Here is a 57671-nt window from a genome sequence, read left to right on the forward strand (position 1 = left end):
CAGTAACTAACGTTCTTTCAGGTCCGGCAGGTGCATGTACCCTCCGGTATAGCCACCATACCACGACTAAGGCTGTCAAAACAATTACACCTATGATAATAAATTGAAATAACATAATCGTTTTTCTAGGATTTAAAAGGTAAACTTATAAAGAATCTACTACTAAACACATCATTTTATAAAATAAAAAATATGGGTAAAGTTTTCCTACAAAGTGCGCACCCACCTGAAAAGAAAATAATCATTCTATTTATATGTCTCTAAAGTGATTATAAATTCTGTTCCGATTTCCAGACTCTTAAACTCAATAGTACCTTCCATACTTTCCATAATCCGACGGGAAATGGCTAATCCAAGTCCCATTCCACTGGTTTTAGTTGTAAAATTCGGTTCGAAAATTTTATTTCTCAGTTCATCGGGAATGCCACAACCGTTATCTTTAATACGGATGACAACATTTTTTTCCTTACGGGAAACATCGACTTCAATTTTTCCGGCTCTTCCTTCCGGAATACTCTGTACAGCATTCTTCAACACATTGATAATCACTCTGTAGACCTGTCCTTTATCGGCACAAACCTGAATATGAGGCTCAATGGCATAACTCAGATCATCCACATTTTTCGCAAACAACAGAACAGCACGATTAGTCATCTCACTAATGTCAAACACTTCCCTTTGGGATACGGGCATTTTCGCGAAATCTGAAAAAGCAGAGGCAATTGAAGCCATATGGTCGATTTGTTCTATTAATATTGTCGAAATATCTTTGAACCTTCGTTTGAATTCCTGGGGATCCTCTACTTGTAAAGAACGTTGCATAAATTGAATATTCAATTTCATAGGAGTAAGAGGATTCTTGATCTCATGAGCGATCTGACGGGCCATTTCACGCCATGCACTCTCCCGTTCAGACCTGGCCAGCTGATTTATATTGTCTTCCAGTTTTTCAACCATATTATTATACTCCCTTACCAGTCTTCCGACCTCGTCCTGCCGTTCGTAATCAATTTTTTCATTTTTCCCCCCGATGCGCATCTCTTTCAGCTTATCATTTACTAACTGCAACGGTTTGGTTACCCTTTCGGCAACAATTCCCGAGAGGATAAATGCCAATACCATAACGACAATGGCAATATTAATAGCAATAATCACCATAATCACAATATCCATATTCAACTCATCGTTTTGAGTAAAATAAGGAACATGAATCACATACGATTTCCCATTCTCCAACACTAACGGCATATAAACAGACATATAATCCAACTCTCCGATATGTCCTTTGCCGACGTAACTCATAGCCCCTTGGCCCACAATACTTTTCAAGGCCTTAGCGTCTATCAGGTAACCATTAAAACCAGTACTGAAAATTTCCGGACGGGAGGTCGCTACTAACATCCCCTGCTGAGAATAAATGTTAATATCAATCTTCAATACTTCCGATAACTCCACCAATACATCCATAATCTCAGGACATTCCAGATACTCCACACATTCCAGGCGCTCCAGTTCTTTATTGATAAACTTCAAAAATTCCATGGCTTTGGAATTATGCCGCTTTTCAAAACTTTTTGTATTCAAAGAAATAGACAAAGTTGTCAGAATTACGAATAAGCCGAATATCAAAGAAATAATACTGTTTTTGATTTTGGCCTTTAGGGTTCCCCTCCTGTAATTCAAAGGATAATTCCGTCGGAAAAACAGCCCATAAGAGGAAAGGAGGATACAAATAAAAAAAGCATACAATACATTGACATAATACAAAGAAAATATACTATCAGAAAGACTCATTACCAACACACAATCTTTATCCACAGGTATAATCATATGAGAATAATCGTCCTTTTCGACAATCTCTATATTTCCACTGTATTCCCCGAAAAAATCCAAGGATTTGTAATAATTAAATTCTCCCGAAGAATATATCAGTTGCCTGCTCTTATATTTAGCATAAGAATAAGGATAGGCAATATTTTCACCTTCTATTGATTTACGGGATAAAATTTGAGGATACCCCGCTCCTTCGCTATCTTTGGTGGAATCAAAACGCAAATATAAAACGACATCCCCAAACACAAACCGGCCGATATAAGATACAAAGCCATCAAATACCGTGATAGCATAAAAATCCGAATGCTCTATCTGAATACAATGATTTGAAATCAATTCATTGAAATATTCCCGGCAACTGTATAAAATTTTATCCGGTTCTAACCACAAACTATCGTACTCCCGGCACAAGGTAATTTCGGATATATAATTGTAACCCTTTAAGTCTAACAGATCGTCTGTCAAACACATCTTTAAAAATTCCTCGTTATAATTTGCAACAAAATCTGCAATAATCTCCGAATCATTAATTTGAGCACTGATTTCAATTAATTTGTTTTCAAAATTATAATCCCGTTCCTCTATCAATTCCGTTGCATATCCCGCTCTTTGGGTCAACTCCCGATACTGTTCATATTTTTTTGCCACCAATACCAGGTAAATAGACAGTAAAGCCATAATAAGCAGATACACGCTCCGCTGTACATCCCTTTTCACCCAATACCGGTTTAAAATAAGCAAAACATATAAAAACAATAAAAACAAGCATCCCCACCCATTTATGTCAGCATCTGCCCCGAAACAACATAAAGCTAAAAAGCCCAGAATACCTACGCTTATGCACAGAACAATCTTCATGGGAAGCAAGGCCTTGATCATACTGACAGACCCGTCTACAATAATGATCAAACCCAACCCTCCCATGATAAGCGATACAAAAGCCAATACAGAAGCGCTCCCTACATTTACAACCCGGGCAATATTCATATGCACATCTGTCGTCTCGATCAAAGAACCAATGGAATAATTTAAAAAGAGAATATAGAAAAAAGCAAAAACTAAAAAGCCGCAAAAGATCTTATACCGGAAACGTTTCAACTGTACACTCTGATAGTTGACTTTTAAATTGGCAAAAGTGATATACAAAACCTGAACAATCGAAAAAGCCGACATTACCAAATCCCCAATCGAGTAAACCAATCCACCCTGAATGATGCTTTTATCAAATATAGGAAGCCGGTAGAGAGAAGCCGGCACTTCATTCATAAGCATAACATACCGTAATCCCCATAAAAAGAGAATAAACCCAAGGATGTATATAATTTGTATCCGGAAAGAAGCGGCCGAAGCTAATAACTGATCGTAGATATAAAAAAGGCTCAAAAAAAACAATAAATAACATACGATAAAGATATAATTCACGGAACGGTCTTTAAAATCTTCATTATGTTCAATATAAAAAAGCTTCTCCCCTTCTTTATTGACAATGACAGGTTCTTCATCAGCGGCAAAACGCTTGACACTAATATTATCAGCATTTTCCCTTCCCACCCCCAAAAATTTTCCGAACTGGTTTTTTACATATTTATTTTTATAAGGATAACTGTCCATAATATGCAAAAGCGCAAAATACTCCGAATTCCCGTATGTCTTTTTCCGTACCTCGTAAAAAGCATTGTTGATTTTTAAAAAATTTTCATTCGTATTTAACACCTCATACAAACCATCCATCCCTACAATTTCATTTGTCCAGAAAAAAATCTTTTTATCTTTAAATCCGACAAATATTAAATCTTCATCCCAGTCATATTCATTAATGTCTACAGTATCTTTAAATTGTAAAAACATTTCATCCGCTTCCGTTTCCTTTTGATGTAAGCGCTTTTCAAAATGTCCGGCCCAACTGTCCATGTGCTGACGATCAAAGATATATTCCCACGAGACAACCCCTAGTAAAAGAATGATCCCGGCAGTAAAAACGAATAATGCTCTTTTCATGTATTTCTTACTTACAAATTTTACCCTTCTTAAAGATGATGATAGGGCTCTCCTTTCCAGATTGTCATGGCCCGGTACAATTGTTCTATAAATATCATTCTGACCATTTGATGGGAAAATGTCATTTTAGACAAAGAAATTTTATCGTTTCCACGTTCATAAATTTTTTCTGCAAATCCATAAGGCCCCCCTATTATAAAAACCATCCGTTTTATTCCAGCTTGCATTTTCTGTGCCACGTAAGCAGAAAATTCCACCGAACTGAACTGTTTTCCTCTTTCGTCCAGCAAGACGACAAAATCACCGGCCTGCAATTGTTCCCTTATCAATTCCCCTTCTTTCTCTTTTTGTATCCCCTCACTCATATGTTTACTGTTTTTTATATCCGGCAACACCTTCATTTCATAATTCACATATTTGCCCATCCGTTTCTCATATTCTTCGATTCCCGCCCGAATATAAGCCCCATCAGTCTTTCCGATCACCAATAAACAAATCTTCATATTCCTTCTGCTAATCCACGTTCCACCTGTATTTCTATAGAAATTCACTCATTTTCTATTCATTGCGAACGAAAGTAACATTTTTTTCTTACATCCTTTGCAAAAAACCGGATTTTATCCCTATATTTGCACCCGTTAAAGAGTGAAATCCTTAACACACGTGAGTGTAGGTCCCATAGCTCAGCTGGTTAGAGCACCTGACTCATAATCAGGGGGTCCTTGGTTCAAGCCCAAGTGGGACCACAGAAAATCAAGCAGTTACAAGCAAATGTAACTGCTTTTTTAATTTTGTACACTTCATGTACACTTCGTTATTTTTTCCCCTTTAATTGTAGATAGTGTTGATAGTGTTTCTAAAAGTGTTTAAATCCCCATCTTAATCATTTTTGTAAGTGGACTTCAAAAACGATAATTTATGAAATTTATACATGAGCAAATTTTGGAAATAATCTCCGAAATCACAAATGAGGAATCTGGTCATCAGGACTTGGTCAAACAAGGTTTGGAAAGTCTGATGCTTTCAGGACGTAGTCTTCACAATGAAGCATAATCTGATGTAAGTAATGGTCTTCGTGATCGTCGGGTATGTCACGGTGGCAAAGTTTTGGAACTTTTTGTCCCCCGCAGTCGCAACAGCAACTTCTAGGCGTGCTGAAAGATCAGAAGAGAAAGCTCAAAAACCGGTCAGCCTCTGTTACAGTGGTCAGACTACAGAACAGGTGGGTAAGATCTATGAGCAGTTTTACGGTAAACATTACAGTAAAAGCCAGGTCAGGCGCCTTCTCGACAATGCGCGTGAAGATGTAACCACATGACTTAGTCGTAATCTGGAACATCGTTATCCTATCCTTTATATTGATGCCATCTATGTTCTGACCCGCCGTGACGAGTCGGTTAGTAATGAAGCTTATTATACCGTATTGGGAGTCAGGGAAGACCGAACCAGGGAAGTGCGAACTGTGGCACACTTCCCGACAGAAAGCACCACGAACTGGAAAGATGTTTTTCAGGACTTGAAAGAAAAAGAGGTAACCGTTGTAGACCTGCTGGTATGCGATGGATCACCGGGTATCGAAAATACCCTGGCAGATACTTTTCCCCAAGCGGATCTGCAATTATGTACTGTTCACCTGAAAAGGAATATCGTGAATAAGGTCAAACCCTGGGACAAAAAACAGGTCATGGTAAAACTCAAACAGATATTTGCACCTGATCAATGGAAGATTACCCCAGAAAAGGCATTTGAGACATTTAAACAGTTTATACAAAGATGGCAGAAGAGTTATCCGCCGCTTAAAAGGTATCAGCACAAAAGGTATAGGTTTTACTTCACGTATTATAAATATGAAAAAGAAATCAAGGGCATGATTTATACAACAAACTGAATTGAAAGACTGACCAAGGATTATAAGAGGGTAATTAAGATGAAAGGAACTATGCCGAATCTACAGGCGATCATTTTACTCATGGGCACAGTTGCTCAAAATGCAGATATCTACAAATATCCTATATATAATTTTTTAGAATCAAGATTATTTTACTAAAAACAAATAATTTTGCAAAGATGAGAAAAGATAAGAAATACACACTTTTTGGTATACTATCTTAAAGTATTCCAAAATATGTGTATATTTTTCTGCCAATCTTCGGATTATGAATCTAACGCCTGAAGTATCACCAAGTAGCGTTTTACTATCTTTTTATTTATTATTTAGGTTTTTACCAAAGAAATCTCTTTTCTCTCCAAACAGTTCTTATTTACAAAACAAATTATGACTGTCGATTTATTCCGCACCAGAAAAAGCAGGGGACTAGACATTACTAATTTGAGAATGAAACAGATTTTATTATTTTAAATTAGTTTTTGAATAAACATCAAATAAATATACCGTATTTTCTTTAATGCATATCAAAGCATACTTCTATCATACTTTTACATTTAAAGCATACCCAATAAATATGACAAATTAATCAATACAAAGGTCGCAACGCTTTTAATCGTATCATACATTTATATCATGTGAACCATCCTTATAATGTTTATTCTGATCCTCCGCCTCAAAATTATATTCGGTAATATGTTTTCCCTGTCTATCTAAAAATTCAAAACATCCGTGCATAACATCTATTGACAGGTAGCAAGTCGGATTACCGCCTTTGAAAATTTTTCTTTTTATACCCTTAGTTGAATTTAATTCACTTAAACGTTTCTCATAAATCCATCCGTTCCATATTGCAATATAAGTCCCAACTTCTAAAAACATTGCCATTTTTGTTTTTTTATCACACGCTTGCAATCTATCCTTATATTGCAAACTTTTCAGATAATTTTGGCATAGCTCCTTTCTCCTAAAAGGGGTTTCGCGAGAATTCCATTTGCAATCTTCATATTCTCTCTGAATAATTTCTATCAGGTATTCTTTATGCTCTTCAAAATGTTGGAAACATCCTAAATTTCTTAAATTTTTTACTTCAATATCACTATCAGACAAACATTGAAGTTCTAAAGTACATTTTTTCCATTTTTCAGCAGTCAGGAAGCTAATAACCGGTACTTTCCAATAACAAGCCTTTGCTAAAAATTCAGAAGCCTGCCCTTCGTGCGAAAATGGTATCAAATTATCAACAGGATTATCAGAAGTAATCTTTTTGAATTGATGGCTTCTAATACTCTTTAAACGTGAAGATAAATTCCTGTCCTCTGTATTTTTCAAAATCTCAAAGGTAATTCCCCGGGCAATAGGACGATACATATAATCTTCAGGAACAAATATTCTCCCAAAAGTAAATTGTCCGGCTAACTCACACGTATCGATAAAAGTCTTTGCCAAACCTCTCCCATCAGTTATATTTTGTTCGGGTTGAAATGAAAGATCATTGATATAGCAATTCATTCTATTCGATTAACCGATCTAACATATTATCCCATTCATCAAAAAAGTCTGGCGGCCATTTTTCTAAACCTCCGTCTTCCTCTATGGCAAAAGAGATTTTTCCTCCTCCCTGCATTGGGGGAATATTGGTAAAAAAATGAATCTGAGTTTTATGATAATCCAGTTCTTTTTGTTTAACGGCAACCCGGATTCCATTCAAAAGATGATCGCTGTGGGTTTCAATGATAATCTGCAATCCGCTTTGTGCAGCCAATGCCAAAAAGCGCCCCATCCGGGACTGACCTTTCGGATGAAGATGAGCTTCCGGGTTTTCTACAATAAGTAAAGACCCTTTTTTAGCCGTCAATGCAGCCAAAATAACGGGTAAAGCAAAGGAAAATCCAAAACCGATATTAACCGGATTAAACCGCTTGGTTTGTTCCTCCCTGAAAGAATATTCTAATTTAATTTTCGTTTCGTCACTATCATCAAAATACACTTTTGTCCCCGGATAGAGAATCTCACTAATCCAAGCAGATAACTGGTCGTAGACAGTCTTACCGATATTCGGCAAAATCAAACGGTCCAATTCCACTGTTTCGTTTTTAGTAACTGATTCCAGTAAGCGGTTAGCGACAAATTCTCCGCTACAGCCAATAGGACTATGGGACACGGCAACCGATAAACGGTTATAAACCGCACGAGGACCGATTCGCTCTGCCCTTAAATATTGAAAGGAAGTATCAAACAAATTTGAATGATATATATTGCCCGCTTCACTTTTAAAAGTTAGCGGTAAAGTGTTTATGCTTCCGGTAGCTTCAACAGCCCATTCACCCTGTCCGGCCGGATGGTCAGTCAAACCTATCTTCACTTTGAAAGAATCAGCTACAGAGCAAAGCATATCGTCCGGGCTGATTAAGTTGACTAATTTATCTTCAATGACAAGCTTGTTGTTATTTTGTAAATCCCCCCTGTCATAACTTTGCCTTAAGGCTAACAAGGATTCTATAACGCTGGATTTTCCCATGCCATTTATTCCTGTTAATAAGGTCAATGGAAAAAATTCAATCAATTCATCTTTGAATCTTTTAAACTGAAACAAATATACATTAGTAAGCATAACGATAAATTACATTGTTTATTAAATCATGGATTGCACGGAACCGAAATTCGATAGCATTAAAACTTGTTGATTGTAATGCTTCTTGTAATTCTCCCTCTTTTAATAATGCCATAAAATGACGAATCGCATATTCCCTCCGATTCATTAATATCTCTAATTCATCGCCTGACCTTAATCCAAAATGGACTGACCATATTTCAAACAAATCAATAGACCGCAATTTTTTAAAATCCGAAAACTCGGCATCTGACAAAAAAGATAAATCGCTCCAAAAGTCCCGATAAGCATCCATCGCCTTTTTGAAACTGGAATAAATATGCTTTAATTCGTTATCCGTAAAATCATACAAACGGTCAAGTGTATATTCCAAAAAATCATTATAAGGAGGACGATAACTACTGAGAAAACAAAAGAAAGCTACAAATCGTAAAACATATTCCCTATCTTCATCACGGTTTCTGGCTCTGAGAGCAATTTGCCCAGTAGCATCCAAAAAGTGTGTATCACGTGCTAATTTATCGATAAATTGCATAGGAGCTCCCCGGTAATAGAAACGTCTCCTTTTCCAGACAGAAAGTTTATCTACGTCAGGATTAATTCTTAAAAAAATATCTTGTTTGATCCGTTCCGGAGTTCCGGGGTTTATAATATATGCTTCTATAATTGCAGTTTGTATGGCTCTCTGATAATTAAAAGGCAGATCAGAAAAAAAAGCCCTTTCAAAATTTTTCAGATATTCTAATCCCACTAATCCAAATTCCTGCTCTTCAATATATTCGTAGAGAGCCTTTAATCTTTGAGTACCATCTATTACCCGCCAAGGGGTTCTGCTGCCATCCAAATAGAAAATGGGTAACGGAATCCGCATAATCAAAGATTCTATCAACCGGCTTTTCTGCTCTTTATTCCATTCTTCTGAACGCCTACGCCTCTTCTCTGGTTGCAAATAAATATCCTCCTCCTTTATCATCTCTACAATATGGTGTACAGCAAAACTTTGCTGCCTTATATCCACATCATTAGGGTTATAAGGTAACTGTCCATCCTTACTGTCATGATAATATCCCATCTTCCTGATTTTATGCTTTCAAAATTAAGTGATTATTTCAAATTATGGAGAATTTCCCATAAAAAGGTTGTATTTTTATATACGTATCCATAAAACAAAAGTAAATGATACTTTCGAGGCTTGCAAGCAGACTGAATAATAGGATTCAATATTCCCCGCCTATCCAAACTCCATTCCCTCCAAAATTGTTGAATTCCTTTCTTCTGAGTATATTTGTCATAAACATAATAAAAGAGTGTTGTGCTGATTATACCTTAATTTCAACTATGACGAACCAATATCATTCCACACTAGATGCCCCTGAATACAATGCAGGAGATGACTTCCATCAACTATGGGCCGTTCGAAAAACCCTTGAATTGATTAATACCAACCCATCTGCATTGAAAGCGATTACTTTAGAAGGTATCCATCCGGACGATTCTCCCTGTACGCCTACGCAAGCCATTGATTTACTTTATAAATTAAAAAAGGACAAAACAATCTGGAAACGATTACATTTGGAAAAAAATGTTTCATGGAGTAGTTTAGCCCAGACTTTCTACGATAATTATATGATGTCCGTTAAATTATGTATTCATGCCTCTATGGACGAAAACGCACTTGAATAGGAAAAAATATGGGTGAAAGAGTTTGAAGATTTCCTCTCTTTGGAAGAAAAAAATATGGGTGAAACATTAGAAAATTTCATGCAAAAACAATCTCCTGTCCTGAATTTTATAGCAGAATATAGAACCACAAAAAATAACGCCACGAAAAAGGAAAAGACAACAGAAGCTATATTGGAACAATTGGAAAAACTCACAAATGAACAACAAAAAGTAATTCATGAATTAAAAAGTAACCTCAAAACAAGTAGTTAGTATGTTAAATCCTTCATAAGATATGATAAATAATATATTAGGTTGGCAGCAAAAGTTAAATTGATGAATAGGAAAACTTACTATTTATCAGCAAAACTCTGACCATAATTCGCCGGATTTCTCTATTTTTAAATAAGATAAACCACGTCTCAACAGAATTCAAATAAATTTGTTTCTATATTCCCTTTTCCTTATCTTTGTAAAAGATACTATAATATCAATTATTCTCACTTTTTCAATATAAAAGATACTATAATGAATCTTATATATGACTTCAATCTAGATTCTGTTGAAGATCTGATGCAGGTTCTCTCCCGGAATCTGAAAAAAAGGAGATTAGAAAAAAATATATCCCGTGTGATGCTTTCCCAACTAAGTGGAGTACCTGCACCTACTATCGCTAAGTTTGAAAAGAACCATAAAATCTCACTGGAATCATACGTTGCACTCTGCAAAGCCCTGGGATATTCGGACGAAATCAAGAATCTACTCTCAGAACCTAAATACAACACCATTCAGGAACTGGACAGAATTAACCGCAACCAAAACAGAAAGAGAGGACGGAATGAAATTAACAGATAAACTGGCCGTATTTTATCACGATAGGAAAGTAGGTGAATTAACGATGACACCCGATCATACCCGGTGCGCCTTCCAGTATGAAAAAGAATGGTTGGCAACAGGTTTTTCCATATCTCCTCTTGAACTTCCTCTAAAACCGGATTTATTTATTGCAAAGCCGGAACCTTTTTACGGAAATTTTGGAATTTTCGAAGACAGTCTGCCTGATGGCTATGGAAGGTATTTACTCCACCGATTATTAAAAAAAAGAAATATCGATGACAGCACCCTGACTCCGGTTCAAAGGCTTAGTATCATCGGTAGTTCCGGGATGGGAGCATTATGTTACGTTCCTGAGACTTATATCGGAGAGAATAAAACCCTACCGGAACTCGATTCCTTGCAGAAACTGGCACTGGAAGTTTTGGGAGAGAAAGTGAACGAAGGGGAAGAGATTCTTTATTTTAACAGTGGTAATTCCGGTGGCTGCCGTCCAAAATGCCTGCTCAGAGATGAACAAGGGGCATGGTTGGTAAAATTCCGTCATATCTACGATCCGCAGGATATGGGACAAATGGAATATGAATATAATCTTGCCGCCCGAAAGTGCGGAATACAAGTACCGGATTTCAAACTTCTGGAAGGTAAATATTTTGCCAGTAAACGATTTGATCTCGCAGGAGAAGAAAGGTTACACATCGCCACAGCAGGAGCCCTTCTGAATGAATCCATTCAACAACCGAAATTAGATTATAAAATCCTGCTGCATCTTACCGGTTTCCTTACCCAAAGTCCTTCAGAGGTCGAGGAAATGTTCCGACGTATGGTTTTCAACGTATTTACGGATAATAAAGATGACCATGCCAAAAATTTCAGCTTTATCTGCAGAGAAGGCAAATGGTCACTCGCTCCGGCCTATGACCTGACGTTGTGTAAAACCGGATATCACGGGGAACACGCCACTTCTGTCAACAACAACGGGAAACCATCCTTAAGTGATATGCTTATTGTCGGGGAAAGCATCAGAATCTCTAAAGAGAAAGCAATGGATATCATACACACCGTGTATGAAAATTGCCAAAACATACTTTCCGAAGAATGGAAAAACAACACAGAAGCACATATTCAATGAAATCAACAAAATCCCAAAAAACCGGAAATTGAAATAATAAACAGGAGACTGTAAAATAAAAGGTATTAGATAGCAGAAAATAACAATGATCTTCAAACACCCTTTATTTACAATCTCGACAACGGACGATGTTATACCTATAATCAGAATTACAGAACTACCTAACCAACCCAAAGACAGAAAGTTCCATTTCATTATAATTCAGTTAATAACTTAGCGTTTTTTCGACGTTCTTCTGTTTCAAAAGAATCCAGATAAGACTGAGTTGTATTCAGATGGGTATGTCCCAAGCTCTCAGAAATATAAGCCATATTAACTCCTTTTCTTTTTATAAATCGTAGCGAAAAAATGTCTTACAGTATAAGTTGTAATATTATAAATACCAACTGTAGCTCCTATAATTTTCATTTTTTGATTAAACTGTTTGAGAAACCATTTCTTTCATTTATAATGCAGTTTTTCCTCATCAGTATGTTCAATTGTATTAAAAATATAATTATCCGGCACAACTAGATTACCCCAACGTCGAATAATCATCCACATTTCCGGTGTAATGAAGACTCTAATATGTACACTTTGCTATACACGTCGTGTACACTTACTTGCGTACAAATTTACAAATAAAGGCAGGATCACTTCAAAAAGGTGGATACACATTTCCTCATAATGCTTTGATATTCTGCTTTCTTTACAAGAATAGTCAAAAGCAGAAAATAAAAGAATATGCTAAAACCTCTTCTCATAATCAGGGGGACCTTGGTTCAAGCCCAAGTAGAATAATAATCTATTGAATGTCAATCAACGGGAAAATCTATTGATTGGCATTTTTTATTTTCATCATTTTTTAAATTTTATATGAGGAATATGTAAAAGTACGTTTTAATTCACTCGTCATTAAATCAGATTGCTGATTCTGCAAAAGTCTGTCCGTGAATTTTATCTTACCTATTATCTTTTAAATAAGGGGATGGCAAAAAATCAGAGATAGAACAATTCATCGTTTCAGCCAGTTTATTGAGATGATGTATATTATACTTTGTTCTATATTTTGAAGATTCAACATGATTTACAAAAGTAGAACTTACTTCCAATGCAAGCGACAGGTCTTCCTGCGTCATGCCAAGTTTTTGCCTCCGTCTTCTGACAGCTTCAATAATATATTTATCCATAGGGAAAATTTTGCCACTATATTTCATTAAAAAAAAGTTTAAATTATAACAAAAGTAAATCTCTTTATTGAAATCAATGGTATAGGTCCCTGATTATTTTTATCATATTTGTACTGAATTATTTCAACATCGGTCGTTGAAAAGTTTATAAAATAGAAAAGAATAACCTTCATTCTTATAAAATGTCTGTCAATGTTTATGGAAATAAGCGGGTAAAAAACAGTTTCTGTGCAGAAGCCAGCAAATAGTTTTATTTTCGGGATAAAGCCCGTGCAGAGCATATTTATCATGAAAAGGTTCTCTTCTACAATAATAGTAAAACAAAAATATTTATAGTATAAAGGATAACATTAGGTTACGAGGGAAAGGTCGTATAACTGTTTAATAATACGATGACAGATGAATGCCCCCTTTCCTGAATATCCCTAAGGGAAAGTGGAAATCTTACTTTTATAAATATCATTTAGATTTCTCTATTTCAGTGGAATAGTATACGATCTCGATCTCCCGTATCCAGTTAAAACAATCTCCCTTTCCTTTATATCCACAATATCAAAGGCATTTTCATTCTCGGTTTCAATCATACCTTCTATCGTTACACACGGTATATTCTTATAATAAGCAAAAGCACCCGCATGATGATGACCGCTAATAACACATTTACACAAGAAAAAGCAACAATAGTATTCAGTATTTCCTGATCATTCAAGGCTGTAAATTCCGTAGCCGGATAAACCGGATTATGTGAAAAGATCAGCACATTTTCACCTCTCTCCTGTGCTGCCTGCAACAAATTTTTCAGCCATTTTAATTGGCGGCTACTGATTCCTCCGTTCCAATTCTGATCATTATTTCTTTTAGCCGATTGGATACGATCCAGCATAGCCGACAGTTCGGGTTCTTTCCAACTTCCTTTAATATTGGCATAAGAAGCAACTTCATTGGTATTAAGCACAATGAAAAGCCAGTTCTCTTTCTTAAAAGAATAATACTCTGCCGGCATTTCTAATTTCCTGAATAAATCTTCATTATTTGTAAACCCTTTGTAATCATGATTTCCTGTCGTATTATAAACCGGAGCATCCAATTTTTTCAGTAGTTTTACCACCGGGTCCATATCAGCAGGCTTTCTGTCAACGATGTCTCCTAAATTGATCGTAAACTGGACTTTTTGTTTATTCAGTTCTTCTACGCAAGCCGTCAGTTTCTTCAATGAGTTTCTATAATAACGATTTCCATGCGTATCACAATCTCCATACTGTATATCTGCAATAAGACCAAAATGGATCAGAGAAGATGTACTTTGACCAAAGATATTCGATGTACTAAAGCAGGTAAACTGAATAAAAAACACAATCAGGTATCCGGGATTTTTCATATAACAATTCGTTTATATTCTCCAATACAGACAAACGCATTATTTTTTCAGATAAAAGGGAAATGCATTATTTATTATATCAATTCTATTCTGATATTTTATCTCCTTTATTATTTTTCCGGTATCGGTAGAAAATAATATTGTCTTGAAATAATAATGAATTCAATAAAAAGGTCTTATAGTATATTTGTCTTTCGATTTCTCTATAGTTCACGTTCAAACTACTCCGGAGAAATTTTAAATTATAGCTCTCCGTCTCCTGGTCTTTCGTATATAATTCCGATCGGAATCGAATTTTATCCTTACTCTATTCCTCTTATAATACGATAACCCGGCCTGTATTTTACAATCAATTTTCCTCTCTTAAATTTCTATATTTCAGATTTAATTACTTTTTCATCCAACTTTATCCGGTCTTCTCCATCCGGATTTTCCTCCGGAAGACACTTATTTCAAAAACTTAACCATTTTTCTTTCACTATTTCAAACCCCTGTTCCTCAATAAGGCTTCTACTCCAGGCTCTGTTCCCCGGAAATTGGTATACATAACCATTGCATCTTCGATACCGCCCGGAGCAAGTACATATTGCCGGAACTTAGCTGCCAATCCGGAATCAAAAAGATTTCCCGTTTCCACAAAAGCCTGATAAGCATCAGCGTCCAGGACTTCAGCCCACATATAACTATAATATCCGGCTGTATATCCCCCGCCCATCGTATGATTAAAATAAGTTGTACGGTAGCGGGGAGGGATCTGACTTAATGCCCCCAACCTTTTTAATACCTTCTCTTCAAAGCGGGGAATGTCAAAATCCGCCGGAACCTCTTTCAATACATGATAAGCCATATCCAGCACAGAAGCCTGTATACGTTCAACTGTTGCAAAGCCTTGTCCGTATTTTCCACTCTCCTGAAGTTTTTCCATCAATTCTTTCGGCATCAGCTCTCCCGTCTGATAATGGGTGGCATAGACACCTAAAACCTCTGGTTCAAAAGCCCAATGTTCCATCAGCTGAGACGGTAATTCCACAAAATCGCGGGGAACACCGGAAATCCCATAATAATGGACATCCTTAAATAAATTATGCAAGGCATGTCCGAATTCATGAAACATTGTAGAAGCTTCATCCGGACTCAATAATGCCGGTTTATCCTTGGAAGGTCTGGTAAAATTGCAAACAATGGTTACCACCGGCGCCACGCGGACGGAATCCTTATAAATCTGAGAACGATAAGTGCTGCACCAGGCCCCTCCCCTTTTGCCGGCACGCGGGAAATAATCCATATACAATATCCCCAGGTGGGCACCGTTTTCATCTTTACATTCAAAAGCTCTAGCTTCTTCGTGAGGCTTCGGAATATCCTCCAATTCGGTAAAAGAGATCCCGTAGAGCTGATTCGCCACATAAAACATACCTTTACGTACATTTTCCAGCTGAAGGTAGGGACGAAGTTGATTTTCATCTATATCAAATTTAGCTTTCATTACTTTCTCATTATAATACCGCCAATCCCAACTTTTCAATTCTTCCTGAATACCCTCTTCTTCCATCGCTGCCTGTAAATCAACCGCTTCTTCTTTGGCCTTTCGCAAGGCCGGTTCCCAGATCTGCTCCAACAATCGGTAAACATTCGTTTCATTTTTAGCCATACGATCTTCTAAAACGAAAGCAGCATAATTATCATATCCCATTAACCGAGCCTTCTCTAAACGTGAAGTAACTAATTTTTTCACAACCTCTTTATTATCAGCTTCATTCCCGTTATTTCCCCGGTTTAAGTATGCTTTTAATATTTTCTCCCTTAACTCCCTGGATCCGGAAAATTGCAAAAAAGGCATAATACTGGGATTATGAAGCGTAAATACCCATTTCCCTTCCATCCCCTTGCTTTTCGCTACTTCAGCGGCAGCCGTAATCAAAGATTCCGGTAAACCGGCAAGATCCTCCTGATTTTCAAGAATTAACCGATATGCATTGGTTTCTTTCAGCATATTTTGCCCGAAAGTAAGTTGTAATAAAGCGATTTCCCTATTCAAACTCCGCAACTTTTCCTGTTTTTCCGGACTAAGGTTAACTCCCCCGCGAATAAATTCCTGATAAGTCTTTCTCAACAAAGCCGCTTGCTCTTTATTCAAATCAAATTCTTTTTGCCGCTCGTACACTCCTTTTACTCTTGCAAATAAACGCGCATTCAATTTAATATCGTCCCGGTGTGCAGACAATAAAGGAGACAGTTCTTTATTTAAAGCCTGCATCTCCTCAGTAGTATTGGCACTATTCAATCCTCCGAATACGGCACTTACCTTCCTCAACAACCCGCCACTCCGGTCCAATGCTACAATTGTATTTTCAAAATCGGGTAGGGAGCGTTGATTCAAAATTGCTTCAATCTCCTGTTTTTGTTCTTCCATTCCTTTCAAAAAGGCCGGTTTGTAATGCTCCACCTTCATCTTATCAAAAGGAGGAACCCCAAAAGGGGTAGTATATTCTGAGAAAAAAGGATTATCCGGAATTGTCACCTTTCCTCCGGAACGATTACAGGCACTTACTAAAACAAGAAATCCTGTTATAAAAAATATTACTTTCATATATTTTAAATTAATAAGAATTCATCGGGCTAAAGGTAATAAAACCGTCGGCCCTTTATTACATTCATTTGTTTTTTTAAACAGCTTTTTGTTATTTTGTTTTCCCAAAGAGACGAAACTTTTATGGGATTTACCGGCAGGGGGAATAAGTCGGTTTCTGTAATAACAGATAACGGATTGTCATGATTAATTATTTACAGACATTAATATAAAAAGTAATATGGGTATTTTCAAATCTCTTTTCGGTCATACAACAGAAGAGGCAGAAGACAGCAAAGACAAAGAAAAACAACGGAATTTCGATATTTTTAAATACGACGGCTTAAAAGCAATAAAAATCGGTAAAACGGGCTATGCTATCCGTTGTTTTAAAGAAGCTCTGGAAATTGAAGAGGAATTTGAGACCTTGAGTTACTTGGCATCAGCCTATATACATCAAAATGATATTCCGGAAGCCATTGAAATTTACAGCCGTATGGCCGTAATCGATCCCGATTATACAGAAACATTCTTAAACCGGGCACAGTTATACCTTCAAGAAAACCAAGGAGAAGCGTCAATTGCAGACTGTGAATATATACTTTCAAAGAATGCCTCCGACTACAGAGCTTATTTTTTAATGGGAAAAGCCCAGAAAATATTGAACCAGCCGGAAAAAGCAATCGAAGCGCTCAGTAAAGCCATAGAAATAAAAAATGATATGGCAGATCTGTTCTTATTGCGTTCAGGACTTTTAGCCGGGCAAAAACAATATGATCAAGCCCTGGAAGATATCAACACAGCAATTACCCTTGCTCCCGAAGAGGAAAATGCCTACATACAAAGAGGAGCAATTTTTGAAGCTACCGGTAATACAAAAGCGGCCCTGCAGGATTATACTACTGTTGTAGAATTAAATCCTTTTCATGAACAGGCTTATTTAGAAACAGGACGTATCCTCTTAGCACAAAATTTAACAGACGAAGCGATTCGCCATTTTGACGAAGCCATAGAAAATAAACCTGACTTCGGACGGGCTTATATCGCCAGAGGAAAGGCAAAAGAATTGAAAGGCGATAAGACCGGAGCTTTAGAAGATTTAAAAACCGGAGCAGAATTGACAGAAGAAAGCGACGAAACTATAAAGCAGCCCGTTGATTTTAATGATCTTTATGCAAACCGTCCCTTATAAAAGAAATAAAATTTGAAAATCAAATAATGGCAGGACAGGGAATAATCCGGCAAAATAAACCGGATTTTGACATAAAAGGTACGCTCCTCCCTGCTATTTTTGTAAGGGATCCAGGCGGTCTAAATGGAATTCCAAAGCTTTAACAGAAATTAATAATTCCTTAATAGATAAGCCTAAAGAGACAACTAATAAGAATAAAGCAATCCCAAAAATATAAATGGCTGTCAGTTGCCAACCCAAATAAATAAACAAAGTACAGACGACGCAAAGGAAAAGGCTACTGACACCAAATATCTGCATAGAACGGGTAATATACAATCTCTTTCGTAAATTTTCTATTTGCTTTCGGGTCACGGGAGTAGGATTTTTTTCATGTTCCGCCGTTAAATTACGGATAACCGTAGCATAAGCCAGGAAACGGTTAGTATATGCCAGCATAATTAAAGAAATTGCTGAAAATAAGATCGAAGGAGTCGTCAAATCTAATTCTTCCATTTTCCTTTTTTTCTTTCATACGTTCGATTCTGAAAAGCTGTTTTTATTTAGGGTAATTTTTACAAAAATTTACTCGTTCGTCCGAACTGAATCCGTTCTACAAAACTTTTTACAACATAAATTTTCTGTATTTCTCCAAGGGATATGTTACAAAAAACTGATTCAATCCGGTTTATACTTTGTAATTTTTTCTGTTATAAAAATAAGAAAGCTCCGGTCCTTTATAAAAAATACATTCCGACCGGAGCTTCTGTATTAGCACATCTCTTTTTCTGTCACTTCCCGTTATCCCTATTCAGCAGGCTATTCTTTCACACATCTCACTGCACGGCCAGCAGAAGTGTTACATTCGTTGTCCGGATGAATATACCAATTACCGAAACCGAAACATACCACATACGGACTATTCAGGGCAAATGGACCGCTCATCCAGTAATGCCCGTATTCATTGACATCGAAATATCCTCCCGCACTACTTATACATCCCTGTGCCGGATAAAAAGTCGTATTGGTTCCATCGTAAATCACCATATAACCGTGATTAAAGCCACCGCTCACGCTCCATTGTTCGGAAACCGGAGTAAAATGGCCGTCATACGTTACAAAAGACCAGGCAAAATTACCCGGCACACGATATCCGACAGGACAGGGATCATAAATCGTTTTGACCGTTTCCGATAACTCCTTATATACATACCCTTCAGGGTTTCCCCACAGATAAAAATTACGGTTTTCTCTTCCCGCTCCGCCCCCGTAATACCAATCCGCAGAGGTCACCTCATCTTTAGCCAGCAAAAAATGAGTGGGATGAGCCAATGTATATTCAATCGTACCGATTTCAGGAGAGGTCAAGTGTTCAGAAAACTGCTTTGTCAATACATTTCCTTTTCCATCATAAAGTACCGGTTGGATAACCTCATCGGCACTTGCCGAATTAGGGAAAGGATCTTTACGTCCCCACTGGTACAATAACCCCAGCGATCCCGCATTGCCTACTGTTTTATTAACAGCCCCCAAATTCCGATCCATAAATACGAATTTATGCCCCTCGAGATTTATATGAGTTTCCAATGCCGGTTTTTCGGATATCCAGATATGCCAACTCCAGAGAATATCTCCTGTACCATTGGTATCCGTATAAGCAGCTATAACCGCATTTCCCGGAGTGAATGTCTCCGCTGTAGTAAAAACGACTTTTCCGTTCCTCAAAGACACCCGGCTTATCATTCCCGGTTTATCCTGCCATAATAAAGCAGCTGACTTAGGTATTATAGAAGGAGTAGACGTGTGAAATTTTCCGTCAGGCATAATTCCTGCCTCCCCGTTACCTATAACGGTAGCAGCAAAAGCATAATTTCCCGCCTCATTTATCAAATAACTATTGGCATATACCCGTTCAGCAGAAACGATTCCGTAAAAGGCCGGATCATTAAGGTCGGTGTATTCCGAATCATCGGCAATAGTAGTGGAATATTCTCCTTCAGCCGGTTCTCCGGTAACCAAGGTAAACTGATTTATATCCAGGGTTACCGGTACAATCTTTCCAGATGGAAGGGCATCTGCCGGTTTATGACAAAATGTAAATATTCCATTTGTCGTAGTTACGATATATTTTATTCCTTCTACCCCTGCCAATTCACAGGGAAGTGTAAGTGCATAAGCCGTCACCCCCGGATCGGCCGCCGGTTCGGAAGTCAGACAAACCTTTACCCTGTCCGAGCCGTCAGTCATCTGGGAAATAAATATCATATCGGCCAATGAGAGCGGAAACGTACCCGACAAAAACTTGCCTGGCACAACGACCTCCACTGAACTTATATTTTCCGTCGCATAGTCAGGTCCCAAAACAATATCCAGCTTTAAAGCACATAAAAAACTAGTCATAGAAATATCCGCTTTATCGGACACAACACGGGTAGACCCCAAACGGATATCATATGCATTCAGATCCGCTTCAGAAGCATAATTTTGTTCGCGCTGCAAAGTAAGAGTACCTTGATCACCTGTTACTTTCGGATAAACAGCAACAACATCCTGTCCCGTTACAGCTGACAATTCTCCGTCAAAAACACCGACCGAAGTACCTGCACCGGAAGCAAGCACAAACTGGCCGGCAACCATTTCATTATTAAAAAGAGTAATCACATCTCCGCTATTCCAAGAAACAGGTAATACCATATTATCCTTGGTAAAGGGTTGAATGGTAGCAGTAACCTGATCCGTAATTGTTACACCGACTTTTTCGTCATCATCTGAACAGGCTGTAATAAATACAACAAGCAATACAAAGTTTACAAGTTTTTTCATCGTTTTTCAGTTAACAGGTTAATATATAATTTATAGTGCGTTACGCTCATATACTGAATATCAGAAAAAACAAAAACCCCTGTCTCCGAATAATTCAAACCGTTAAACGTACGATAACAAGTCAACAATTCACTTTATCTAATCTGACTGACTACCGGAAATATACATCACACACACAAAGCATAATTACAAGGTATACTTTTCGATTCAGTTTTTTCCTCCTCGTTTACATGACAGTTTATATAAAATTATGGGTGACAATAATTTTTTATAAATTACATTTTTAACATTTTTTATTAAATATAATTTAGCCTGTGAATATAAATTTTAAAATTGCCCTTATTTGTTTCAGAACAACTATCGCAATTGAACTATTACTCAATAGCAATAAAAATTACGGCTTATTATTACCTCCGGACGCCTGCTTACAATTTTAAGAGATCATACAGAAATTCGGGCACTGCCAGAAATAAATACCTGTTTCTATCTTTACAAAATCAAAGACTCCTTATCCTTTGCTACCGCCCCATTGTAAAGCTCACAGGACGACGGCCTGTTTTGAACCGATAGGTGAAACACTTTATCAAAAAAAAATAAACCGATCTGTATTTCTCTTTACTTTCAGCGCTCTCTTTCTTTCAAACTTTATCGGAAGTTTTACGTTAAAACAGATAAGTTTAAGGTATACAATATGATTACTTTTCATCCTATTCTTCCGTCCGACAAATCCCTTATCACCTCCTATACCCTTTCCGGAGAATATAGAGATAACAATTTATCTATTTGCAATCTCTGCAGCTGGCATTTTCTAAGTGAAAGCAGTTACGCTATCGTAAATCATCAGCTATTAATCCGCTTTCGCGACCGGGAAGGCAATTTCATTTATACTTTGCCTTTTGGCAAAGGAGATACAGGCACTACATTACAACTGCTTTATCAAGAGGTAAGAGCCAACAGTCAACCATTTTTATTTTTCGGGCCCAATCCCTATTTACGGGAGCAATTGGAAAAATATTTTCAAGGCACATTCGAATACACCTGTCCGAGAGATCATTTCGACTATCTCTATTTACGGGAAGCACTGTCTGATTTAAAGGGAAAAGACTATCAACCCAAACGAAATCATGCCAATCGTTTCCGTAAAAAGTATATCTATACTTATACTCCCCTTTCCCCCGAAATTCTTCCTCACTGTCTGGAACTGGCCCGGAAATGGTGCGAAAAACATAACTGTGAAGAAGACAGAAATTTACAATCGGAACAACAAGCCATGCAGTTTGCCATGGAACATTTTGTAACCTTAGGGCTTTCAGGGGGAGCTCTATGGATAAATCAGGAGATCGTGGCATTTACGTATGGTGCTCCCATCAATTACGATACATTTTGTGTACACATTGAAAAAGCAGATACGAATTTCGATGGGGCTTATACGGTTATCAATCAGGAATTTGCTTCTCATATACCGCCTTCTTTTCTATATATTAACCGGGAAGAAGATCTGGGCATTCACGGATTGAGAAAAGCCAAACTTTCCTATTCCCCTGTACTCCTGTTAGAAAAATGCAGGGCATTTCTTTTAGAGATATAAAACTCAGAAACATTTCTGCTCAAAGCGAATCCGGGTATTTGCTCTCCCGGTACCGCAATTTCATACCTACGACAAATTCAATTCCTTAAAATATACTAAGGAACCAGCAAATCCTCGTATTCTTTATGCCGGATCAGATATGTCTCTGCAAAAGCACAAGAAGGAACGACATTCAAATGGTTTTCCCTTGCATAATCCAAAGCCTGTTTCACCAAAGCGGAACCAATTCCTTTCCCTTCCAACTCAGCCGGGACAATTGTATGAAGAATATCCATTATCCCTTCAGCAATCATATATTCTAAAAAAGCAGTTTGTCCGTTGCATTCTACCTCAAAACGACTCTCTTTCTGGCTATGTCCGACATTGTACTTCATAATTGAGTTTTTTACTGTTTATCGTATTTTCTGATAAAATGGTAGCGAAATATAATGAATATATGTAAAAAACAAAAGAAACCCTTATTATTTTAGTATTCGAAAGAAAAAATTGATACTATTTTATAGTCACCCATAAATCTGAACTATGCAACCACAACAAATATCTCATACGTTCTTTTCTCTGTTAGCCGTTTACAACTCTGCCTTATTCCTGCATTTCCGGGTTTAGTAAGAAGATTCGTATTCATCTTCTGCAAAAGAGGATGAACCGGTAAAACATATTTAAGCCCGGGGATATGTTGCCCTTCTTCCATTTTCTGCAATAAACTTCCTCTATTTCATTTTATTGCTCTGTTTCTAGAAATTCCTATCTTTGTCACTCCGGTAATTTCAATGCTATGAAAAAGAGATTTTTGAAATGATGGTTTCGCTGCCTCTCGATTATTTTTCTTACAGGCTTTTTTATCGTTACATTCTGCCATACGATTATTAAAACAAGCACAAATAATGCAATTTATAACGATCCCGCTCTTATCCCCTACTGTGAAGCTGGCTTATTGCTGAGTACATCTCCCCGTTTGAGATGTAAAAATAACAACAGGTATCCGCACTCAAACCCGCGAATATCTGGCCCGGGTAAAAGTATTCCTTGACTTAGGGACGAATAAAGCCCCCCGGTATCCCGGCGTTCCCATCACAATTCGGTAAATGGAGAAGCAGGGCAATGATGAAATATCTCCACATTCTCCATTCTATCATTGCTCCATTTAATACATCTTTTCCAAAAACTCAATCTGTTCACTTAATTTTTTTTCCAAACGGTCCATCTCTGACCAATCAATAAACCCCGGAACACTGATTACAAAACTGAGAAAAGTGGGCTGTGTCATCAGGAAAGCAACATTCTCAGAATAATCGTAATTTAGAAATTCGATCACTTCTTCCTTCGACCGACTTGAAAAATAAATAGCTTCATACAAGACCTTCGATTTCAGCTCATAGTAGTTTTGGATATCAGTCTGCAAACTCGCCAGACTGTAGTAGGTCTGCAAAATATCCTGCAGCATCTGCTTATCGGCAATATACTGCATCTGCGAAGACCCTTTCAGCACTTCCAAAGCATCCTGCTTATACTTAAATTCCGACATATTGGAAAAAAAACTCATGTAAGCCTTCAGGGTATCTATCGGAACAGAGGCAGGATCCAAATTATTATCCAACAGCAATGAAGCCATATGCACATCCTTTGCCGTCAATTTCTCTATACCCCGCACGGCATCCAGATTATGCCGCATTTCCGATATCATCAGGCGCATGGTCGTACGCACCTGCTTTTGAAGGGTATGCTCCGTAATCAATGAACTTCCCCAGAAAGTAACGATCACGCCTCCGGCTACTATACTGAACTGCCGCAGGTAATCCCCCAAGCGACATCCCCTGATAAACGTGCAGACACGTTCCCTGTCGAATATTTTCATATCGGTATACTAAACGAAAAAACAAACTGTTCCTTGCAACATATTTTATTGGTAAAGTTACTTTTTTTTCTGATTTTTTCTATTTTTTTCCCCCGGAAATAGTCGTAGATTCTGTTGTCAGATAATTAGCCCGGTGTTTTCTCTTCATGCCTTTCGGTTTTTTATTACCTGCTGCTCCTCTAATAACATCCTCCTTTTTAATCCATAAAACAAGGACATGATCTTATGAGTAATCGGTTATTTCAACAGAAATAGCTGAACTGCCCGCTTCTCCACCTCTACAAAGCACATACTACCACAACAATCCCTGCAACTGTCATAAAACCTGCCTTTTTTCATGAATAATTGACAGTATTATATCAAACGGGGGATGTTCCGGTTATCTATATTTTAACCTCAAAATTTATATTGGAATTTCCGATAATACCATGTATTTTTGTACAATCTTTTCTGATAAAATGAATACAACCACTATTTCAAATCTACCGGAAAGCCGAAAAGACACCCTCATTTCAATCTGTGTCTTTTTGTCCGGTTTCTCCTGTTTTGCCCAATTATACTACTTTCAACCTCTATTACCCGACCTAGCCCGGGAATTTTTGTTGAGTGCCAGCCATAGTAGCCTTGCCGTCTCTTTCTCCACCTTAGGGATGGTATTTGGACTAATAACCACAATGTTTATCGCCGACCGGATTCCCCGGAAAAAACTGATCAGTATGGGCCTGTTAACCTCTTCCGTCTTTTCGGTAGCTGCCTCTTTCTCTCCGGTTTTCTGGTTATTAATTCTGCTAAGTGCAGCCAAAGGTTTCTTATTGTCCGGAGCAACGTCGGTATCTATGGCTTATATTGCCGAAGAAGTGTCCGAAAAGAACAAAGCCCGTATCATGGCCCTTTACATTGCAGGAAACGCATTGGGAGGTATGAGCGGACGTTTTATTACCTCCTGGATCGGAGCTGTCTGGTCATGGCGCATCGCTTCGGTCAGTATCGGTCTGATCTGTGCACTCTTTGCTTTACTGTTCCTCCTGTTCAGTCCCCGCTCCACTCATTTTTTCCCCAGAAAAGAAAGCCTTCATTCCCTCATTATCGTCAATGCCCGGTTGATTACGTCCAAAGCATTAGTTCCTTTTTACCTCACCGGAGGATTAATCTTAGGCGTATTTGTCAGCCTTTATAATTACATGGGTTTCTATCTGCTCAAACCTCCGTTCAATTTTCCGGAATATAGCATTCACTATATTTATCTGATGTATACTTTCGGTATGTTTGGTTCCGTGGCCACTGTCCGGTTAACCCGCCATCGGTTACCTGTACCTGTATTAAAAAGCATTCTCCTTCTTTCTGCTGCCAGCATCCTTTTCTTATACATACCCGGTTTTCTCACTGTAGGCTTAGGATTAGCGATCTTTACCTTTAACTTCTTTGTCATTCATGTCCTCTGCAACCGCATTGTCAGTGAATACAACTTAGCCAAACGTTCCGTAACGATCTCCATTTATTTACTTACGTATTATTTAGGTTCCAGCCTCTTGGGATGGGCTACCGGACTGTTGTTAGATGCTTTCGGCTGGCCTTATTTTCTCGCCGGACTGATTCTTCTGCTACTTCTCAATTATGCAATAATAGCCCGCAGAAACCAGGAACTTTAGGGAAATTCAGGAAAGATAAAATTTGCACAAAAAATTAAACAGTATTATCGTTTACAACAGGGGATATAACAACCGCAATACCGGTTGAATATAACACTCAAAAACTTTCCCCTGCTGTTTATTCAAGCCCATATTTCTCCGTCAACATTCCTATCGTCTTCTCCACGATCTTTATCCGTTCGTCAAAAGGGCCTTTCCCGAAATTATTCGCCGAAAAATTGCAGATCAGTCTTCCCTCCCGTGTCGCCAGCAAGTCGCGCCAGAATTCACGGACAGACAAGCGCAAACCTGCTTCATAAATATCGAAGTCTCCCTCAAGCATCAGGCGGTTCGTATAGCTGTCCTTCGTTTCGTAATAGATCCCTACGGTCTGTGACGAACTTTCCAGCGCATTGTAGGCTTCTATCACCTGCAGGCACACCGTCCGCGGTTTAATCTTCTGGAAAAGCGCCGATGTCTTCAACAGGTCCAGGGCATCTTTTGTATAGATGAACCCTCTCGTCTGGAAAGGAATCCACTGGTATTTTCTCAGCGTATCCTCCGAGGCCTTCTCTAGATTGTCCCGATACTCCAGTATATAAGTACTGACCCGCTGTTCCAGCTCCACCCGCCCGGAAATCCTCCGGAGGGCCTCCAGATCGCTCTCCAGCTCATTTTTCACTAATTGCAGCGTACTCCGGATTTCCCGCGACTGCGTATACTCCGTCAGTGCATCACTGCCCGCAAAAGTGACAATAATACCCAGAATCACCACCGACAACTGCCTGAAATAATCCCCTAATTTCCAGGAACCGATTACTTTCTTTAACCGCCATGTTTTATGTGCTTTCATAACTTTTTTATATGACATCAGCAAAGATATATAATTCCCCGAAAAAAAGTATCTACTTCTTAACATGGATTTCCGGCCTCCTTCATCCGGTCATTTCAGCAAACGCAGACTTCTTGTATCCGGTCTGTATGTTCCTGTCCCCTACCCGGTATCGCCTGCTAAATTGACAGAAGGAGAAGGCTTTATTTTCGATACCTCACTTTTTAGCCGGTACTCCGAACGGGAAAGTCCGGCAAAGGGTTTCACAGTACTTTTTCCAATACCAGTTGATGCCGGCATTGGATTCCGTTTTCCCAGATCGGTTCCGGATAATTCCGGACAAAATAATCCCGGTTCAAGGCTTTCAGGTCAAACCCTTCCTGCTGATATAACATCAACGGTCCCGGTGCCGAAGTACCGGTACACACTCTGAGGCAAGTGATATGATGACCGGCAGCCCATTCATCCGAAACAAAACGAAGTAACCGGCGGGCAATCCCTTTCCGTTGGTAAGATTCGTCAACCGCCAGATTCATGACTTCCGCCCTTCCTTCGGTTTGTTTCTGTACCACGATCACCCCTACCGGCTTGTCCCCTTTCAGGGCAACATAACAATCCGATGTCTTCAGATAAGTGTCAACCCCTTGACGGTTGGGGTCGGCCAACAACAACAAATCATAAGGATAATCGGTCGTATATTCTATCTCTACTTCCATAGCAGGTAACAAAGGATGTCAAACATTAAATGAATCATTTCACAAACGAGCTCAGTTCGATGAGATTCCCGTCGGGATCTGCCATATAACAGGTACGCTGTCCCCAGGGTTCGGTCGTAGGCGGAAAAACAGGCGTAGCTCCGGCTCCAACCGCACGGGCATATTCGGCATCGACGGCAGCATAAGACGGCACATCGAAAGAGATTTCCAGGGTCCCGTTCAAACCATCGGGATAGCTGTACCGGCGCGAAGTCATTGCTTCGAAAGCCTCCCGGGGATACAGGATCAGCCGCATATCGCCGAGACGCATCTCCACATCCGAATCTACTCCGTTCCAGTCGGTTTCAAATCCCCATACTTCCCGGTAGAAGGTCACCATTTTCGTCAGGTCTTTGGTAAACAATCCAACGGTATTGAAACTGATCTTCGGAGGACAGCACATTTTCACAAAACCTTCCTTCTGAAAACGGTAAAACAACTCGATATGCTCAGGAGCATCACTTTCCAGAAGGAGCAGCAATTCTTTGGCAAATTCCAGATATCCGCTTCCGTTGGCGGTAACCACACGACCATCTCTTACAGCCTGCCGGTTGACATACCCCGACGCGTTCGTGTAATTTTCACCTCCCCACAGTTTCAATTGTTCCAGTCCGTTCCCGGTATGTTTCACCTGATTCAGGAAACCATGCCGGGCCAGAAAAGATGCCCCGTTACAAATAGCACCTACCACAATACCTTTTTCCAGGGCACGTTTAACGATAGGGACTACCCGCTCCGCCTCTTCCGACTGCCACTGGTAACCGCCGATCAGGATCAGCGCCGCATATTCTTCGGGCATGGACTCAAACGAATAATCAGGCAGCGTACGGAATCCGCTGCATGAACGAACCTCGTCCAAGGTGGGTGCCAAAACTTTATTGATGTATTTGGGATGTTCCTTGATCGACCGTTCGTCACAACTGATTGCCCCACCTAAAAAAGCCGGTTCATGATCGGCATACTCATTCAAGAGCAGGTATAAAATTTCATTCTTCATAAATTATTCTGTATTAATCTCATTCAAATTCATTCAACCGTAAATTCTTCCGAATGGTAATTGCTGTAGTACCGGCCTGAACTAGCGGTAAACCGCAGCACGCAGTAATCCGGATCGGTCACTCCCTCCGGATAATATTCGGTATCTCCCTCCCGCCAGATCATTTCTTTAGAAGCCGGATCGTGTAACACTTCCATCGTTCCCCGCAACAGAACACCCCGGAAGAAACGATTATCACAAAAATAAACGCAGGCCTGCTTATTCTTCCCATACTGGGCTACACGCATTGAAGAAGTATTGGTGGTAAAATAAAACGTTTTTATCCCTTCCCGTTTGCGGGGCTGCAACATCGCTTTTATATTCGGGAACCCTTGTTCGTCCACCGAACCGATAAATGCCGTTTTCTGTTTGTCGGCTATATTCCCGACCGTCTGTTCCGGATTTCTTATCATAATCGTTTATCTGGTAAATTTATAGTCAGCTTTATTTCCCTTCTTTCGAAGACCAGTCCCTTGTCCCACCTTCGTTTCCGGCCGCTCATCCGGCTAAAGTACAAAATTTATAGCTCTGACATAGTATAAACACGGCTATATCTGCATCAGTCTGTTTTGTCCCGTATGGCAGAAGCGGTTACAGGCAGCTGCTGATTCATATAAGCCTGCCATCGGGAAGGGCCGACTGCATCCCTGTAGTACAAAAAACTGAATTAAAAAAGGCTGCTCCGTTTCCGGAACAGTCCTGCTCAAAAGTGATTTCTAAAACCTTATTTTTATAAACGCTTCAAGCCTTTCAATTGTGACGGATCCGTCACTTCAACGATACTGATGGCATAACCGCCGCCGGGAGCAGCTTTTAAGGTCAGCTTCGATTTATCCGTAACAATCCCTTTCCGGATCGTGTAAGCCTGCGGATTGTGCTCGTAATGCGCATCCTCGGCATCGGCATATACCGTAGCGATATACTTTTTACCGGCATCCAGATAGTCGAACGTCAGATGGGAAACGTGACCGTTTTCATCCGCCGTACAGCCTACGAACCAGTTATTCATTCCCTTTGCTTTCCGGGCCACCGTGATATAATCGCCCGGTTCGGCTTCCAGATAACGGCTGTCGTCCCAGTCCACAGCTACATCCTTGATGAACTGGAAAGCATCCATATAGGGTTCATAATTTTCAATCATATCGGCAGCCATCTGCAACGGACTGTACATCGTCACATACAATGCCAGTTGCCGGGCCAGCGTAGAATGTACAAAAGAATGATTATCCGGATTGGCCTTGCTTACTTTCATTTCAAAAATACCCGGTGTATAATCCATCGGTCCTCCCATCAGACGGGTAAACGGCAATATAGTCGTATGGTCGGGATTGCTGCCGCCGAACGATTCGTATTCCGTTCCCCGGGCCGATTCATTACCGATCAGGTTCGGATAGGTACGGCACAGACCCGTCGGACGTACCGCTTCGTGGGCATTCACCATAATCTTGTAATCAGCCGCTTTTTTCACGGCATACAGATAGTGATTTACCAGCCACTGTCCGTAATGGTATTCACCCCGCGGGATAATATTACCGACATAACCGCTTTTCACTGCATTGTAACCGTGGTCCACCATAAACTGATAAGCCGTATCCAAATGCCGTTCATAATTCCGCACAGAAGCCGACGTTTCATGGTGCATCATCAGTTTCACCCCTTTGGAAGCTGCATATTCGGTCAATCCTTTCACATCGAAATCCGGATAAGGCGTAACGAAATCAAACACATAATCCTTCGTCTTCCCGAACCAGTCTTCCCAGCCTACATTCCAGCCTTCCACCAATACCTGGTCGAAGCCATGTTTGGCCGCAAAGTCGATGTATTTCTTCACATGCTCCGTATTGGCGGCGTGTTTGCCGTTCGGCTGGGTCTTCGTATAATCCGTTTCACCCAGTTTCACAGCCGGCAGGTCGGTATAGGCCCAGCTGCTTTTACCCGTAATCATCTCCCACCATACGCCAATGTATTTCACCGGTTTGATCCAACTTACGTCCTCATAAGCACAGGGTTCGTTCAAATTAAGGATCAGTTTGGATGCCAATATCTCACGGGCATCATCGCTTACCATTACCGTCCGCCAGGGTGTCTGGCAAGGGGCCTGCATATAACCTTTATCTCCAATGGCATCCGGCGTCAACCACGACTCAAACACCATATTTTCATCATCTAAATTCAAATGCATACAAGCATAATCCACCAAAGCCGCTTCATGAATATTGATATATAAGCCGTCTTCACTCTTCATCATCAGAGACGTCTGAACCCCCGTCGGAGAAAACGGCGTCTGAGAAGAATTAGGAGTAATAGCAGCTTTCATTTTACCCCGGATTTCCGACAACTTAGAAGTTACAGTACTGTATTCCTGCGTATCATAATCACCCGGGATCCAAAAAGCTTTATGATCTCCGGCCATAGCAAACTGAGTGCGTTCCTCCCTGATTACAAAATAATTCAGATCCGGCTGCTGCGGAAATTCATAGCGGAAACCGACCCCGTCATCATATAAACGGAAACGGATGACCATTATCCGTCCCGTTTCTGCCTGATTTAAGGTCAAAGCCAATTCATTGTAATGGTTCCGGATATCCCGGACTTCCCCCCATACCGGTTGCCAGGTTTCGTCGAAAGTTGAAGTCTGTACACCAGCCATAACAAACCCATTCATCAAATCTTTATCGCCCTTCAATTCCAATCCTAAACGGCTTTCTTTTATTACCGGGCGACTTTTATATTCTAAGCTGTATACAGGACGTCCCTCTTTTACATCCGCATGCAATACCAGATTTCCATCCGGAGATTTCAGTTCTGCTGCTTTCAGTCCCACAGCCGTTAAGACACATATAAGTAAAATTCGTAATCTTTTCATATTCAATTTATTTTTATAACGTTTGCGATTTTAAGTCAATTCCTCCCTAAATTGTCAGACAAAAATAGACAGGAAAAAAACTGCAACCTAGAGAAGAGGGGAAAAAAGGAGTAAAAAGGGGAGGAATGATTGAAATAAAACACTGAAAATAAATACTTTATCAAACAAACAGTTTGTTAAAAAAGGAGTGTAATAAAAATTTATAAATCCGGTAAACCCTGAAAATTTAAGGCAATCGGGACAAATTGGGAAAATAAAAATAAAAATCCAGCTTCAAATTCATACTAAAACTTCCGATATAAACAGGTTTGGAATCGCTTTTTATCCATTCCGGATAAAAACGGATAAATGAAAGTAAGATTTCTGATTCCTCACTTTATTCCGTCCACAGGTTTGTTCATTTATGAATGTTCAGACGGGTATCCATCAAGTGTAAACTCCTGTTTTCTATTTAAACATTTTTACGTTTTTACATTTTCACCTAAATTTCTGTTATTAAAATACTATCTTTGACCTAATATTACTTAAAGTCGTTTTGAAAAATGAAAAAAAGAAGAGAACTGACAACTTTGAAAATAGGCGACTATATATTACAACTATCGGTAGTCATTTTAGGTGTTATTGTAACATTCGGGGGAAGTACTCTTCTGAGTGAACGTGCAAAAGCGAAAGAAATTGCCAATACGATGGAACTGATTAAAATCGAGTTGGAAATGAACAAAGAAGATATTCAGGAAATCAGCCAATATCTGGCGGCGGAACAAAAAATGAGCCGCTATCTGCTTCATTTCGAAAACAATTTATCGGAGGCCTCAGAAGATACATTAAGAATGCAACTGAATTTTCCTTTCCGGATCAACAAATTTAAAGCCCGGACTGACGCACTAGAAATGTTTAAAATGTCCTCTTTAGCCCAACAAATACAGGATAAAAAATTGATACTTCAAATCATAAAAACCTATACCGAAATTAAAGCTGTCGAAGATGTTGTCAAATGGTATTACGATTTAAAAAGTAAATATCTAGAAGAACTTAAAAATGATAAAAATTATCTTAATAAAGAAAGGGAATTCATTAACACCTATACCTCAAAAAGCATCCGGCAACTCTGGGAACTACGATTATCCTGTTTTACCGTTTATAATGTTCTTCAATTTATTAACGGAGCCCGGGAATTTCAAGAAGGATTCCCCACAGCTGAAACTGCTATAGAAGAATCCATCCAAATAATAGAAAAATCATACGGAAGAAACTAACCCGGGCAGAAAGGGTTTTTCGTTAAAAGGTACCAATATGCATCACTTCCTGTTCAAAATCGTCCCGGACTCCCCGGGCTTTATTACGCATTTTTGTTCGGTAATTGTATATTGTTTTTAGAGAATAACGCAGGAATTGAGCGATTTTATTACTATCCGTTATACCTAACCGGATCAGGGCAAAAATCCGTAATTCGGTATTCAGCAATTCTCCCGGTTTTAACATAACCTCTTCTCCTTCTGCCAGTAAAGCATTGAATTCTTGAACAAAATCGGGGAATAGCCGCAAAAAAGCAGTGTCAAAATTAGCATAAAACTCCTCCAATTCTTCTTCAACAAACTGAGTAGATTTTAACTCCCGGAACAATTCTTCTGTCTGCCCGTTCATCGCCTTTTTATTCAAGGAACGGCGATAGGTATCCAATTTCCCGATATAGGTAGAACAAAGATCCAGAAAACGTCCGATATAAGCTTCTTTAATATAATTTACTTCGGCCAAATTTTGATTGGTAAGCTGTAAACGGGTATTGGAATCTGCCAAACGGGTATTCAATACCTGCAATTCCTCATTTAGCAATTTTAACTGTTCATTTGCTTTTCCCACTTCCCGTTTAGCTAACGCCAGCCTCTTCATCTGACGTCTCAGGTAAAAAGCCAAGAGAATTAAAAACAGTGCCAATATACTTATACACAACAAATATACCGACATTTGCCGTTGCTGTTTTTCCCTCTGTAAACGGTAAGCTTCATTGATAATCGGCAAGACCTGCGACACTTCTATCGTACGTAAACGGGCATTACAAAAAGCTGCATCCTCCATAGCCCGCCTCATATAAGTATACGCCCGTCGGATATCCCCCTCCTCATACAATAAAGTTGCTAACTCCCGAAGCGAAATATATTCTTTTACCCCACATTTTAAATCAGATAAAGCCGACACAATCAAATAATCTTTTTCTTTTTTCTTTTCTCCCATATGCCGGTACACATTAGCAACAGCATAAGCAGTATATCCCATTTCCCGGCTATCAGGATCTAAAGTGGCATAATAAGGTAATAATAATTCCAATGCTCTTTGATATTCCCCCTGCCGCATCCACTGATCGGCTTTTACCAGTACGTAGTCATCACTTCCTTTAGGAGATAGCATTAATAAGGAATCCTGATAAAGTGCCATCTTCCGTTCATATTCCCACTGCAATTCCTCTCCTATGGCATAATCCCGCATGGCTCCGTATAAGTTCTGGTACAAATGATAATAATCTCCCAAACTACCTTCCGATAAACTGCTCCGGTCTACTTCTGCCAATAAATCCATAGATTCCCTGTACATGCCGGTAATAATTCTTATTTCAGCCAACAACATACGGCTCTTATCAATATCTTCCCCCAATTGCTCTGCCAATCGTAACTGTTCCTGTGCAAAATACAAAGCAGAATCGGCAATATATGTTTTATACTGGTCAGCTAAGAGAGCATCTATTTTCATACGCTGTTCGTCTGTCTGCACCTGTTGCCGTTGCAATTTCCATTTTGCCAGCTGTTCTTCTTTCCGCTGTATGTATTTTTCCGGAGATTTCACAACCTTATCCAGTTCTTTCAACCCCTGCTCCGCATTTCCCGCTTTTCCGGATAACGATAAAGATACCATCAGACAGATCCAGATATATAATTTCATCCTTTTATAATTTTAGACTATTACAAAGATAACGACAACTCCTCTAATTCCGGGGACTCTTTTCGCTTTTTTCCTTTAAAGCATTTAAACTTATATAAAATAAATAAAACTATTCCCGGACCATTTCATACCGTCAGGTTTGCAAGCAGTAAACAATGACAAATTTTTGAAATTCCAGATAGTAATAAGCTTCCTTTTTCCGTACAGACTTTGTAAAAAACAGAAAGAAGTCTTAATTTTGTCTGGATGATGTGCAAAAATATCTAATTATGAAAATTTTAAAGCCTATTGGTATCACAGTAGCGACACTGGGTGTGCTCCTTATAATAGCAGCAATAATTGCTCCTCCTGTCGCTAAACATTATATTGTAAAACACAGCAAAGAAATGATCGGCCGTCAAATCAATATAGACGGATTATACGCCAATATTTTTACCGGTTATACCCGGATTACAGGATTTGAATTACTCGACACAAACGATCGCGACCGGTTTGTTTCTTTCGACAGTCTGGTTGTAAAACTCTCCCTCTTCCGTTTACTCGCAAACGAATTGAAAGTAAACCGTATACGGCTGGTCCATCCGGACATACAAGTATGGCAAAAAGGAAGCGACTTTAATTTCAGCGATCTGTTACAAAATTCTCCGGACACTGTAATTTCTGATTCCCCGCAAACGGATACGCTTGCTGAAACAGAACCCATGGCCATTGCTCTCAACAATATCGCCATCGTGGGCGGAAATCTCTCTTACCAGGATCTGCTTGTAGGCTCTCAATGGAATACCAACGATATACAATTGTATATCCCCGGAGTTTATTTTAGCGGAAAAAATACCGATATCGGCTTGAATCTGAATTTCAGCGAGGGAGGATCCCTGCATACCAATATGCAGTACAATTTAGAAGCAGGCAGTTATCTGCTCTCCCTCCAGCTAAACGATTTCGCCATTGATAATCTTTTGCCTTACCTGCAACAATCCTTAAACGTCGGACAAATAAAGGGATTGCTTTCCGCTGATTTACAATTACAGGGCAATACTGCCCATGCACTGGATATTACGGTAAAGGGGAGCACCGGACTAAAACAATTCCGGCTGACGGATCTGCATGAAAAAGATATTCTGTCCGCCGGGGAATTAGCCGTAAATATTGCAACCATTAATCCTGAAAAACAACAATTCCGATTTGAGGAGATCCGTATTCAGAATTTAAAATCCGCCTTCGATCTTTATCCGCAATCCAATACTTTCAGCCAGTTGTTGAAATCCGATACACTGCACAATACGGTTCCGGCAGAAGACGTTCCGCAAGCTGATACGGTCCAGGATGCTCCGGACTTCCTCATTCATCAATTTTCGGTAGACAATGCTTCTTTTACTTTTCAGGACCATACTCTACACGAACCTTTTCATTTTGCCCTCCAGGATATTTGTATAAATGCCTCAGATTTTACGTTTTCAGGAAATAATCAAGTGAGCATTAAAAGTTCTCTGGAAAACGGAGGTACAATTGCTCTTAACTGGAGCGGACATTTGGATGACATTTCGAATCAGGACCTCAATCTTTTTATCAAAAATCTGGATTTGAAACTTTTCAGTCCCTATAGCATACAGTATTTTGGCTATCCTTTACAAAACGGAGTCCTCGCTTTCAGCAGCATCAATAATATCCGTAATCATTATTTGGACGGACGCAATAAGCTGGACATTTACCGTTGTGAAGTAGACAAAAAACGCAGGGATATCCAGGCTGAAATCAATATTCCTTTACGCACGGCATTGTATATCATCAAAGATGTCAATGATAAAATCAAAATGGATCTCCCGGTAAAAGGCAACATAAATTCTCCGTCTTTTTCTTATAAGAAAATCATTCTCAAAACCCTGACAAATCTACTGATCAAAGTAGCAGTATCTCCTTTCAGTTTTATAGCCCATTCCCTGGGACTGAGTTCCCACGATTTAAAAGACATTCCTTTTGATATATACCGGGCAGATTTTACCCCGGAACAATTTTCTCTGATCAATCAATTGGCCACTATTATCAAAGCAAAACCGGAGATGATACTGGAATTGCAACAAAAGTATAATCCCGCACAGGCGGAACAAGCTTTAGCGATCTTTCAGGCACAAAAAGCCTATTACCTGACCACCCATCCGGAAATAAGCGACACCACTTTACAAGCTATCGATTACGTCCGTATCACAGAAATCAGTACCAAAGATCCGGCATTCCAGGCTTACATAACCGATCAAGTCCCGTCAGAAATACAAACAACAGACCTAAATACTCAAATCTTAGCTTTGATTCCAATGGAAGAATTGAGTAAGCAAACAGAAATCCTGGCTAAGCTGCGGGATCAAAAATTAAAAGAGTATTTATTGCTCCAGGGGCTTACCGAAAAAAACATACGGATAGAGTCCGTACAGACAGATTCATTAGTAAATTATAAAGGTAAAAACTGTTATACTTTCCAACTGACCCTGGAAGATGAACTTCCTTTACCTGAAACGGAAGAAATAGCACTGGAAACGAATTAAAGAACGGGGTATTTCTCCGGTAGTACCCCTTTCCAATTCTCCTTACCATAATATTTATGAAACGCCGTCCCTGCCTACTGTACAAAATTCCTCACTTTTATGTACTGAACGGGAAAGGAGAACGCCGGCTTATCTTTGTGACGGAAGATTTTCAAATTGTTCCGGCTAAATCCGGAGAAACAACCGAAGGTTTTGACCTTGCTCTTCTCTATTGTCCGGAATGTTCCTGGAGAAGATCTACTCAGCGTACTGTCCGCTATTGATATTATCCGGAAGTTTCTGCGGCTCCTACACTCTTTTCCTATTTCACCCAGAATAACGTTTTTTATAAGAGTGTTCCGGGAAGTTCCGATTCTTTTCCGATTTTTATCCTGCAACATTGTATTTGCATGAAACATTACCTCTTATTGAATGGTATAATAAAATTCTGATTATCTTACAAAAAGGGAGGGCAAATTATCAAAAAGCATTAAAAAAGTGCATTCCTTACACTTATTTAAATCTACTTCATCATTTATTAAGATGAATTAAAAACTCCATTATACTAATTTACTAATTATTAAAAAACATCCCTGCATCGGATTCGTTAAAATAGTAGAGTAATTATAAAATTGAAAACTATGAATAACGAAAACACAAATTCAAGAAACAGTGGTAGCCACACCCAAGGTGGAAGCCATGAACAACATGTTGAAGCAGGGCGTAAAGGCGGTGAAGCTTCTCATGGAGGCGGACGCAGTTCTCAAAGCAGCAATAGCGAAAACAGCAATTCCGGAAAACAAGGCGGAAGCCGCGAACAACATGCTGAAGCAGGACGTAAAGGCGGTGAAGCTTCTCACGGAGGCGGACGCAGTTCTCAGAGCAGCAACAGCGAAAACAGCAATTCCGGAAAACAAGGCGGAAGCCGCGAACAGCATGCTGAAGCAGGACGTAAAGGCGGTGAGTCTTCCCACAAAGGCGGATGTTAATACCCCTTTACCCAATAGGCTAGCCATCTATCCTATTGAAACAATTTAAATAAAAGAGTATACCAGAATGTTTACGACTATAACTATCTCTGGTATACTCTTTTTATTGCCCAATCCTTTCTATTTCCTTCCGTCCATCTGATCAAAACCCTATAAAAGTGATATAACCGTTTGCTATTCATCTTTACAAGAGACCTATCCGCCTTCCGCCAGAATTCAACCTCTCCCGTTTATTCTTTTCTTAACTATATTCCTATTCATTTTATATGAACAGAAATAAAAAAGGGATACTGACAACCAGGCAAATATATAATTTTGTATAGCACAATTAATCGTTTTCCGCTTCTTCCTCTTTTACGGCTTTATTTGATTATTACGTAACAACTGCAATAAAATGAGAAAAGTGTATTTTTACGAAACTTCTCCAACGGATTATTATACCTGTCATGCTGAAACCTGTAATCCGGCAAACAGACTGTATATCATACAGGGAGGAAATAGTATTTCCTATACTTTCTTCCCGTCTATCTCTTTCACATTTTACAGACAGGAAAAATTTGTACAAATTTGAATTAGTCCGGTGTTTCTGAAGGGTTTCCGGCATTTTTTATACCTTTGCCTTTCCAGCAGCGGATAATTTTTTCAGTAAATAACATGTATTGGACACTTTTTCTCACATTTGTCAAAATCGGGATGTTTACCATCGGGGGAGGCTATGCGATGATTCCCCTGATCGAACGGGAAGTCGTAAATCGGGGATGGCTGGATAAACAGGATTTTATGGATTTATTTGCGGTAACCCAGTCCCTGCCCGGTATTTTCGCCGTTAATATTTCAATTTTTGTAGGCTATAAGCTGAGAAAAGTAACGGGCAGTATTGTTTGTGCCCTCGGAACGATATTACCTTCTTTTTTTATTATCCTGGCTATCGCTTTATTTTTCAATCATTTTCAGGATAATGTATGGGTAATTAAAATTTTCAATGGGATTCGTCCGGCTGTAGTGGCCTTGATATTAGTCCCCTGTCTCTCCGCAGCACAAGCACTTAAATTAAAGCGGATGGAACTCATTTTCCCGTTAATCGGAGCCATTTTAATCTGGAAAGCCGGTGTTTCCCCTGTCTATATAATACTAGCCGGGATAATAGGCGGCCTGGTATATAGCTTCTGGATAAAAGATAAAGTAAAGAAAAGCTGATTATAAAAGAAAATCTATAAGTTATGATTTATTGGCAGTTGTGGTGGGTATATTTGAAAATCGGGATCTTCGGTTTCGGCGGAGGATATGCTATGCTGTCCCTGATTCAGTATGAGGTAGTAGACAAACACCACTGGCTTTCTTTGCAGGAATTTACCGATGTGGTAGCCATTTCTCAAATGACCCCCGGTCCGATTGGAATTAATAGTGCTACCTATATCGGCTATACCGTTACAGGGAATGTCTGGGGCTCCATCATTGCCACCATTGCTGTCTGCCTGCCTTCTTTCTTACTGGTATTATTAATTTCTTACTTTTTTGCCAAATTCAGAAATAATAAATACGTAGCAGCTGCTTTTACCGGATTGCGTCCGATGACTGTCGGATTAATCGCCGCCGCCGCTTTACTGCTCATGAACCATGAAAATTTTATTGATTATAAAAGTATACTGATTTTTCTGACAGCTTTCTTTCTCACCTGGAAATACAAACTTCATCCTATACTTATGATCTGTTTGTCCGGAATAGCCGGATTAATTCTCTATTGGTAATTTAGATTTCCTTTTATAATTTACCGCTTATTCGATAACCTTCTCTGCTCGATTACGTTCTTAAAAAAAACAGGAATAAGATGAGAAGAGAAGACGATTACTCAGAAAATATTCGGGAAGTGAACGACGAAACGCCGGAAAATTTTACCCGGATGGGAAACGGACACAAAGAAAAATTAGAACTCAAATATACAGACGGAGAACCGCCCGACGAAGACGAAACAGAGGAGGTCCATACAGAGGAGGAAGAGACAACAGAATAGAGAACATCCGGGAAATCCTCCTCCAAACAGCATTTTTCTTTCCCGGATGAATATTTGTTTCACAATGGATTTATCGCAAAGTTTTGATTCATAGAGGAGTTAAAGACGTTTGTTCCTTTCCTGCGTCCTATTCATTTGCTCCTCCACAAAATGATCTTTCGGATATTCTTTTTTGCCTATTAAAAAGGTCTGATTCTATTTGATAAGTTAGTTCTCCACCTTGACATTACGGACACTTTCACCTTAAAACAGTTATCTCTGAAAGAACCGGATTATGGTCGGACAAAAAAACGGTATCCGGAACATCCGTGATATTCCGGAATGTTTTTACTTGTATACCCGGTGAAATAAAAATATAATCAATCCACATTCTTTCCGGTAAAGCAAGTCTGCCGAAATCGTGGAATGTCCACTCGGGTCCATACACCAGAGCAGCTTCTAATTTGGCATTCTTTACTTTTCCCTCCTCCGTCAAAAGGGCAATAATAGCTGAATCCGGAGTTGTATTAAAATCTCCGGTCATAACAAACGGACGAGTTTCTGCTAAAGTTGCCAATTGATTTACCAATAAACGGGCACTTTCCTTCCGGGCCGTTTCTCCTTTATGATCCAGATGAGTATTTAAAGCCATGAATTCTATTCCACTTGCTTTATCTTTTAAAACAGCCCAAGTAGCAATACGCTTACAAACAGCATCCCATCCTTTTACTCCGATGACTTCAGGCGTTTCACTCAAACTAAAATTTCCACTTTTTATCAGTTCAAAACGATCCGTTTTAAAAAACAAAGGATTAAATTCTCCTTTTTCCCTGCCATCTTCCCGTCCAACTCCTAAAGCAGTATATTGCGGCAAATACGATTTTATATCTTCTAACTGATTATGCAATACTTCCTGCATCCCCACAATATCCGGAGCATAATAATTCAACATTTTACCCACCTCCTCTTTCCGGTATTGCCAATTATTCATACTGTCCCGGGGAGTATCATACCGGACATTAAAACTCATAATTTTTAAATCAGCTTTTTGCGGTTTCTGATTGCAAGCTCCTAACAGAAATAACAAACCTAAAATAAATAAAGTGTTTCTCATAATGCTTTGGTTTGAAGAAATAAAATTTCCTAAAAATTTATCAATTTATAGGAAGAATTCAAATGTAAAGACTTTTCGGGAAATGAGAAAGAAAAAACCGGTAATTTCCAGATGGTAGATTCAGGAAGCTTGTTTTAAGCTGTTAAAGCTATAACAAAATTGGCCACCTTTTTCCAAACAACAGAAAAAAAGAAAGGGAAATAAGCGGGCGAACGAACAGGTATTCAAAACCCCTTTTCCCAGTCAGGATTCTTCAGATAGAACAAAATGAAAAATTCCCATTCTGGAAATGAGCCTTATGGGCATCTCTATTTTAAGCCTCACCCACAAATACCTTAGTCATAGTAAAGAGAAGAGACAAGCAGGACAAATCTACCTGCTTATCTTTTTTTCTCCAGTTTGACAATTTCACCCAAAGCCGGGACTGCAACCGGAATATTCCGTTTCCGGGCTTCTTCGGCAAATACCTTTGGAGGATCGCTCAAAGGTTCATCGGAAAGGTCAAAAGTTCCATAATGCATAGGGATCGTCATCCGGGCCTGCATTTCAACAGAAGCAGTTAAAGAATCATAAGGAGAAATATGATTGGGTTGCATAAACCAGCGGGGCTTATAAGCTCCTATCCCCAATAAAGCATAATCCGGAGCACCAAAAAGTTCTGGTATTTCTGTAAAATGGTTGGAATAACCTGTATCCCCGCTATAATATAAAGAAATCCCATTTCCCTGTATCATAAAAGCCCCCCACAGACGCTGTCCGCCATCGTGTACTGACCGCTTACTCCAATGCTGGGCCGGCAAAAACGTAATCTTTAATCCTTCATCTTCTATTTGCTGATACCAACCCGCTTCTATTACTTTCAGACCGGGAAACCATCCTTTTAAAAGTTCTCCCATCCCTAACCCGCAAAAAACGTTCATTTGGGGATTATTCCTGTATAGACGGGTTATACTTTTTTTATCCAAATGATCAAAATGATCATGGCTCAGCAGAAGATAATCTATATTTTTAAAAATTGCAGGATCTACAGGCAATTTACTACGGCGCCTCACAAAAGGAATATCCCCAAAAACCGGGTCAAACATAAGGCGCTTTCCGGCAATCTGCATAAAAAAAGAATTATGCCCCAGCCATACCAAAGAATCTCCGGAAATATTTTCCAGGGAATACAAATACTTTAACTGAGGTTCCCACTTCTCCTGCCTCTTTTCTCTCCGCTGCGGATTGGGAGAAAAACGCCATTTTAAAACATTTCCGATCCCATGAGTAATATGATGTTGCCGGTTTACAAACCGTCCCTTCACAACAGGATTTCCTTTCCAATACGGTTTTACCGTAATCAATCCCTCGTTTCTCCGAAAAGAAATATGCTCTCCCATTCTTTTATTTCAATACATTTATACGCCATAATTCTGCTTACAAAAGTATACTTTCCTATTCTGAAGAGTTAGAGAATTATCATAAAAATATTTAATTATCTGCATACCGGGACGGATCTTTTTCGGGTAACCATCCCCCACCGAGAACTTTGTAAAGATTGACGACTGCAATCAACTCATCTCTTACAGCATTATTCAAACCGATTTGAGCATCAAAATATCCCCTTTGGGCATCCAATACATCAATATATCCTATTACACCGTTGATATACTGCAAATTTGCCAAGTCCAGGTAAGAACGGGCCGCTTCTTCCAAACTATCCCGGGATTCCCGTATAGCCTCAATTTTCCGGGAGGAAACCAGCGCATCATTCACTTCCTTAAAAGCCGTGAGGACAGCTTTTTCATAAGCATATCCTTCTCTTTCTGCTACAGCACGGGCAGCTTTCAGCTGAGCCCTGTTTTTTCCCATATTAAACAAGGGCGCCAGAATTTGTCCTCCCAGGAAAAAGAAAGGAGACTGAAAAAATCCCTCCCATTGAGTATTTTCCAAACCGTACTGAGCCGTCAAAGACACCTTGGGAAACATATTGGTATACTGCAACCCCGCTTTCGCATGAGCAGCCTTCAATTTATATTCTGCTTCCCGTATATCCGGCCGGCGTTCCAGCAAAGTAGAAGGTAAACCTGCAGGCAATGTACGGGGTAAATTTTGTTTCAGTATCCCTTCTCCCCGGGCAATCTGCCTCGGATACTGTCCTGTCAGCAAAGAAATATCATTCTCTTTCAGATGGATTTTCCTTTCCAAATCCGGCACTAAGGTAGCCGTCCGGGCTAATTCCACCTGGGCCTGACGAAGAGAAGTCTCAGAAGTCATCCCTCCCTCATACCGTAATTTTGCCAAATGAACCCCTTCTTTACGGGCTTCCAGCGTTTGCCTTACAATTTTCAGTTCCTCATCCAAAGCACTTAACTCAAAATAAGCCTGAGCCACCTGGGCAATTATAGTCATCTGTAAAGCCCGTTGACCTTCCACTGTCTGTAAATATTCGGCTATAGCCGCCTGATTTCCCCAACGCAATTTTCCCCAAAGATCGATCTCCCAAGACAATAAACCTTTCGCTTCGAACGTATTCTCCGGCGTACGGTCGTAATCCCTTTGGGCACCGGCTCTAACATCCACTTTCGGAAATAAATCAGCCTTGGCAATCCGCTTGGAAGCTTCAGTCTCTTTAATACGGGCAACAGCCATCTGCATATCTTTATTATACACCAAAGCTTTACGTATCAATCCCTGCAAAACAGTATCCGTATACAAATCCCACCATTTCAATTCGCTCACCGAAGCAGAATCGATTACTTGCCCTTTTTCAAAATCAGAGGGTAATTTCAATTCCGGCCGGACATATTCTTTCCCTAACCTGCAGGAAGAGAACAGTATTCCCACTAGCACACAACTGATTCCGATTTTATATAGTTGTTTCATATCTATCTCTTTTTTCATTAAGCAATCTCCCGTATTCCTTACGTTGTACAGACACAAACGAAGTTTTCCCGGATTTATCTCGTTTTATCTTTTACATCCTTCATCCACCCTTTAATGCGGGCTTCGCATTTTTCCCTTAAATGCAAGGTCTGCAATTTATTTTTCATTTTACTCTTCGCCCGGTTAATCATTACGAAGAAAAAGGGTACCATCACAATTCCGACTGTAATAGCTGCGAGCATTCCAAAGAATACTCCCGTACCGATAGAGTGCCGGCTGGCCGATCCCGGGCCAGAAGCCATCACCAGGGGCAGCATACCCAAGACAAAAGCCAGAGAAGTCATCAAAATCGGACGGAAACGCAAGCTCGCTGCCGTTACAGCAGCCTTTAATGCATCCACCCCTCTTTGCATTTCTACCTGTGCAAACTCGACGATTAAAATCGCATTTTTAGCAGCCAACCCTACTAAAGTTACCAAACCGATCTGAAAATATACATCATTCTCTAAACCAAAGACCCATATGCCCAGATAAGCGCCTATCGCAGCTACGGGCAAAGACAACAGGACAGCTATGGGTACCAGCCAACTTTCATATAAAGCGGCCAAAAAGAGGAAAACGAATACAAATACCAGTAGCATGATAATACCCATCTGACCTTCCGCCTTTTTCTCCTGATAGGAAAGACCGCTCCATTCCACCCCGATATTATCTGACAAATGTTCCTGGGCGATATTTTCCACCACCCTCATCGCCTCTCCGGAGCTATAACCCGGAGCAGCTGCCCCCCGGATAACAGCAGTGGTAAACATATTAAACCGACGTATATTCCCGGGTCCTGTCGTATAAGTTGCATCCCCTAAAGCGGTCAGAGGCACCATTTCTCCGGACGAAGCCCGCACAAAAAACAGATTGATATCGTCTTTATGCATACGGTAAGGTGCTTCCGCCTGAATATAGACCCGGTATACCCGGTTAAACATATTAAAATCATTTACATAGACTGACCCGGTATAAGCCTTCATGGTAGAAAAAATATCAGCCATCGGTATACCTAAAAACTTAGCCTTATCCCTGTCCACATCAAAATACAGCTGCGGGATCTCCGGTTGCAAAGAGGACGAAAGGCCGGTCAACGCTTTTTCCTGTGCCGCATATTTCATTAAAGTATCCACAGCACTCACCAAATTTTCAAAAGAGGCACCGTTACGGGCTTCTATCTGTAATTCAAAACCGCCAGAAGTCCCTAATCCAGGAATGACAGGAGGTTTTGATAAATATACTTTCGCTTCCGGATAATGGTAAAATTCTTTCCGCACATCAGCCATCACATCCTCCACTGACATTTTATTTCCTTTTCTTTTTTCCCAGGATTTGAGAATAACAGTCAGTTCCGTACGGGCCTGATTCGTTCCTACCCGCGGGCTGCTACCGGTAACATTTTGTACATAAGCAACTGCCGGATGATTTTTTACATAGTCCACTGCCCGGTTTGTCACCTCCCGCGTCCTCTCCAAAGTAGCTCCTTCCGGTAACTCCAATTCTACTTTAAAATATCCCTGGTCTTCTTCCGGAATAAAACTCCCCGGTACAATCCGGTTCAGTACAAAAATAGCAATTAAGACCATTCCAAAACCAGCCAGTATCCGTCGGGAATTCCGGCTTGCCTTTTCCACTAAACCCGTGTATTTATGGTTTCCTGTAGCCAGCCACTGATTGATTTTCCGGAAGACCTTATTTTTTTTCCCGGAAGACGGACGCAACAGGAGAGCGCACATTGCCGGACTTAAAGTCAAAGCGACTACTAAAGAAATTAAGACAGATACGACTATTGTTACTGCAAACTGACGATAGAGCATCCCTGTAATTCCTCCCAGGAAACTTACCGGTACAAAAACCGCTGCCAATACCAAAGAAGTAGCAACCAAAGCTCCTGTCAGTCCGTGCATCGCTTTTTTGGTAGCTTCGTAAGGGCTTAAGCCCTCTTTTTCCATATAACTCTCTACAGCTTCTACGACGACGATTGCATCATCGACAACAATACCTATCGCCAGCACTAATCCTAAAAGCGTAAGCATGTTCAAAGAAAAGCCCAGGATCATCATTACCCCGAAAGTCCCTACCAATGAAATCGGTACAGCTACTAAGGGCACAAGCGAAGCTCTCCAGTTTTGCAAGGACAGGAAAACCACTAAAATAACCAGTATTAAAGCTTCAAATAAAGTCTTATATACTTCATGTATTGATTCCGAAATATAAGTGGTAATATCAAAAGGTACGTCATAACTCAATCCTTCAGGGAAATCCCGACTGATTTCTTTCATCGCGGTTTTCACATCTTCGGCTACCTGCATAGCATTGGCTCCCGGTAACATATAGATTCCAAGTACTGCAGCATTCTCTCCATTAATACCACTTTCCGTAGCATAAGAAGAAGCTTCCAGGGAAACTCTGGCCACATCCCGAAGACGAATCAGCGATCCGTCGGAATTAGCCCGGACAACAATCTCTTCGAATTCCTGAACAGTAGACAAACGTCCTTGGGTCGTAATCGGAATAGTAATATCAGCTCCCTCCATCGGTTGCATTCCCAACACCCCGGCTGCAGATTCCCGGTTCTGATCCTTCAAAGCATTCTGTAAATCCTGTACCGTAAGTCCGAAATTGGCCAGACGATCGGGCATTACCCAAATACACATTCCATAATAACGGCTTCCGATATTCGATACCCGCCCGACTCCCGGAATTCGTCTCAAAATATCCAAAACATTGATCGTAGCGAAATTACTGAGGTAAATCTCATCGAAACGGGAATCGGAAGAACGTAAACAAATCGTCATCAGCTGACTCGCTGATTGTTTTTCAACTTTTATTCCATTCTGTACGACTTCCGCCGGCAGACGCGATTCCGCCAGTTTAACCCGGTTTTGCACTTCTACCGCAGATAATTCCGGATTAGCGGAAATATCAAAGGTAATATCAATCGTCAACCCGCCGGAGTTACTGCTACTCGACTCCATATACAGCATGCCAGGCGTTCCGTTTAACTCCTGTTCTATCGGAGTAGCTACTGCCTGGGAAACCGTGACAGCACTGGCTCCCGGATAGGAAGCAGAAACCTTTACGATAGGAGGGGTAATCTGCGGATATTGATCCACAGGCAATAGAAACAATCCGATAAAACCTACAATCACAATCAGAATAGACAATACAGCCGAAAAGATCGGCCGGTCAATAAAAAATGTCGGTTTCATGCTTCACCCCCTTTTCTTTTCCTCACCATACCGGCAATAGAATCTTTTCCGGTTTCATTTGTCTTTTCCGGTTCCTGAACAACAAGCACTCCCGGAGTTATTTTATGATATCCTTCTGTAATAACCATTTCTCCCATTCCTAAACCTCGTTCCACAACCACCTGATTACCAACTTCCGGTCCAATTTCGATAAAACGTTTTTCAGCTGTACTATCTCTGCGGACTACATATACATAAGCCCCTCCTTTTTCAATAACGACTGATTTTGCCGGTACGACAACTGCATTTTCCCGGACGTCCAATAGCAATTTCACTTTTGTGAACTGTCCGGGCAATAATTTCCGTTCCGGATTCGCCAATTCAGCCCTTACGCTGAAAGTACCTGTCTTCGGATCTACCTGAGGCTCGGCAAAATCCACCAGCCCGCGGATAGGATATATAGAATTATCCGCTAAGGTCACTGTAATATTGGGCTGCCAGGAACGGCTGGTATCTTTTTCCCCCAATTTGACATTCCGTTGCAGACTCCGCAGGTAGTCCTGAGCGGTAAGACTGAAATCGACCAGAACCACATCACTTTCCACTACAGTTGCCAACAGGGATTTTGAACCCGGTCCCACCAACGTCCCTATATCCACATACCGTTCGCTTATATAACCCGAAATCGGTGATTTCACGGTAGTATAGCTCAATTCAAGATTAGCCTGCGCCAGATCTGCCCGGCTCATGGCAACACTTGCCCTCGCACTTTCATAAGCAGCTATAGCATTATCCAAATCCAACTGACTTGCCGCTTTCTGTACATACAGCGGACGTAAACGCTCCACATCCCGCTCAGCCTTGGCTTCCTGCGCCAAATCCTTTTTCAGCTGAGCATCCGCTTTATCAGCCCTTGCTTTATACTGAGCCTGGTTGATTACAAACAAGGGTTGATTTTTCTCCACCCGCTTCCCTTCTTCAAAAAGCATACGTTCCAAATACCCTTCAACCCTGGCCCGAACCTCTACAAATTGCCGTGCCCGGATTCGTCCGACATACTCCCCGTATATCTCTACATTCTCCGTTCCGGCTCTTTCCATTTTCACAATAACCTTCTCCGGTTCTTTCTCTTTTTTACATCCGCCTATGAATGTAGCCAACAAAACTACACCCCAAATTACATTATTTCTCTTTATCATCCTGTTTTATTATTATCCTGCTGGATTTAGTATTGAAAATAATATGCCACATATTGCTGAATCATGTAAATTACTAACAACCAATATATTATATAAACATTTCTCCGGATTAATTCCATTAAATTGTAGAAAAATTCCACGAAAGTGTAGAAAATTCCACTCTTTGGAAAAGAAACGGCGATTTTACAGGCCTTTTGCAGAGAGAAGTCTGTTTCGCTCCTTTCTGAACCCCGGCAATCCTTCCCCGGGATATACAACTATTTTATACCGTCCTGCATTTTTCAGTTTTTATCCCTATCTTTGCCCCTCCAAAAAATAAATTACAAGGATTCACTCAGCATGTCCCAGACATTTTAAACTTTCGGATAATATTAAATATGATTTCAGTTGACGGATTAACGGTTGATTTTGGTGACCGTATACTTTTTAAAGACATATCCTTTCAAATCAATGAGAAAGACAGGATTGCCCTGATGGGGAAAAACGGGGCCGGAAAATCTACCTTACTTAAAATTTTAGCAGGTGCAAGAAAGCCTACCCGGGGAAGTGTCACTATCCCCAAGGATATAGTAGTTGCCTATCTTCCGCAACACCTGATGACGGAAGACGGAAGGACCGTATTTGAAGAAGCGTCCCAAGCTTTTGCCCATCTGTTCGAAATGGAGAAAAGAATCGAAAGTTTAAACTGTCAGCTTACCGAACGGACAGACTATGACTCTCCCGAATATTATAAGTTGATTGAAGAAGTAGCTGCTTTGAGTGAAAAATTCTATAGCATAGACCTCACTCATTTTGAAGCCGACGTAGAAAAAACATTAAAGGGATTAGGGTTCCAGCGTTCAGATTTTAACCGGCCGACCAGTGATTTCAGCGGAGGCTGGCGCATGCGGATTGAACTTGCCAAAATATTATTGAAAAATCCGGATGTATTACTATTAGACGAGCCGACCAATCACCTGGACATTGATTCTATCCAATGGTTAGAAGAATTCCTGATCACAAATGGTAAAGCGGTTATCCTTATTTCCCACGACCGTACCTTTGTCGACAACATCACTACCCGTACCATAGAAGTTACAATGGGACGGATTTACGACTATAAAGTGAATTATTCTCAATATTTAATATTACGTCAAGAAAGACGTATCCAACAACAAAAAGCTTACGACGAACAGCAAAAGATGATTGCTGAAACAAAAGAATTTATAGAAAGATTCAAAGGGACTTATTCTAAAACTCTTCAGGTTCAATCCCGGGTAAGAATGCTCGATAAATTGGAACTGGTAGAAGTAGATGAAGAAGATACTTCTGCTCTGAGATTAAAGTTTCCCCCCTCTCCCCGGTCCGGAAGCTATCCGGTAATCGTTCAGGAACTCTCCAAACATTACGGATCCTACGAAGTATTCAACAATGCGACCTTTACTATCGAAAGAGGAGAAAAAGTTGCTTTTGTGGGCCGTAACGGAGAAGGAAAATCTACTCTCGTCAAATGTATTATGGGAGAAATTGCAGATTATACGGGTACGCTTACTTTAGGACACAATGTCCGTATCGGTTATTTTGCACAGAATCAAGCCTCTCTTCTGGACGAAGAACTCACCGTATTCCAAACTATCGACGATGTTACTCCGCTGGAACTGAAAAGCAACACAAAAAATTTATTAGGAGCTTTTATGTTCAGTGGAGACGATATCGACAAAAAAGTAAAAGTTTTGTCAGGAGGGGAACGTACCCGTTTAGCCATGATAAAACTCCTGTTACAGCCGGTAAACCTTCTGATTTTAGATGAACCTACCAATCATTTGGACTTAAAAACCAAAGATATACTTAAAAATGCTCTTCTGGATTTTGACGGGACTTTGATCGTAGCATCCCACGACCGCGATTTCCTGAACGGATTGGTAAAAAAAGTATATGAATTCGGAAATAAAAAAGTAACAGAGCACCTGGAAGACATAAATGGTTTTCTCCGGAAAAAGAAAATGGAAAATTTAAAAGAAATCGAAAGTAAAAAAGAGAAAAACTAAAAACGAGAGCAGGGGAGGTATAAAAAAATGATATTAAAGTTAAACTTACCCTTCCTTTTTCTTTCTTTTTAAACTTTCTTTCACTTTTCCCGTATAGTTGTCTGTATAAATTTAATATTTAGCACATGACAACCGTCTTTGTATTACGTCTCTGCAGGTTCTGTTTTATCTGTCTATTCTGTTGTTATGTCTCGGAAATCGCAGCTCAGACAGATACAACAGCCCGATTGGTTAATTTACAGCAACAATTGCCCAGTAACGATACATGGTGGCAAATGTTCGGTGACAGTACTTTGGATTCACTGATCCCCAAAGCCATAAACAACAATTACAATCTGCTCAATGCCATCAAAAACATCGAACTGGCAAAAGCCCGGATGCGTATCCAACAAAGTGCCTGGTATCCGGAGCTCAGCTTTTCAACTTCCTATACTCCTGAAAAAAACAGCTTGGGTATAGAACATATAAACGAACGCAATTATATTGGTCAGGCAGCTTTGAATATGAGTTGGGAAATCGATGTCTTCGGAAGTATCCGTAAAAATGTCAAATCCCAAAGAGAATATTATTATGCTTCACAGGAAGACTACCGGGGTGTAATGGTTTCCCTGATCGCCCAGTTAGCCTCTACCTATATCAACTTACGCACTTATCAGACCCAACTGGAAGTTGCCCGCCAGAATCTGGCTTCTCAAAAACAAATTGTAGAGTTGACCACGACCCGTTTCCATACAGGCCTGGCCTCCCGCTTAGATGTTTCACAGGCTCAAAGTTTATACCTTCAGACTCAAGCAGCTATCCCGGAGCTCGAAGCTGCCATTTACAGTCAAGTAAACAGTCTTTGTGTATTAACCGGAGAATATTCCGGCAGTTTGAAGCGGCAATTATTACGGATCCGTCCCTTACCCTCCAATTTAAATATAAGGGTAAGCGGCATACCTGCAGAACTTATCCGCCGCCGTCCTGACATCCGCTCAGCAGAAAGGACAATGGATGCCTTAGCTGCTGCTGTCGGAGCTTCCCGTTCCGACTGGTATCCCAAATTCTATCTTACAGGAGCTTTTGGCTTCGGTTCCGACAAGTTTGAGCATTTTTTCCGGAAAGAGAATATGGACTGGCAAATCAGCCCGGCGATCAAATGGACATTTTTCAGCGGAAGGCGGCTTGCTGAGACAACTCGCACCGCTCAAATACAACTGGAAGAAGGTATAAACGACTATAACAATACCGTACTTTCGGCCTTGCAGGAAATAGACGACGCCCTCATGTCCTACAATAAATCCCAGCAACAACTTCAGGCAGACCGGGAAGCTTATCTGCAAGCAAAAGAGACATTATCACTTGCTGTAGAACTCTATCGGCAAGGACTTTCTGATTACCAAAATGTACTGAATTCTCAAAAAGATGTTTTCAATTACCAAAATGCACTCGTCTCGGCAGAAAGCAATACTTTGCTCTACCTCATACAATTATACAGAGCGCTGGGAGGTGGTTGGGGAGAAAACCAATAAAAAAGAACAGGAAAAAGAATATAAAAAAAGAACTTACATGAAAAAAGGAATATTTTTATTTCTGCTGCTGTCCATCCTGACAGGGGGATGCCGGAAAGGACAGGAAAAAAAAGAACAAGCCCAGGCAACAGCTGTTGTCCCTGAAATCCTGGTAAATACACCGGAAGAACAAGACGTTACCTATACCTACGAATATCCGGCTTATCTGGAAGCAGAACAAACCGTAAATTTAGTGGCCCGGGTATCCGGTTTCCTGGAAAAAATTCTTTATACCCCCGGGCAACTGGTAAAAACCGGACAATTATTATTCGTCATTGAACCCAAACCTTATATTGATCAGGTAAAAGCTGCGGAATCTCAGGTAAAAAGTGCAGAAGCTCAGTTAGCCTATGCAAAAGCTTCCTACGAAAGGATGAAAGAAGCTGTACAAACCAAAGCGATAAGTGAGATCGATTACCTGCAAGCCCAGTCGACCTATAATTCAGCACAGGCCAGCTTGGATAATGCCAGGTCGCAACTGAATACAGCCCGTATTAATCTGAATTATTGCTATATCAAAGCCCCTTTTGACGGACGCGTCAGCCGGAATTTAGTCGACCAGGCCAATTATGTAGCCGGTTCTGTAGAACCGACAACCCTGGCCACAATGTATAAGGACAAACGCATGTATGCCTATTTTAATATGGCTTATGCTGAATACGAGAATCTGCCTCCGGTAAATGCGAATTTACCCCCTAACGACCCGCTTCGTTTCCTGACCGTTACGGATGCTGCCGATCCTCACCGGCAATGGAAAGGGGAACTCGACTATACTTCCCCCAATGTCGATTTACAGACAGGAACAGTCAATGTCAGGGCAATTATTGAAAATCCCCATGAAGAATTACTCAGTGGCATGTACGTCAATATCTCAGTACCTTACCGGAATGTTAAAGACGCTCTTCTCATTCCGGAAACTTCTATCGGAACCAATCAGACAGGACGCTTTGTTTATATTGTAGACCGGGACAACCGTATCGAATTAAAGCCGGTAACAGTAGGTGTACTGGAATCTGACGGAATGCGACAGATTATCAGTGGCATACGCCGAGACGACCGCTATGTCGTAGAAGCACTTATGAGCGTTCGCCCCGGCATGTCTGTCAAACCTGTTACCCGGAAATAATTTATTCCATATAAATTTTTCCATCCGTGCGAATCAACCTTCCGTCCGTAGTGATTCCTTCAATGACTACGGAATAAGTAGAATAACCATCTGCAGTATAAAAATCAATTTTTGCCCGTCCTTTCTCCGAAAGTTTTACATCCGGCTTCCAGAATAAAGTCGTACGTAAATCCGGTTTTTTGCTTTCCTTTTCTTTAGCCAGTTCATATTTGGGCGAATAAAACTCCAGCGGTTTCTGATATCCCAAAGGAGTAATCCGTTTTATATTATACTGGGGATTATTCTTCTCCATTTCTTCTATTTTTTTCCGTGTAATCACAATCATACCGGCTTTCCCAAGACGATAAGCTCCTCTTCCTCCTCCCACTTTTATAACTTCTATCCGGGCAATATCCTGCATATTTACACTTTCAAACGGATTAAAATAAGGATCCGAAGAACTCTGATCTTCAATTTCCATCCCATCAATAACAACTATCGGAGGTATATATGGATCATAAATTGAAGTAGGGGTCCGGATATAAATTTTCCCATCTACACCGATACGGACACCCGCAACCCTCATCAATACATCCTCTACCTTGGTAGCTCCCATTTCTTCGATATCTTTCGCATCGAAAGTAGCAGTTGCCAAAATTTCATTGATTTGGATTTGTTGCTTTTCCTGATAGATTCCTCTTACAGTCACTTCATCCAGATAAATCATCCTCATTCCATTTTCATACGTATATTTCAAATCTGCCTTCTCCACAGCACCTGGTTTTATTTCAGCTTTCATTTCGGAACTTATCCGGGCAGGAAGGGTAATAGCAGGGAAAGAATCCGGGTAAACAATCAACTCTATCCCCTGTTTTCCTTTTTTCGTCAAAGCCCGAAGTATGAATTCGGTACTATCCGGAAATTCAAATCCATTTATCCGGAACTTTCCGTTTTCATCCGTCCCCACCAAATTTAAATAATTTGTCTGTAAGGACATTGCCGATACTTTTCCTTCCTTCATCGGTTTACTCTTAAACAAACCTATCGTACGGACCTCTCCTGTTATTTCCTGACCGATCTCCAAAGGGAAAGAAGGTTCTTCAAACTTTCCCCGGATTACTTCCGGGATCCGGTATCGTCTCCAGCCTTGTGTCAACATCAAAACATCCAGGGCAGCCCGGGCTTTCCGGTTGTTTTTTTGAAGGTAAAAAGCAGGATCTTCTATATTTCCTTTCAATTCAGAAGTCAGCAGAAGATTGCTGTATATCGTAAAATTCGTATCCACGACTACATCTCTGTCATCAGTAACAGCTATAGAAAAATTACCCGTTAACGGACGTTTTTCCGCATCTGTCACCTGAATCTGCGCTTTAACGTGCTGACGGCTGCCATAAGCAGGACTATCCGTTTTATAAGTCGTCACAGCCTGATCGTCATTCAGACAAAAAATCAACCGTTCACTCAAAGGGTTCATCTGTTCGTCCAACAACACAAATTGGATGATGCCGGAAGGAAAACTTTTTTCATCGAAGGAAATAAAATCGTTCGAAAAATCCCAGGCCTCAGCATATTTCACATCTCCCTTTGAGTGGACAAGTAAAAAAAGCGGTTTTGTATCCTTTATATCTGCCGATTTCAAAACAGAAACCAGGAATTTCCCTTTGTTCCACCGGCTTATTTTTAAAGAATACATATTCTTTTGAGCTTCCGGAAGTTCAAACCTTTTGGATAAATTGTGATTATCTTTACAAACGGCATAATACTTTTTCCCGGACTCCGGACAGAAAAGAAAGGAACCCATACCTTTGTGAAACGTATGAGCAGAAACTACCAGGTTGTCATCCTGATCAAAAATATCTACTGAAACTTCTTTTGAAATCCCATCATTATTCAAAGCTTTAAAACCTAGCTGACAGGCAGTCCCTTCCAACAAATACCCCCCTTCCGGAAAGAAAGAGACATCAAAATCCTGCTCTATGCGGGGAATTGTAATAAATTGATGAAAATTTCCGGCTTCAATGTACAACTGATTGCTATTTTGCGTGAATGGCAACCGGAAATTAATTTTAGCTACACTATCCCTGGACACCCAGATGTAATCCAGCTTTTCCTGATTTAACCATATTGAAAGCTGAGTAGGGGCAAGTTTACATTTTTTCCGTAAATCCCAGAGCGAAATCCGGGCTTCCCTCTTCCCTTTGTCATCCGGGGAAGAAAATTCAGCCTTAGCCTTTAACTGTAACTCCAAAGGATTACTGATAAAAACGTTTTTTCTGAAAAAATAATCCTCTCCTAAGCTACACATATAATTCGTATAAGCCCGGACAATATAATTTCCCTCTGCCAAATTTTCAGGTAATCCGATATAACCGTAATACATACTGTCTATTGGCCGGATTTTAACCCGGGCAACCACTGAAGCGGCAGGATTAATAAGTTCCACATATACATAATGACTGGCTGTTTCCGGCAAATGTGAAAAAGCATCTACTAAAAAAGCACGGAACCACATTTTCTCTCCGGATACATAATGCGATTTATCCATATGAAGATGAATCTTTTCCTGAGGATAAGCCAGTCGCTGCCGATAAAAATTACCTGCAATGGAATCTACCGATAAAAACGGCTTTTCTTGGGCGGAAACAGTTATTCCGCTTAATAAGCATATCCATATTATGCTTATTCTGACTAATTTTTGAAAATTCCCGGTCATATCTTTACTTTTTAATGCATGTAAATCTTCCCTTCAATACCCTCTGTTTTCAAATAAATATCAAAAAAGATGCCACCATTCGTTAATAATATATAATTTTAAAACATTTAAATACTGAAAAAGAGGAATTCAGGAATGAAACCCGGAAGTCAAGGTCTACGTATAGGTAATGAATTAACGTAGGGAGCGTTATTGCTGAATTGTTAACTTCTAATCATTCATCATGATCAGTACTTTTTTCATCAACCGCCCAATATTTGCCACTGTCTTATCTATATTAATTGTTATTGCCGGCTTTGTATCCCTGCAAAATCTGCCTGTGGAACAATATCCGACGATAACCCCGCCTACAGTAGTTGTACAAGCCAGTTATCCGGGAGCAAATGCAAGTACAATAGCCGACATGATTGCCACCCCTATCGAGCAGCAAGTAAACGGCGTAGAAGGAATGCTTTATATGTCTTCGACCTCTTCCAGTACAGGCAGTTACCAACTCACCATCACTTTTGAAGTAGGTACAGACCTCGATATGGCTACGGTTTTAGTAGAAAACCGGGTAAATGCAGCTCTTCCAACATTACCGCAAGAAGTAACAAAAATCGGAGTTACCACCACAAAAGAATCCACCAACGTAGTTATGTTCCTGTCTTTGACCTCCGACTCTCCGGATTACGATGCGCTCTATCTTTCCAATTACGCTTCACTGAATATTACCAATGAATTGAGCCGCTTAAAAGGAGTGGGCAGTGTCGGCCTTTTCGGCATGGGCGATTATAGTATGCGTATCTGGCTGGAGCCGGATATACTGACGATAAGAGGTGTTACTCCCGCTGACGTCATTTCAGCCATTGAAAGCCAAAACATACAAGTTGCAGCAGGAAGTGTGGGTGCAGAACCCTTGACCCATAAAGAAGCTTATCAGTATATTTTAGAAACCCAGGGATTACTGGTTAATGAAAAAGAATTCGGAAATATTATCATCAAAGCACTCCCGGACGGGAAATATCTTCGTATCAAAGACATTGCAAAAGTCGAAATCGGACGGGAGAGCTACAGTACAACCGCTACTTTAAAGGGAGGAGCTGTGGCCGCCATAGCCGTCTATCAATTACCGGGAGCCAATGCCCTGGACGTATCGAAACGCGTCAAAAAAGAAATGAATAATCTGGCCACTTATTTTCCCCAAGGCGTAAATTACAGCATAACACTGGATACGACAGAATTTATACGGGCTTCCATTTCAGGCATTTACAGTACTCTTATTACTGCATTTATATTAGTATTATTAGTAATATTTATTTTCCTGCAAAATTGGAGGGCCATGCTGATTCCATTGGTAACGATTCCCGTATCACTTATCGGAACTTTTACCTTTATGGACTTACTTGGTTTTTCCATCAATACATTGACGTTATTCGGATTAGTACTGGCGATCGGATTAGTAGTAGACGATGCAATCGTTATCGTGGAAAATAGTTACCGGCTCATCGAAACCGGAAAATACAAAACAGTAAAAGAAGCAGTCATACAGGCAATGAACGAAGTTTCAGGAGCCATTATCGGTATCGTTCTGGTATTACTGGCCGTATTTATCCCAACCGCTTTTATAGGGGGAATTACGGGGCAATTGTATAAGCAATTTGCTCTCACAATAGCAGTGGCGACTGTTATCAGTGGCTTTAATGCCCTTACCCTTAGTCCCGCACTTTGTGCTCTTTTTTTAAAACCCAAACAAGAAAGCCGATTTTTTTTATTCAAAGCTTTCAATCGTTTATTCGATAAAACGACAAAAGGTTATACATGGG

General features: G+C 40.1%; 43 protein-coding genes, 1 tRNA gene and 1 pseudogene (1 of these 45 running past the window's edge). 20 read left to right on the plus strand and 25 right to left on the minus strand.

Annotated elements, in window-relative coordinates; all coding sequences use genetic code 11:
- Positions 1-246: 246 nt before the first annotated feature.
- Together Q0465_RS08030 and rlmH are read right to left on the minus strand one after the other, a co-directional pair.
- On the minus strand, positions 247-3831 hold the full coding sequence (locus Q0465_RS08030; protein ID WP_298614868.1) for a HAMP domain-containing sensor histidine kinase: 3585 nt from the start codon (positions 3829-3831) through the stop codon (positions 247-249).
- Positions 3832-3860: 29 nt separating this feature from the next.
- Positions 3861-4334 carry a 23S rRNA (pseudouridine(1915)-N(3))-methyltransferase RlmH gene (gene rlmH, locus Q0465_RS08035; protein ID WP_298614871.1) on the minus strand — a complete coding sequence of 158 codons (474 nt, stop codon included), beginning with the start codon at positions 4332-4334 and terminating at the stop codon, positions 3861-3863.
- A gap of 169 nt (positions 4335-4503) precedes the next feature.
- Between rlmH and Q0465_RS08040 the strand changes: the two genes are divergently transcribed.
- Positions 4504-4577: transfer RNA gene (locus Q0465_RS08040), tRNA-Ile, on the plus strand.
- Positions 4578-5206: 629 nt separating this feature from the next.
- Positions 5207-5719 carry a transposase gene (locus Q0465_RS08045; protein WP_298615438.1) on the plus strand — a complete coding sequence of 171 codons (513 nt, stop codon included), beginning with the start codon at positions 5207-5209 and terminating at the stop codon, positions 5717-5719.
- Positions 5720-6337: 618 nt separating this feature from the next.
- Here Q0465_RS08045 and Q0465_RS08050 read toward each other — a convergent pair.
- The 3 genes from Q0465_RS08050 to Q0465_RS08060 are packed head-to-tail and all read right to left on the minus strand — an operon-like array spanning position 6338 to position 9402.
- Positions 6338-7228 carry a hypothetical protein gene (locus Q0465_RS08050; protein WP_298614873.1) on the minus strand — a complete coding sequence of 297 codons (891 nt, stop codon included), beginning with the start codon at positions 7226-7228 and terminating at the stop codon, positions 6338-6340.
- Position 7229: 1 nt separating this feature from the next.
- Complete coding sequence (locus Q0465_RS08055) at positions 7230-8330, minus strand: DUF3696 domain-containing protein (protein ID WP_298614876.1); 1101 nt, start codon at positions 8328-8330, stop codon at positions 7230-7232.
- Positions 8320-9402: a DUF262 domain-containing protein gene (locus Q0465_RS08060; protein ID WP_298614878.1), complete on the minus strand. Its 1083-nt coding sequence runs from the start codon at positions 9400-9402 to the stop codon at positions 8320-8322. Before Q0465_RS08060 ends, Q0465_RS08055 begins: the two co-directional genes overlap by 11 nt.
- 266 nt (positions 9403-9668) lie before the next feature.
- On the opposite strand from Q0465_RS08060, the gene Q0465_RS08065 reads away from it, so the two are divergent.
- The 4 genes from Q0465_RS08065 to Q0465_RS08080 all read left to right on the plus strand — a co-directional run bounded on the left by Q0465_RS08065 (position 9669) and on the right by Q0465_RS08080 (position 11958).
- Positions 9669-10013, plus strand: a complete 345-nt coding sequence (locus Q0465_RS08065) for a hypothetical protein (protein WP_298614880.1) — start codon at positions 9669-9671, stop codon at positions 10011-10013.
- 12 nt (positions 10014-10025) lie between these two features.
- The gene (locus Q0465_RS08070; RefSeq protein WP_298614882.1) at positions 10026-10265 is read left to right on the plus strand and encodes a hypothetical protein; all 240 of its coding nucleotides are present in this window, start codon (positions 10026-10028) and stop codon (positions 10263-10265) included.
- Positions 10266-10520: 255 nt separating this feature from the next.
- Complete coding sequence (locus Q0465_RS08075) at positions 10521-10847, plus strand: helix-turn-helix domain-containing protein (protein ID WP_298614884.1); 327 nt, start codon at positions 10521-10523, stop codon at positions 10845-10847.
- Complete coding sequence (locus Q0465_RS08080; RefSeq protein ID WP_298614887.1) at positions 10831-11958, plus strand: type II toxin-antitoxin system HipA family toxin; 1128 nt, start codon at positions 10831-10833, stop codon at positions 11956-11958. The genes Q0465_RS08075 and Q0465_RS08080 overlap by 17 nt, the downstream gene beginning before the upstream one ends.
- Positions 11959-12899: 941 nt before the next feature.
- Here Q0465_RS08080 and Q0465_RS08085 read toward each other — a convergent pair.
- From Q0465_RS08085 to Q0465_RS08095, 3 genes are all read right to left on the minus strand, one after another.
- Positions 12900-13154, minus strand: a complete 255-nt coding sequence (locus Q0465_RS08085) for a helix-turn-helix transcriptional regulator (RefSeq protein WP_298614889.1) — start codon at positions 13152-13154, stop codon at positions 12900-12902.
- Positions 13155-13722: 568 nt separating this feature from the next.
- The gene (locus Q0465_RS08090; RefSeq protein ID WP_298614891.1) at positions 13723-14505 is read right to left on the minus strand and encodes a metallophosphoesterase; all 783 of its coding nucleotides are present in this window, start codon (positions 14503-14505) and stop codon (positions 13723-13725) included.
- Between the two features lie 478 nt (positions 14506-14983).
- Complete coding sequence (locus Q0465_RS08095; protein WP_298614894.1) at positions 14984-17095, minus strand: M3 family metallopeptidase; 2112 nt, start codon at positions 17093-17095, stop codon at positions 14984-14986.
- A 220-nt stretch (positions 17096-17315) separates the two neighbouring features.
- On the opposite strand from Q0465_RS08095, the gene Q0465_RS08100 reads away from it, so the two are divergent.
- Positions 17316-18266: a tetratricopeptide repeat protein gene (locus tag Q0465_RS08100; protein WP_298614896.1), complete on the plus strand. Its 951-nt coding sequence runs from the start codon at positions 17316-17318 to the stop codon at positions 18264-18266.
- Between the two features lie 93 nt (positions 18267-18359).
- On the opposite strand, the gene Q0465_RS08105 is transcribed toward Q0465_RS08100, so the two are convergent.
- Both Q0465_RS08105 and Q0465_RS08110 read right to left on the minus strand, forming a co-directional pair.
- On the minus strand, positions 18360-18761 hold the full coding sequence (locus tag Q0465_RS08105) for a DUF2721 domain-containing protein (RefSeq protein ID WP_298614898.1): 402 nt from the start codon (positions 18759-18761) through the stop codon (positions 18360-18362).
- A gap of 303 nt (positions 18762-19064) precedes the next feature.
- On the minus strand, positions 19065-21068 hold the full coding sequence (locus Q0465_RS08110; RefSeq protein ID WP_298614901.1) for a hypothetical protein: 2004 nt from the start codon (positions 21066-21068) through the stop codon (positions 19065-19067).
- Positions 21069-21759: 691 nt separating this feature from the next.
- Between Q0465_RS08110 and Q0465_RS08115 the strand changes: the two genes are divergently transcribed.
- Entirely contained in the window at positions 21760-22656 is an 897-nt protein-coding gene (locus Q0465_RS08115; protein ID WP_298614903.1) for a phosphatidylglycerol lysyltransferase domain-containing protein, read from the plus strand.
- Positions 22657-22751: 95 nt separating this feature from the next.
- On the opposite strand, the gene Q0465_RS08120 is transcribed toward Q0465_RS08115, so the two are convergent.
- Both Q0465_RS08120 and Q0465_RS08125 read right to left on the minus strand, forming a co-directional pair.
- Complete coding sequence (locus tag Q0465_RS08120) at positions 22752-23030, minus strand: GNAT family N-acetyltransferase (protein WP_298614906.1); 279 nt, start codon at positions 23028-23030, stop codon at positions 22752-22754.
- 770 nt (positions 23031-23800) lie between these two features.
- Positions 23801-24511, minus strand: coding sequence for a hypothetical protein (locus Q0465_RS08125; RefSeq protein ID WP_298614908.1), 711 nt, complete (start codon positions 24509-24511; stop codon positions 23801-23803).
- Between the two features lie 458 nt (positions 24512-24969).
- Here Q0465_RS08125 and Q0465_RS08130 point away from each other — a divergent pair, with 458 nt between their 5' ends.
- On the plus strand, positions 24970-26160 hold the full coding sequence (locus Q0465_RS08130) for an MFS transporter (protein WP_298614910.1): 1191 nt from the start codon (positions 24970-24972) through the stop codon (positions 26158-26160).
- Between the two features lie 118 nt (positions 26161-26278).
- Here the strand turns inward: Q0465_RS08130 and Q0465_RS08135 are convergent, their stop codons facing one another.
- The 6 genes and pseudogenes from Q0465_RS08135 to Q0465_RS08160 all read right to left on the minus strand — a co-directional run bounded on the left by Q0465_RS08135 (position 26279) and on the right by Q0465_RS08160 (position 31628).
- Positions 26279-26992 carry a hypothetical protein gene (locus Q0465_RS08135; protein ID WP_298614911.1) on the minus strand — a complete coding sequence of 238 codons (714 nt, stop codon included), beginning with the start codon at positions 26990-26992 and terminating at the stop codon, positions 26279-26281.
- Between the two features lie 242 nt (positions 26993-27234).
- Positions 27235-27687, minus strand: a complete 453-nt coding sequence (locus Q0465_RS08140) for a GNAT family N-acetyltransferase (RefSeq protein ID WP_298614913.1) — start codon at positions 27685-27687, stop codon at positions 27235-27237.
- Between the two features lie 34 nt (positions 27688-27721).
- Positions 27722-28129: a VOC family protein gene (locus Q0465_RS08145; protein ID WP_298615441.1), complete on the minus strand. Its 408-nt coding sequence runs from the start codon at positions 28127-28129 to the stop codon at positions 27722-27724.
- A pseudogene (locus tag Q0465_RS08150) lies at positions 28127-28723 on the minus strand (DJ-1/PfpI family protein); the annotation flags it as partial. The pseudogene Q0465_RS08150 and the gene Q0465_RS08145, both read right to left, overlap by 3 nt.
- A gap of 29 nt (positions 28724-28752) precedes the next feature.
- Positions 28753-29175: a pyridoxamine 5'-phosphate oxidase family protein gene (locus Q0465_RS08155; protein WP_298614915.1), complete on the minus strand. Its 423-nt coding sequence runs from the start codon at positions 29173-29175 to the stop codon at positions 28753-28755.
- Positions 29176-29492: 317 nt separating this feature from the next.
- A complete protein-coding gene (locus Q0465_RS08160; RefSeq protein ID WP_298614917.1) occupies positions 29493-31628 on the minus strand; it encodes a glycoside hydrolase family 97 protein in 2136 nt (711 codons plus the stop codon).
- A 542-nt stretch (positions 31629-32170) separates the two neighbouring features.
- Between Q0465_RS08160 and Q0465_RS08165 the strand changes: the two genes are divergently transcribed.
- A complete protein-coding gene (locus Q0465_RS08165) occupies positions 32171-32884 on the plus strand; it encodes a hypothetical protein (protein WP_298614920.1) in 714 nt (237 codons plus the stop codon).
- Between the two features lie 22 nt (positions 32885-32906).
- Here Q0465_RS08165 and Q0465_RS08170 read toward each other — a convergent pair whose 3' ends face one another.
- On the minus strand, positions 32907-34562 hold the full coding sequence (locus Q0465_RS08170) for a DUF6377 domain-containing protein (RefSeq protein WP_298614921.1): 1656 nt from the start codon (positions 34560-34562) through the stop codon (positions 32907-32909).
- Between the two features lie 269 nt (positions 34563-34831).
- On the opposite strand from Q0465_RS08170, the gene Q0465_RS08175 reads away from it, so the two are divergent.
- The 6 genes from Q0465_RS08175 (at position 34832) to Q0465_RS08200 (ending at position 40081) form a co-directional block, all read left to right on the plus strand.
- Positions 34832-37102 carry a DUF748 domain-containing protein gene (locus Q0465_RS08175; RefSeq protein ID WP_298614923.1) on the plus strand — a complete coding sequence of 757 codons (2271 nt, stop codon included), beginning with the start codon at positions 34832-34834 and terminating at the stop codon, positions 37100-37102.
- Positions 37103-37158: 56 nt separating this feature from the next.
- On the plus strand, positions 37159-37365 hold the full coding sequence (locus Q0465_RS08180; protein WP_298614925.1) for a hypothetical protein: 207 nt from the start codon (positions 37159-37161) through the stop codon (positions 37363-37365).
- A gap of 357 nt (positions 37366-37722) precedes the next feature.
- On the plus strand, positions 37723-38070 hold the full coding sequence (locus Q0465_RS08185) for a hypothetical protein (protein WP_298614927.1): 348 nt from the start codon (positions 37723-37725) through the stop codon (positions 38068-38070).
- Between the two features lie 654 nt (positions 38071-38724).
- Positions 38725-39267, plus strand: coding sequence for a chromate transporter (locus Q0465_RS08190; protein ID WP_298614929.1), 543 nt, complete (start codon positions 38725-38727; stop codon positions 39265-39267).
- Between the two features lie 23 nt (positions 39268-39290).
- On the plus strand, positions 39291-39818 hold the full coding sequence (locus tag Q0465_RS08195; protein ID WP_298614931.1) for a chromate transporter: 528 nt from the start codon (positions 39291-39293) through the stop codon (positions 39816-39818).
- An 80-nt stretch (positions 39819-39898) separates the two neighbouring features.
- Complete coding sequence (locus Q0465_RS08200; RefSeq protein ID WP_298614933.1) at positions 39899-40081, plus strand: hypothetical protein; 183 nt, start codon at positions 39899-39901, stop codon at positions 40079-40081.
- Positions 40082-40319: 238 nt separating this feature from the next.
- Here Q0465_RS08200 and Q0465_RS08205 read toward each other — a convergent pair whose 3' ends face one another.
- The 5 genes from Q0465_RS08205 to Q0465_RS08225 all read right to left on the minus strand — a co-directional run bounded on the left by Q0465_RS08205 (position 40320) and on the right by Q0465_RS08225 (position 48471).
- Positions 40320-41174, minus strand: coding sequence for an endonuclease/exonuclease/phosphatase family protein (locus Q0465_RS08205; RefSeq protein WP_298614935.1), 855 nt, complete (start codon positions 41172-41174; stop codon positions 40320-40322).
- 380 nt (positions 41175-41554) lie between these two features.
- Positions 41555-42553, minus strand: a complete 999-nt coding sequence (locus Q0465_RS08210) for an MBL fold metallo-hydrolase (protein WP_298614938.1) — start codon at positions 42551-42553, stop codon at positions 41555-41557.
- A 91-nt stretch (positions 42554-42644) separates the two neighbouring features.
- A complete protein-coding gene (locus Q0465_RS08215; protein WP_298614939.1) occupies positions 42645-44039 on the minus strand; it encodes an efflux transporter outer membrane subunit in 1395 nt (464 codons plus the stop codon).
- A 74-nt stretch (positions 44040-44113) separates the two neighbouring features.
- Positions 44114-47293 (minus strand): efflux RND transporter permease subunit, encoded by a 3180-nt coding sequence (locus tag Q0465_RS08220; protein WP_298614942.1) that lies wholly within the window; start codon positions 47291-47293, stop codon positions 44114-44116.
- A complete protein-coding gene (locus tag Q0465_RS08225) occupies positions 47290-48471 on the minus strand; it encodes an efflux RND transporter periplasmic adaptor subunit (RefSeq protein WP_298614944.1) in 1182 nt (393 codons plus the stop codon). The genes Q0465_RS08220 and Q0465_RS08225 overlap by 4 nt, the downstream gene beginning before the upstream one ends.
- 377 nt (positions 48472-48848) lie before the next feature.
- On the opposite strand from Q0465_RS08225, the gene Q0465_RS08230 reads away from it, so the two are divergent.
- The 3 genes from Q0465_RS08230 to Q0465_RS08240 all read left to right on the plus strand — a co-directional run bounded on the left by Q0465_RS08230 (position 48849) and on the right by Q0465_RS08240 (position 53174).
- Entirely contained in the window at positions 48849-50498 is a 1650-nt protein-coding gene (locus Q0465_RS08230) for an ABC-F family ATP-binding cassette domain-containing protein (protein WP_298614946.1), read from the plus strand.
- A gap of 125 nt (positions 50499-50623) precedes the next feature.
- Positions 50624-52009 carry an efflux transporter outer membrane subunit gene (locus Q0465_RS08235; protein ID WP_298614947.1) on the plus strand — a complete coding sequence of 462 codons (1386 nt, stop codon included), beginning with the start codon at positions 50624-50626 and terminating at the stop codon, positions 52007-52009.
- 37 nt (positions 52010-52046) lie between these two features.
- The gene (locus Q0465_RS08240; protein WP_298614949.1) at positions 52047-53174 is read left to right on the plus strand and encodes an efflux RND transporter periplasmic adaptor subunit; all 1128 of its coding nucleotides are present in this window, start codon (positions 52047-52049) and stop codon (positions 53172-53174) included.
- Position 53175: 1 nt separating this feature from the next.
- Here the strand turns inward: Q0465_RS08240 and Q0465_RS08245 are convergent, their stop codons facing one another.
- Positions 53176-55866: a TonB-dependent receptor gene (locus tag Q0465_RS08245; RefSeq protein ID WP_298614951.1), complete on the minus strand. Its 2691-nt coding sequence runs from the start codon at positions 55864-55866 to the stop codon at positions 53176-53178.
- Between the two features lie 223 nt (positions 55867-56089).
- Between Q0465_RS08245 and Q0465_RS08250 the strand changes: the two genes are divergently transcribed.
- Positions 56090-57671 carry the 5' portion of an efflux RND transporter permease subunit gene (locus Q0465_RS08250; RefSeq protein WP_298614953.1) on the plus strand. 1595 nt of this gene lie beyond the right edge of the window, so only the first 1582 of its 3177 coding nucleotides appear in the window; the start codon lies at positions 56090-56092; its stop codon lies beyond the right edge, outside the window.

Source organism: uncultured Odoribacter sp., assembly GCF_937966165.1.
In the GTDB taxonomy this organism is placed as follows: domain Bacteria; phylum Bacteroidota; class Bacteroidia; order Bacteroidales; family Marinifilaceae; genus Culturomica.

Coding starts and splice junctions, on each gene's coding strand:
- Q0465_RS08030 (WP_298614868.1), bottom strand. CDS start 3,831: ATGAAAAGAGCATTATTCGTTTTTACTGCCGGGATCATTCTTTTACTA.
- rlmH (WP_298614871.1), bottom strand. CDS start 4,334: ATGAAGATTTGTTTATTGGTGATCGGAAAGACTGATGGGGCTTATATT.
- Q0465_RS08050 (WP_298614873.1), bottom strand. CDS start 7,228: ATGAATTGCTATATCAATGATCTTTCATTTCAACCCGAACAAAATATA.
- Q0465_RS08055 (WP_298614876.1), bottom strand. CDS start 8,330: ATGCTTACTAATGTATATTTGTTTCAGTTTAAAAGATTCAAAGATGAA.
- Q0465_RS08060 (WP_298614878.1), bottom strand. CDS start 9,402: ATGGGATATTATCATGACAGTAAGGATGGACAGTTACCTTATAACCCT.
- Q0465_RS08065 (WP_298614880.1), top strand. CDS start 9,669: ATGACGAACCAATATCATTCCACACTAGATGCCCCTGAATACAATGCA.
- Q0465_RS08075 (WP_298614884.1), top strand. CDS start 10,521: ATGAATCTTATATATGACTTCAATCTAGATTCTGTTGAAGATCTGATG.
- Q0465_RS08080 (WP_298614887.1), top strand. CDS start 10,831: ATGAAATTAACAGATAAACTGGCCGTATTTTATCACGATAGGAAAGTA.
- Q0465_RS08085 (WP_298614889.1), bottom strand. CDS start 13,154: ATGAAATATAGTGGCAAAATTTTCCCTATGGATAAATATATTATTGAA.
- Q0465_RS08090 (WP_298614891.1), bottom strand. CDS start 14,505: ATGAAAAATCCCGGATACCTGATTGTGTTTTTTATTCAGTTTACCTGC.
- Q0465_RS08095 (WP_298614894.1), bottom strand. CDS start 17,095: ATGAAAGTAATATTTTTTATAACAGGATTTCTTGTTTTAGTAAGTGCC.
- Q0465_RS08100 (WP_298614896.1), top strand. CDS start 17,316: ATGGGTATTTTCAAATCTCTTTTCGGTCATACAACAGAAGAGGCAGAA.
- Q0465_RS08105 (WP_298614898.1), bottom strand. CDS start 18,761: ATGGAAGAATTAGATTTGACGACTCCTTCGATCTTATTTTCAGCAATT.
- Q0465_RS08110 (WP_298614901.1), bottom strand. CDS start 21,068: ATGAAAAAACTTGTAAACTTTGTATTGCTTGTTGTATTTATTACAGCC.
- Q0465_RS08115 (WP_298614903.1), top strand. CDS start 21,760: ATGATTACTTTTCATCCTATTCTTCCGTCCGACAAATCCCTTATCACC.
- Q0465_RS08120 (WP_298614906.1), bottom strand. CDS start 23,030: ATGAAGTACAATGTCGGACATAGCCAGAAAGAGAGTCGTTTTGAGGTA.
- Q0465_RS08125 (WP_298614908.1), bottom strand. CDS start 24,511: ATGAAAATATTCGACAGGGAACGTGTCTGCACGTTTATCAGGGGATGT.
- Q0465_RS08130 (WP_298614910.1), top strand. CDS start 24,970: ATGAATACAACCACTATTTCAAATCTACCGGAAAGCCGAAAAGACACC.
- Q0465_RS08135 (WP_298614911.1), bottom strand. CDS start 26,992: ATGAAAGCACATAAAACATGGCGGTTAAAGAAAGTAATCGGTTCCTGG.
- Q0465_RS08140 (WP_298614913.1), bottom strand. CDS start 27,687: ATGGAAGTAGAGATAGAATATACGACCGATTATCCTTATGATTTGTTG.
- Q0465_RS08145 (WP_298615441.1), bottom strand. CDS start 28,129: ATGTGCTGTCCTCCGAAGATCAGTTTCAATACCGTTGGATTGTTTACC.
- Q0465_RS08155 (WP_298614915.1), bottom strand. CDS start 29,175: ATGATAAGAAATCCGGAACAGACGGTCGGGAATATAGCCGACAAACAG.
- Q0465_RS08160 (WP_298614917.1), bottom strand. CDS start 31,628: ATGAAAAGATTACGAATTTTACTTATATGTGTCTTAACGGCTGTGGGA.
- Q0465_RS08165 (WP_298614920.1), top strand. CDS start 32,171: ATGAAAAAAAGAAGAGAACTGACAACTTTGAAAATAGGCGACTATATA.
- Q0465_RS08170 (WP_298614921.1), bottom strand. CDS start 34,562: ATGAAATTATATATCTGGATCTGTCTGATGGTATCTTTATCGTTATCC.
- Q0465_RS08175 (WP_298614923.1), top strand. CDS start 34,832: ATGAAAATTTTAAAGCCTATTGGTATCACAGTAGCGACACTGGGTGTG.
- Q0465_RS08180 (WP_298614925.1), top strand. CDS start 37,159: ATGAAACGCCGTCCCTGCCTACTGTACAAAATTCCTCACTTTTATGTA.
- Q0465_RS08185 (WP_298614927.1), top strand. CDS start 37,723: ATGAATAACGAAAACACAAATTCAAGAAACAGTGGTAGCCACACCCAA.
- Q0465_RS08190 (WP_298614929.1), top strand. CDS start 38,725: ATGTATTGGACACTTTTTCTCACATTTGTCAAAATCGGGATGTTTACC.
- Q0465_RS08195 (WP_298614931.1), top strand. CDS start 39,291: ATGATTTATTGGCAGTTGTGGTGGGTATATTTGAAAATCGGGATCTTC.
- Q0465_RS08200 (WP_298614933.1), top strand. CDS start 39,899: ATGAGAAGAGAAGACGATTACTCAGAAAATATTCGGGAAGTGAACGAC.
- Q0465_RS08205 (WP_298614935.1), bottom strand. CDS start 41,174: ATGAGAAACACTTTATTTATTTTAGGTTTGTTATTTCTGTTAGGAGCT.
- Q0465_RS08210 (WP_298614938.1), bottom strand. CDS start 42,553: ATGGGAGAGCATATTTCTTTTCGGAGAAACGAGGGATTGATTACGGTA.
- Q0465_RS08215 (WP_298614939.1), bottom strand. CDS start 44,039: ATGAAACAACTATATAAAATCGGAATCAGTTGTGTGCTAGTGGGAATA.
- Q0465_RS08220 (WP_298614942.1), bottom strand. CDS start 47,293: ATGAAACCGACATTTTTTATTGACCGGCCGATCTTTTCGGCTGTATTG.
- Q0465_RS08225 (WP_298614944.1), bottom strand. CDS start 48,471: ATGATAAAGAGAAATAATGTAATTTGGGGTGTAGTTTTGTTGGCTACA.
- Q0465_RS08230 (WP_298614946.1), top strand. CDS start 48,849: ATGATTTCAGTTGACGGATTAACGGTTGATTTTGGTGACCGTATACTT.
- Q0465_RS08235 (WP_298614947.1), top strand. CDS start 50,624: ATGACAACCGTCTTTGTATTACGTCTCTGCAGGTTCTGTTTTATCTGT.
- Q0465_RS08240 (WP_298614949.1), top strand. CDS start 52,047: ATGAAAAAAGGAATATTTTTATTTCTGCTGCTGTCCATCCTGACAGGG.
- Q0465_RS08245 (WP_298614951.1), bottom strand. CDS start 55,866: ATGACCGGGAATTTTCAAAAATTAGTCAGAATAAGCATAATATGGATA.